The following is a 55,620-nucleotide window of genomic DNA, read 5'->3' as shown; positions in this document are numbered from 1 at the left end:
CGCTCAGCCATATCGTCATCGGAGAATATGATGAGGCCGAAAAGCTGCTTTGCGACGGCGTTCTCTCCGAACACCCCGACGACGCCGACGCCAAGGCCATGCTCGGCCTGTGCCTCTGCCTCGCCGACAAAAAGGAAGAAGCCAGGGCCGTGCTCAGTCCTCTGGTCGAAAATGGAGGACAAAACGCCGAGCTGGCCCGCTCGCTTCTGGAAAACATGGACGCCGCCTGACGCGCCCTTTTTCTAAGGACAGCTCATGGACGCCGTTTCCGTCGCCTCTTCCGGCCGCCTGCTGGAAGCGCTTGAGCGCATGGGAGTCTCCCAAGGGGAAGGACTGGTCAGTTCCGGTCCGTCTCCCGTGCCGGACTCTCTGGCCCGTGCCTTTGAAAGTCTCATGGACCAGCCCGAGGCGTCCGCCGAAAACCCGCTGCGGTCCGGGCAGGCCGCCGAAACGCAGGCGGCGTCCCTGCCCCGGGAGGAAAATTCCCTCCATATCGACGCCGGAAGCGACGTTTCCGGGAAAACAGCCGCAGCCGCTCCCGCCGAAACGCCGCTGCCGAGTCCCACGGAACTCTACCGTCTGCAGTTTCAGGTGGCCATGCTCCGCCACGAGCTCGACACCGGATCCCAAGTCGCCCAGAAGACCTCGCAGGGCCTCGATTCTCTGCTGCGCAATCAGTCCTGACAAGGAAATGCCATGTCGTTCTTCCGTTCTCATTGTTGTTCCGCCCTCCGCCGGGCCCTCTGCCTTGTCTGCGTTCTGGCCGCCCTTCTGCTTGCGGGATGCAAAACCGAAATCTATCAGGGACTGAGCGAGAATCAGGCCAACACCATGCTTTCCGTGCTGCTGCGACACGGCATTTCCGCGGAAAAGGTGGCCGCCAAAAGCGATTTCAGCATTGCCGTGGAAGAAAAGCAGATCGTGCAGGCGCTGGAAATTCTGCGGGAAAACAGTCTCCCCCGCGAAGACTTCCAGAGTCTGGGACAGGTCTTTTCCGCCCAGGGCATGATTTCCTCCACCACCGAGGAACAGGCCAGACTGGCCTACGCGCTCTCTCAGGAGCTCGCCGACACCTTCTCCCGCATCGACGGCGTGCTCACCGCTAGAGTTCACGTGGTGCTCGGTCAGACCGACCTCGGAACCGGCAACGTCACCCCGCCGAGCGCCGCCGTGTTCCTGCGGCACACGCCGGAATCCCAGGCCACGAGACTTATTCCCTACATCCGGGAACTGGCCGCCAACGCCGTTCCCGGCCTCATGCAGGACAAGGTTTCCGTCATGCTGGTTCCCGTGCGGGAAACCGTAAGCGTGCCCATGCCCGATCAAAGCGCGGCCGAAACCGACAATCGCAAGTTCTATATCGCCGCCGGAGTTGCCGGACTGCTGGCGCTCGCCTGCATCGGTCTGGCGGGCGCGGCCATCATGTACGCGCGCCGAAACAAAAACAGGGAACAGTAATCCATGGATTACCGGTTTCTCGCTGAAATCATTGAACGAAAACCGCAGCTGTTCAAGGCCGTGCTCTCGTTCAACAAGCCTTTTTCCGCGGCTCTTCCGCCGGAGCTTGCCGAACTCGGCGAGCCCTGGGCCGGTCTCTGGAGCCGCCCGGAATTTCGCCGAGCCTGGCCTCTGCCCGATCAGCCTGCGCAGGGCTACTGGAATTTTTACGAGGAATCCCGCAGAATGGCGCTGATCGGCGCAGACACCGTGGAGCGGCTCTGTCTCTTTTTCAGCGCCGCCGTGCATGCCGAGGAACTTTCGCAGGTCATCGCCAGGGCGCAGGTGCTGGAACTGCGCCGCCGTCTCGGCGCAGACGTCGTGACCTACGCGCTGAAAAGAGGCCGCTATCAGGTTTCCGGGCTGCGCGCTCCGCTTCTTGTTCCGGCCTCGTTCGGCGCTCTGGCCGAAAGAATCGACCTGCTGGCCAGCGCCTTGCCCGCGCTTGTCGGCGAAGGCTGGCCGGAAGAGCTGCGCGCCCTGGCTCCGCCCTGCTTCTCCGCGCCAAAAGGCCAAAGCGACGCGGCCTTTGTTCCGTCGCTTCGCCGGGAACAGCGCACGGCGCTGTGGTTCACCATGAAAAAACTTCTTCTCAGGGAGGTCGCGCCGCAATGGGCTCCATGTTTCGATTAGGCGAAGACTCCGTGCGCCCCGCCGCGGGCTCGAAAATCATCAAGGCGGAGGAGTACGGCCTTTTTCTTGAGGCCGACGCCCTGCTCGCCGCCGCCCGGGAAAAGGCCGCCCTCATGAAAAAACAGGCCGAAGAGGCCTATGAACAGAAAAAGGAAGAGGGATACCGCGACGGCATAGAAGAAGGAAAAATGGAACACGCGGAAAAAATGATGGAAACCATCCTGAGTTCCGTGGAGTTCATTGAAGGCATCGAAGACACGCTGGTCAGCGTGGTCAATCAGGCCATTCGCAAGATCATCGGCGAAATGGACGACAAGGAACGCATCGTGCGCATCGTGCGCAACGCCCTGAACACGGTGCGCGGTCAGCAACGGGTGACCGTGCGCGTGGCTCCCGCCGACGAGGAAGCCGTAACGCAGGCCCTGGCCGCCATGACCGCAGGCTCTTCCGGCACGGCCTTTCTCACCATTGTGGCCGACGCCCGTCTTCCCCGCGATTCCTGCATTCTGGAAAGCGAGCTCGGCGTGGTGGACGCCAGCCTTGAAACCCAGCTGAAAGCCCTCGAAAACGCCTTTCACAGCAAGATACGTCAGTAACGCGCGGAGTGACCATGGCCTTTGAATACATCGGAGCGCTTCTCGAAGAAGCGGTGCAGACAACCACCCCCGTGGACGTGCGCGGCCGCGTGGAACAGGTGATAGGCACCATCATCCGGGCCGTCGTGCCCGGAGTGAAGGTGGGAGAGCTGTGCATTCTCCGCAATCCGTGGGAAGATTTCACGCTCAAGGCCGAAGTGGTGGGCTTCGTGCGCAACGTGGCGCTGCTCTCGCCGCTGGGAAGCTGTCAGGGCGTGTCTCCGGCCACCGAAGTCATTCCCACGGGAGAAATTCTTTCCGTGCCCGTAGGCGAGGAGCTGCTCGGCCGCGTGCTGGACGGCCTCGGTCAGCCCATCGACGGTGGTCCGGCGCTCAAGACGCGGCATCACTATCCCGTGTTTGCCGAAGCGCCGAACCCCATGACCAGAAAAATCATCAGCCGCCCCCTCACGCTCGGTCTGCGCGCCATCGACGGCATGCTCACCTGCGGCGAAGGGCAGCGCATGGGCATTTTCGCCGCCGCCGGCGGCGGCAAGTCCACGCTGCTCTCCAGCATCATCAAGGGCTGTTCCGCCGAAGTGTGCGTGCTGGCCCTCATCGGCGAACGCGGCCGAGAAGTGCGCGAATTCATTGAAAACGACCTCGGCGAAGAAGGACGCAAGAAAGCCGTGCTCGTGGTTTCCACCTCCGACCGCTCCTCCATGGAGCGACTCAAGGCGGCCTACACGTCCACGGCCATTGCCGAATATTTCCGCGATCAGGGCAAAAGCGTGCTGCTCATGATGGACTCGGTCACCCGTTTCGGACGCGCCCAGCGTGAAATCGGTCTGGCCGCAGGCGAACCGCCCACCAGACGCGGCTTTCCGCCTTCAGTGTTTTCCGAGCTGCCCAAGCTCATGGAACGCGCGGGCAATTCCGACAAGGGCTCCATCACGGCGCTCTACACCGTGCTCGTGGAAGGCGACGACATGACCGAACCCATTGCCGACGAAACGCGCTCCATTCTCGACGGGCACATCATTCTTTCGCGCAAGCTTGCCTCGCGCAACCACTACCCGGCCATTGACGTGCTGGCCAGCGTAAGCCGCGTGATGAACTCCATCGTGAGCAAGGAGCACAAGAAGGCGGCCCAGCGCCTGCGTCAGATACTGGCAAAATTTGCAGAAGTGGAACTTCTGGTGCAGATTGGAGAATACAAGAAGGGCGCGGACAAGGAGGCCGACGACGCGCTGGCCCACATCGACAAGGTAAACGCCTTTCTCAAGCAGGGCCTTGGTGAAAAAAGCACCTTCGAGCAGACGCTGGAAGGACTGTTCGAGGCCGTGCGCTGACCGTGGAACCGTATCCTCTTGAAGCCCTGCTCACCGTTCGCGAGTACCGCGAGGAAAGCGCCAAACGCCAGGTGCGGGATGCGGAAGAGAAGCTGCGCGAGGCCGAGCAGGCCGTGGAAACCAGAAAAAAGGAGCTGGAAGAGTACCGCGCGTGGCGTAAGGAAGAAGAGGACCGCCGCTATGCGTCCATCATGAACAAGGCCCTGAGCCTCGAAGATCTGGATGCGTTCAAGGCGGGCCTTGCGCTTCTGGCCGTGGAGGAAGACGCTCGCAGGCAGGCCGTATCCGACGCCGAAAAAAGCGCAGCGCAGCGCCGCGACGAGCTGACCCGCGCCCGGGAGGCCGTCAAGACCGCCAGCAAAAACACCTCCAAAATTCAGGCCCACAAGGACATCTGGAAAGAGGAAGCCAAAAAGGAGGCGGAACATCAGGAAGATCTCGAACTTGAGGAATTCCGTCCCATTTCCAGAAAAGGCGCCGAAGCCGAGGGCGAAGACGCCTGAGGCTTCCCAAGGAGTACAGCATGAGCAACCTTCATGTGCGATTTTCCGAACCTTCATCCGCGCAGGAAAGCGTCCGCGCCGACCGCAGCGATCAGACTCCCCTGCCCTGCGACAAGGAAAGTTCCGACCTCTTTCTGAGAAAACTGGAAGAAAGGAGCTCCGGCAGGCACGACCTTGAAAGCGGCGAGTCCAGACACGACGACCAAAGCGCCCCCGAAAGCGACGCCTCGCCTCTCGGCGGCATGACCAGTCCGCTGGAAAGCCTTTTTTCCGGCCGCATGGAGCAGGTGCAGAGCGCCTCGTCCGCCCCTGCCCCGGCCGAGACCGACGGCGCCGAGCTTGCGCAGCTTGTGGAGCGCATTCTCGTTTCCACGCCGGAAAACGGCGGCCACGAGGTGCGGCTTTCCCTGGGAAGTCACACGCTTCCCGGCACGGAAATCATTCTTCAGCGCGACGCGGGCGGCCTGCTCTCCGTCACGCTTGCCAGCACCGACGCCTCGGCGTTCCAAACGCTCGTCGCCTCCCAGGGAACGCTGAAGACCATGCTGGAAAACATGGAAAACAACGAAGTGCGCGTCACCGTGACAAGAGAGGCGGACAGAGAGGACAACGACGCCAACCGCCGCTCGCGCGGCTACATGGAAGCGACGTTCGGCAACGACTGATCGCCGCGCGGCGGGCCCTCAGCGCGGCAGGGCAATCCGGCCCTTCGCCGGAGCGCTCCGCAACGTTCAACACACAACGCTTTTGAAACCGGAATACTGCCATGGCGGAACCAGCCTATCTTCCTTCCTTCAAACTTCCCTTCCTCGCCCGCGAGAAGGCGCTGCTGCAAAACGCTCTCATTCTCCGCCCCGGCCCCTGGCGCGCGCCGTTCGGCTCCGGCGATATCGTTGTCGAACCTCTGCCGGAATCGCCTACGTTCCCTGCCGCCTGCACGCTCTCCGTCGATATCGACGGCGACGCCTGGCTGCTCGAAGCGGACGACACCTCCGCGCTGCTGCGTCACGACGTTTTCGCCTCGGAAGGCAACGCCTCCGCCTTCGACGAGCGCACGTTGCCAGAGGAAGTGCGCCGGGCGCTGCTCGAATCGCTGCTGCATCCGCTGTTCTCGGCCCTGCGCGGCGCGCTGAACAGGCCGCTTACCGTGCAGAACGCCGCCTTTCTTCCTTCGAGCGAATCTCCGGCCTTCTCCATCGGGCTCAGGGCTTCTCTCTCCGCATGCAACGGGCTGCCAGCCCAAACGCTGTTTCTGCGACTCTCACCCCTGCGCGCCGAAGAAGCCGGCCGCCTCTCGGCGCTGCTCCGCACCCTTCCCGTGCGCGAGAGCGGCCCCCTGCGCGACATCCTGCCGACCGTTCCTCTTGAAGTCACCCTGGAATCGGGCTATCTTCTGCTGAAACCGGATGAGGTCGCCGCGCTGGCCCCGGAAGACGTGCTGCTGCCCGAAGCCTGGACGGCGCCGGACACGCTGACCCTGAGGCTCCGGCGCGGGCACGGCGCAAGCCTGACGGCCGCGTGTTCCGTCAAAAACGGTCAGGCCATTCTTTCCACACCCTTATCCGAAGAACCGGAACCGTCCATGGACAACACCGAGCTGAAAGACATCGACATCCGTCTCACCTTTGAACTGGAACGCCGCCTCATCACCGTGGGCGATCTGGAAGCGCTGGCTCCCGGCTACGCCTTCGCGCTGGAAAGCGATCCCTCGTCGCCCGTCACCATCCGGGCCAACGGCAAGGCCGTCGCCCGCGGACGACTGGTCGATATGAACGGCACGCTGGGCGTGCAGATCACTGAAACGCTGTAAGGCCGCCCGGACGCGTTCCATGCCCGACATCAATCCGCTGTATCTCATGGCCGGTCTGTCCCTGCTCGGACTGGCCCCCTTTTTCCTCATGATGGTGACCTCCTACGTCAAAATCGTGGTGGTCACATCGCTCGTGCGCAATGCTCTCGGCGTGCAGCAGGTGCCGCCGACCATGGTCATGAACGGGCTCGCCATCATTCTCAGCGTGTTCATCATGGCTCCCGTGGCCATGGACACCGCCGACATCGTCAAAAACATCACGCTGCCGCCTCAGCCCGGCTTTGCGGACGTGCTGAGCGTGGCCGAACAGGCCTCTCCGCCGCTCAAGCGCTTTCTTGCCGCCAATTCCGACGAAAAGGTCACCAACATGTTCATGGGCACGGCCAAGCGCATCTGGCCCGCGGAGCGCCACAACCTGATAAGCAGGGACAACCTGCTCATCATGATTCCGGCCTTCACCATTTCCGAACTCACCAAGGCCTTTCAGATAGGCTTTGTCCTCTATCTGGCCTTCGTGGCCATCGACCTCATCATCTCGAACATCCTGCTGGCCATGGGCATGATGATGGTTTCGCCCACCACCATTTCCCTGCCCTTCAAGCTGCTGCTCTTCGTCACGCTTGACGGCTGGCTGAAAATCAGTCAGGGCCTGCTGCTCAGTTATCAGTAATCAACGGAGGTTTCCCGTGCAGATCAATACCACCATTCAGGACGGCGTGTCCGTCACCAAGATTTCCGGCCGCATGGACGCCACCACCGTGACGGAATTCAACGAGGAATGCCAGAAGCTCTTGAAGTCCGGCTCCGGGCGCATCATCATTGATCTCGAGGGGCTGGAATACATCAGCTCCGCAGGGCTCCGCGGCATACTCACCATGGGCAAGGCCTGCAAGAGCGCGGGAACGGCGCTGGCCTTCTGCTCCATGCAGAACATGGTGGCGGACATGTTCAAGCTTTCCGGCTTCACTTCCATTCTCAAGGTGTATCCCACCCTCGACGAAGCCCTGGCCGGCATGCGCTGAGTCTTTGTTTTCGTTCTCAACATTGCGCACAGAACGCCTCGTCGCCGCATGTGCGGCGCGCGTTCTGCAAGCCCAGCCATCATCCATGCCGCAGGAGGCCTCATGCCACAGCTTCATGTTCCTGCACGATTGGAACAGCTTGCCGCCGTCAACAGCTTTCTTTCCGAAAACATTCCTCCCCGCTTTCTTCCCGCCCTTCTCAACGTGGAACTCGTGACGGAAGAGCTGCTGGTCAACGTGTTCAGCTACGCCTACCCCGAGGGAACCACCGGGAACGCGGAAATCGCCCTGCGCGAGGTGTTTTTCGACGGAGAGGACATGCTCTGCTTTTCCGTCAGAGACTGGGGATCGCCCTTCAATCCCTTTGCCGAAGCGCCCTCGCCCGACATCTCGCTGGATGCGGAAAGCCGTCCCATCGGGGGCCTCGGCATCTACCTCATCCGCAACGTGACCACGCATCAGGCCTACTCCCGGGAAGACGGCGCCAACCGCATCGACGTCTATTTCTCCCTGCCCGAACAGGATTGACCCGTGCCGACGAACGATTGCTCCGGACGTAAAACACGGCTGCGCGTTGCCCTGGCAGGCGCACTCTGGACGCTTGTCGCCGCCGCTGCCCAGCCCTGTCCGGCGCAGGCCGGCCGCATTCTTTCGGAAGAGGTCAGCGTAACGGAGACCAGCGCGCTGGAACGAAAGACGGAGCACGAATTTCTCATCAACAGCATGGATGTGGCCAGTCTTTCGCCTTCGGCGCGGCTGCTCGCCATGCCGAGGCCCATGATCTCGCCGGAACTGGCCGACGCGCTCAAAAGCGGCAGGGTGTACACGGCTCCGGAAGAATGGAAACGCATCATCCGCAAGGCCGCCCGGGCCTACGCGCTGCCCGAGGCGCTCATTGCCGCGGTCATCCGCACGGAATCCGCGTTTCAGGCGCACGCAGTGTCCCCCAAGGGAGCGCGGGGAGCCATGCAGATCATGCCCGAGACGCAGAAGGAGCTGGGGCTCGAAAATCCCTATGATCCCGAAGCCAACGTCATGGCCGGAAGCGCCTATCTGCGCCGTCAGCTCGACAGGTTCGGCTCGCTGGAGCTGGCCCTTGCCGCCTACAACGCAGGCCCGGCCAACGTGGAGAAATACGGCGGCGTTCCGCCGTTCCCCGAAACCCGGGAATATCTCCGTCAGGTGGCGGCGCATCAGGAAGACTCCGCCGACCGGAGCGCCGGAAATGAAAAACTTCCCTGACGCAAGGGAGAAACGCTCTCGACCGCCCCATCAAAAAGCAAGCAAAAACGCCGGATCTGCCCATCATGAACAGGATTTTCATTACTCTCGTCGGAGCAAGCGTCGCCGCCCTTGTCCTTGCCGTAGCCTGCGGCTCCTGGCTGTTCTTTCAATCCTGGGAAGAGGGAAAAAGGCTGGAGCGCCAGAATCGTGAGCTGCGGGCCTCCCTGGAAGCCTCGCGCATCCGTCTGGAAAATTTCTGCGATTATCCCGCCGAAGCCCTGTGCGAGGTCGATGCGCCGAAAGGCAGCGTCAGCGGAGCCATGAGCGGCGTAACCGCCTCATCTCTGCCGGAACCTGCGCAAAAGGCCGCGGAAGATAAGAAAAACGCCGGAGAGTCGCCGAAGTCATCGACGTTGACGCCGCCTGCGCCCGAAAATCAGACGCCATCCTCCGCCAACGCCGCAGAAACGCAGGATAATACGCCCAAGCCCGCAGCGCCGAAAGATGCCGCGGCCGCCGGTCAGACGCCCGCCGCCCCGGCAAACGCCGCGCCCCAGGCAAAGAACGCCCCGGGCCACGTTTCCGCCGACTCGCCTCGCAGCGCCGCAGCTCCGGCGCGGGCGAAAAAGACCTGGACTTCCATGGATCTGAAAAAAGACTCCATGCAGCTCGACATTGCGGGGGAAGGCTCTTCCCTCACGGCGGAAGGTCAGCTTCTTTCCGATCCGCTGCGCTATGAAGTCACGATGCAGGGACTGTGGAACGTTTCCAACCGGCATCCGCAGACAACGCTCATCAAAGACATGCAGTCGGACGTGCGCAACGGCAACACCGTGCTCACCTTTCCCCTGAGCGAAAAGCCCGGAGAATGCAACGTCGTTCAGAGGGATAGACGAACCATCTCCATCGTCATCCGCTAGCTTCGTCAGGCATCGACCCGGGCGCGGCGAGTCCGGCCCGGCGATCAGTCGCCGAGCAGCTTGCGCAGCATGCCCGCAAACGGTCTTGCCATGGCGGGGAGCGCAAACGTCCTTCCCAGCACGAAATCCCGGAGAAGCGCATCTACGCTTTCCCGATCCGCAGAAATCTCCGTGGGACGTATCCATGCGCCCTGCTCGTCCACTTCGGCACGGCTGAGCACAATGCACACCTCTTCCTCAAAGCCCAGAGGCCGAACCAGCGCCGTCACGCCGCCCGTCGCGCAGCCGAGATCCAGCACGTCCACATAGCGCCCCGCCTGACGACGCAGCGCGCCCATCACGGCGTCGCTTTTCAGCAGCTTGTCCACTCCGGCGCGCAGCAGCATGGAAGGAGACATCGACATGTCAGTTCTCCTTTCCGGCCAGCACAACGGCTTCGCCAACAATGAACAGCACCTGCGCCGTGGCCTGAAGAAACAGCATGGCCTCCTCGGGCTGACGATTCTTGACCGTTCCGCTCCAGGTGGCAAGCGCCATGATGCTCCAGTTGCCCTTGATGCACGCCGCCAGCCGGTCTCCGGCAGGCGTTCCGCCCGGCATTCCGGCAAGCTCCAGCGCCGTATCGTCAAGAAATTTCATGCCGCGCTCGCGGGAAAGCAGCGCAAAAAGATTGCTCTTCAGCAGCTCTTCCCCTACCGCTTCCCACAAATTGGCGGCCGCGGCCCCAGCAAAGCAGCAGGAGCCGAGCACGGCCAGCGGCTCCACATGATCGTACAGCGAGTGATATTCCCGGATGCAGTGCTCAAAAAACGTGCGCACCAGTCCCGTGAGCTCCGGAATGCTGCGCACGGCATCCTTCAGAAATCCGGCCTTCACGGCTTCCGACGCCAGCAGGTTTTGAAGTCCGCTTCTGTACTCCGCAAGCTCTTTCAGCAAATCCTTGTTCTTATCGCCTTCCATGGCTGCCTCCTGCCTCTTTTCTGTCTTCTTTCGGGAAAAGGAACGTAGCAGCAAGGCAGGCCCTTTTCAAGTCCGTTCGTTTTCCGGCGGGCATCGGCCTGCCGGAGCGAGGCCGGGCCGCTCTTCTTGGCAGCGCCCGGGGAACATGCTAGTTAAACCGCTTGCAGCATGCGCGGCCTGCACTTCGGACGCAGGGCCGCTTTGCACTGCAGACGCACGTTCCCAACCATAAAGGATGTTCCATGAAGATCTTTCATTTCTTCGGCGATTCCGTCACGCTCGGCGTGAACGACGCCCCTGCGGGCGGCTGGGTGGCCCGTCTGGCCAAAAAGGCCGCCGAGGCAGGACTCTGCCTTCCGCCCGACACCTTCTACAATATGGGCGTTCGCAAGAACTCCAGCCGCATGATTCTCGATCGCTGGGAAGCCGAATTCAAGGCAAGAGTCATCGACGGCGTGCCTTCCTGCCTGCTGTTCTGCTTCGGCACCGTGGACATGGCCGCTCCCAAGGGTTCTCCCAATGTTCCGGTGGGCGAATCCTCCGCCAACGCCCGCGAAATTCTTCTGAAGGCCAAAACGTACGGCTGCACGGCTCTCGTCAGCGCGCCCCCCGTGGCTGACGACGAACACCGTCAGCGCCTCGACGTCCTGTGTACGGCCTACGCCTCCATCTGCCGCGCCATCGACGTGCCTTTCGTGGACATCTTCCATCCCCTTCTGAACATGGACTACGTGAAGGACCTCTCCGACGGCGTGCATCCCGGCCCCGCGGGCAACGACATGATCGCCTCTCTGCTGCTGCAGGCCCCGGAACTGGCGTCCTGGTTCAAAAGCGAAAAATAATGCTTGACACGACAGGACTCTCCCTATAAAGTCCATCCGTCGAGTGAACGACAGGTCACCATCGTCTATCCGGTTAGGACAGAGGCCTCTCAAGCCTCCAAGACGGGTTCGAATCCCGTTGGTGACACCATAAAGAATATCAGCCCCATGCTGCAAAACAGCATGGGGCTTTTTCTTTGTCCGATGCCGGAAGCGTCCCCCCCCTTGCCCGCGCGCACGCCCTGCGCAGGGCCATTCCCGAGCAATGATGCTCCAGCGCGGCACAACGGATTGTCGAGCTTCTTTCCCCGTCGTGCCGAAAAAAATCACTACTGAAAGACTCCCGACGTCGCCGCCATCGCGGAAGCGTCACCGGACGACTGCGAAGCCCCCGTCGGAACAGGTGCGGCATCGCGCCTGCCCCCTCATAACAGGCAACCTTCGGCAGACAGCCAAGATTCTCTCATACTGCGGTCGGCGCGTTGCCTGGATGTTTCCCTGCTTCCGCGTCGGCTCTGAACTTCGGTTGTTGACCGGCAAAACGACTCTGCTCTTTGCATGATTGCCGCTAACGACGCGCGGCAGCCGCGCCTCAGTCGAAACGCATGATCTGCCGTCAACTCAGGCAGACGGAGAAACGCTGTCCGATGTTCGGGCGCAAAAAAACGCAGCGCGACCGAAGCCGCGCTGCGCTGCAAAAACGATGTCCGGATTCAGGCCGGATCACAACCGACGACTAGAAGGGAATGTCGTCCATGGTGCTCGCTTCCGACGGGAAGGCGGGGCCGAGATCTTCGTAGCTGTCCTGCTGCTGCGGCTGCTGCTGAGGCGCGCGACGCTGCGGAGCGGGGCGGGAAGCCTGCGCAGGACGGGGAGCCGACTGCCGGGGCGCATAGCCCATGTTGTCGCCGTCGGCGGGAGCGCCGCCGTTGCGACGATCAAGGAACTGCACGCGGTCGGCGCGGATTTCCGTGGTGTAGCGGTCCTGACCGTTCTGATCCTGCCACTTGCGGGTGGAAAGCTTGCCTTCCACGTACACCAAGCTGCCCTTGCGGAGGTACTGATTGCAGTTTTCCGCCGCGCGCTGGAACACGACAACGCGATGCCATTCCGTGCGCTCCACGCGATTGCCGTCCCTGTCGGTATATGATTCATCCGTAGCAATACGCAGCGTGGTCACGGGAGAACCGCTCTGGGTATAGCGCAGTTCAGGGTCAGCGCCGAGATGGCCGATGATCATGACTTTATTCAACATGGAAACGAATCCTCTTTTCTACAGGTGAATCCTCGCGGCAGGTGACAAAACCGCGCAGGTAAAAATTAATATAGCCTGAATCCCGGGGGAGCACAAGAAAAACCTGTTCACGCTCCCGACGCCCCGCCGATGCCCGGCAGCACGGCATGCTTCTCCCGATGCGTCGTCCGCGCAGCCCATCCCTGTACCGCGCGACACGAAAAAGAACCGCTCTGCGTTCGCCCCCCCCTTGCGTCCGCCGAGTCCGCCTCGCCCTGCGCGGCAAGGCTTCCCGACTCCGCCGTTTTTTCTTTTTACAGGATTGTCATCCCTGCGGCAGGCAAATCTCCACGGAAAAAACGCCAAAAAATGCGCAATTACCCCCTCGCCGGGACTTGACGAGCCTGCCGGAGAATGCCAGAGTTTGCCGAAAGTGTATGCGTTCCTGTCGAAAATCCAAAAAGAACATTCCGGCAGGCATGAAGGCTCCCGACCGCAAGGCCGGCCCTATATACACGAACTTCAAATCGTGTACGCTGTCAGGAGATGTGTACCATGGAAAAGAAGAATCTGGACTGGGCCAATCTGAGCTTTAGCTACATGAAGACCGACAAGCGCTTCGTGGCCAACTACAAGAACGGCGCGTGGGATGAAGGTCAGCTTACCGACGACGACAAGGTCGTCATTACCGAATGCGCCGGCGTGCTCCAGTACTCTCAGTCCTGCTTTGAAGGCCTGAAGGCCTATACCACCGAAGACGGCCACGTCGTCTGCTTCCGTCCCGACCTCAACGGTCAGCGCATGGAAGATTCCTGCCGTCGTCTGGAAATGCCCGTCTTCCCCACCGAGCGCTTCGTCGACGCCGTGGTGAAAACCGTGCATGCCAACCTTGCCTGGGTTCCTCCCTACGGCTCCGGCGCCACGCTCTACATTCGCCCCTACATGTTCGCCAGCTCCGCCGTCATCGGCGTCAAGCCTGCCGACGAGTATCAGTTCCGCATTCTGGTTACGCCCGTCGGCCCGTACTTCAAGGGCGGCATGAAGCCCATCACCATCCGCGTGAGCGACTTCGACCGCGCCGCGCCCCGCGGCACCGGCAACATCAAGGCCGGCCTGAACTACGCCATGAGCCTCCATGCCATCATGGACGCCCATCGTCAGGGCTACGCCGAAAACATGTATCTTGATCCGGCCACCCGCACCAACGTGGAAGAAACCGGCGGCGCCAACTTCATCTTCATCACCAAGGACGGCAAGCTCGTCACCCCCAAGAGCGACAGCATTCTGCCTTCCATCACCCGCCGCTCTCTGCTCTACGTGGCCAAGCACTACCTCAACATGGAAGTCGAAGAACGCGTCGTGCCTCTGACGGAAGTGCCTTCCTTCGCTGAAGTGGGCCTCTGCGGCACGGCCGCCGTCATTTCTCCCGTGGGCAAGATCGTCAATCACGGCGAAGAAATCTGCGTGCCTTCCGGCATGGACGCCATGGGCCCCGTGCTCACCAAGCTGTACGACACGCTCACCGGCATCCAGATGGGCCGCATCGAAGCTCCCGAGGGCTGGATCAAGCGCATCGCCTGACAAACATTCGACCGGTCGGCACGGATATTCCGACCACCGGCTATGACGCGAACGCTCCGGCATGTCGCCTGACGTTCACCCGTTCGGAGTGACTACAACAGCTCCGTCAAAAGGCCGCTTCCGTATCTCGGAAGCGGCCTTTCCTTTCATGCGCGACGATGCTTCGTCCGCTCAATATCCGTACGGCAACAGTCGGCGAATCCGCGACCTGTCACGCGCCCGGCATGCAAAAAACTGTGCCATGCCGACTCCTCAACAGACAAATCCGCAGACGCGTTACAAACTCACGCTCTCCGCCGATCAGTATTCGCAGAAGAACTCAAGACTCTCCCCGGCGAGCCCCTGACAGAAGCCGTTGCGGAAACGGAAGGTTCCGCCGTCGTCCTGCACGGCCTCCACGTCTCTCGCCGGACGGGTCAGGGTACATCCGGCCTTCACGCAGCGCTCAAGCAGGGCGTCGAGTTCGGCGGCGCTCTCCACGCGAAGCGCAAGGTGCGAAAACACGCCTTCCCCGGAGCCCGTTGCGCCGTACACGATTTCCAGCATGCCGCTGCCCATGTCAAGCATGGTGACACGGCGCGGCGGATTGACCCAGCTTCTCACCAGCGCAAACCCGAGCACTTCCCGATAAAATGTTACCGTGCGCTCATACACGTCGTTATCCTGAATGGCCATGGCCACATGGTGCAGACCTGTGCTCATACCGCTGTCTCCCTGATTCTCCCACGCTCAGCGCAGCACGGAGCGAAAGGAGTGAAGTTTATAAAATTCATCCACATACGGGAACTGTTCCTGCATGATGGCCACGCGCCTCGGCAGATAGTCGCTGTAGCTCTGCCGAGATATGATTTCCCCCACCGGCGAGGCCAGCAGTTCGCTCTGCTTTTCCAGCCAGAGCGCCTTTTCCAGCGTCTCTTCCGAGCGGGAACTCCGCTCCGCGGCATGCCAGTCGTCCGCGGCAAGCCTCAGCGTCCGGCACAGCACCTTCAGGGAATACAGATTGCCGTACACGTCGATATCCCTCTCGTCCTCAAGAATGAACAGCTGCGAATCCGCCCAGTGATCGTTCCACGTGCGGCAAAAATAATTCACGGACTCCTGAAGCTGCTCGGGCGTCCTGAGTCCGTTCATCACGCTCATCACGCCTTTTTCTATGGTGATGCGGGCTTCCTTCACATAGCGGTCTTCCCAGCTCGGACTCGCGGCTTTCACGCCCTCCGATGTCGAAACGGCCGCGCCGGCCTTCCACGGCGCTGGAAGAAAAAGAATCATGCAACTGACAACGACGGCGGCGACTGTTTTTTTCATGAAAAATCCTGATGCTGGAAGCCTGAAAAGTGCCCTTTCTATAACGCAAATCCTCCGTTCCGACAAGATGGACGACCGAAGCCGACCGATTGCGGCAACGGCTTTGCACGATTCTCCGCCTCCCGTTTCTCACCGCTCCCTGCCTTTTTCCGAACACGGCTCCCCCTCTTTTCCGGCTTGACACGACCGGTCCGCCCGACTTTAATGACCTCCCGTCACACGCAAGTCATCATACCGGCAAACAAGGATATGTTCATGCGTTCACCCAAACTTTCTCTCCTTCTTCTCGGAATTCTGGCGCTCTCGCTTGCCGCCTGTTCCACCAGGCAGCCTCGCCCCGTCGTGCAGACGGACATGCGTCCGGCCGTTTCCATGAACAACCACCAGCCCGACAACTGGCAGAGCCTCTCCGCCAGACTTCAGCACGACGGTCTGGACAAAGTCCGCACCTCCGAGCTTTTCGCCAGACTCGATCTGCCGCCGTCCTCCGTGCCCATGGGCGTCAAGGTCAAGGAGCTCTACTCCAACAAGTTTTTTCCCAAGCCCAAGGCCAAGCCGCGCAAGTCCTTTGAAACCAAGCTCGGCATTCCCGGCCCCTGGTTCAAGGGCGTGGTGACCACGGCCAACGCCAGAGCCTGCCGGGAATTCATGGACAAGCACGCCGTCGCCTTTGCCCGGGCCGAGCTCAATTCCGGCGTGCCTTCGGAAGTGGCGGCGGCTCTGCTCTTTGTGGAAACGCGCCTCGGCGGCTACCTCGGCAAGCACAACGCCTTCTACATGCTGGCCAGCATGTCCGTGACCAGAGATCCTTCCGAGATTCCCGAATATCTGGCCAAGCTTCCGGGCTCCGGGCAGCATCTGCCGTGGATACGGGAGAAGATGGAAGTCAAGGCGGACTGGGCCTACCGTGAACTCAAGGCCCTGCTCGCCTACTGCTACGCCAACAATCTGGATCCTCTCAAGATCAAGGGCTCGATCTACGGAGCCATAGGTCTGTGCCAGTTCATGCCCAGCAACATTTCCCGCTACGCTCTGGACGGCAACGGCGACGGCGTGATCAATCTGTTCACCGCGGAAGACGCCGTGGCGAGCCTGAGCAACTATCTGCAAAGAAACGGCTGGAAAAAAGGCATGAGCGTGGCGCAGCAGACCAGAGTGCTGCGTTCCTACAACGCCATGGACATCTACGCCCACACCATTCTCGCGCTCGCCAAAACCATACGTCAGCTGAACTAACGCTTCAAAACAGCGCCCCGCGATTCCGCGCCGGACGCATCCACAAAAAAAGCTGCCGGAACTTCTCCGACAGCTTTTTTTGTTTCGTCAGTCAAACGCGTCAGGCGTTTTCCTTTCTGACTTCGGAAAACGGCTTGAGCACCGGCGATTCGGCCATGACCTTGCGGGCCGCGCCGTAGAGCCTGTCCAGCGCGCGATCGGCAATCATGCGCTCCTGCATGGCCGTGACGACGCCGGCTTCCCAGATGGTCTTGCGCAGATCTTCGTAATTCTGCCCCGTGCCCTTGGTCATGGAGCGCACGGCCTCTTCCGCTTCCTTGCCGGTCACGCGGATGCCTTCACGCTCGGCGAGCGCCAGAAGGAACGTGTGTCCCTTGGCCTTCTTGCGCGCAAAGGCCAGAGATTCCTCGTGCAGATGAGCAAGCGTCTCCCGAATGGTCTCGTCGTCGGCGTGCTGCTTTCTCAGATAATGTTCCACGTCGCGCTGATGCTCACGGAAAAAGCGCATCACCAGACTTTCCGGCAGCGGGAAATCACGTCCGTTCAGCTGCTCTTCCATGAGCTGACGCTTGCCCTCGCGCTGAATCTGACGCATGTGCGCGGCAAAGGTCTGCTGCCACACTTCGTGCTTCAGCTCGTCGAAGGTCTTGAAGCCGAGCTTCTGCGCCGTCTCGTCGGTGAGCGGAGGCAGTACTTCCTTCTGAATGCGCCGCAGCACCACGTCGAGCTGCACTTCGCGTCCGCGCATCACGGGATCAGGATAATTTTCCGGGCACGTCATCACGCCGTGCCCTTCCTCGCCCACGTTCAGGGCCCGAACGATGGGATCCATCTCCGGCACCTTGCCGTCGGGCTGCACGGGCAGAAGCTGCATGCGGAAATTGCTCGCCGTCATGCCCGGCAGCGCCTTGCCGTCCACGCTGCCGACCACGTCCACGGTCAACAGGTCATGATCCTGCGGTTTGCGGTCGGTAATGTCCACATACGTGGCCACGCGGCGCAGCGCCTGATCCAGCATGGCGTTCAGCGCGTCTTCCGAAGGCGCGGGATCGGGCACCACCACGGAGAGCTTCTCAAGATCCGGCAGATCCACCTCGGGCAGAATGTCGAACGACGAGGAATACGAAAAGCTTTCCCCGTCCTTCGCCGGCTGGCCGTGGTACTGCGAAGGACAAAGCGGACGAATGCCCTCCTTTTTAAGAATATCCATCATGGTGTCGTCCGCCAGAATCTCCGTGGCGTCGGCGGCCACGCGGGAGGCAAAACGACTCTTGAGCACGTTCACCGGAATCTTGCCCACGCGGAAGCCCGGAAGATTCATGCCCTTGCCTATGGCCTTCGCCGCGCGATCAAAGGCCTTTTTCACCTCGTCGGCGCTGCAGGTCACCGAAAGTTTCACCGACGTGGGAGACGTTTTCTCTACGTTGTATTCCATGAAAAGCTCCTTCTGGCTCTAGGGACGAAACACCTTTTTCATCAGTTCGTTCAACGCGCGCTCCTCCAGCATGGCGGCGCGCAGCTCAAACAGTTCCCCGGTACGGACAAGACTGCGGCGGTATCCGGCCGTATCCATGTTCTTCCTGGCCGCACGCGCGGCAAGCACTCTTTCAAATTCGTCACCGGCAATCTTCACGCCTTCGCGCTCCGCCCAGAGAAGCAGCAGCGCCCGGGCCCGCGCCTTTCCGCGCGCCTGACGCTCCGCCTCGTCCTTCATGACCTCCAGCGTTTCCTTCAGCTTTTCCGAAGACTCGAACTTCCGCTGCAGATACTGCCGGGAACGCCGCATCGCTTCGCGTCGGCACTGATGCACCAGCGCTTCCGGCGCATCGAAGCCCTCCCAGCTCTCCAGCCGGGCCTGAAGCGCGCGTCTGCCTTCCGAAAATTTGTGCAGCCTGTCCATCTCCAGCGCCCGCGCATGGGCGGACGCCGTGAGCGCACGGGCGTCACGAAAGCCCAGAGACCGGGCGACATCGTCCGTCAGCGGCGGCAGCGTTTCCCGCTCAATGCCGCGCAGCGTCACGACAAGCTCGATGGCCCTGCCGCGCATGGACGGATCAGGATAATTGTCCGGGCACGGCGTGGAACCGGAACCCGTTTCCCCGATGCTCAGTCCGCGCACGATGGGATCGAGATCCGGCGTCTTTTCTCCCGGCCTTGCCGGCATGAGACGCATGCGGCAGGTTCCCGTATGCATGCCGGGCACCGTTTCGCCGTCCATCTTTCCCGTCACCTCGACTTCCACGACGTCGCCGTCCTGCGGACGTCCCTCCGTCACGGACGTCTTCTCCGCCGCGCGGCCGAGAATCTCCCGCACAAACAGCGATTCCTGCACGGGATCGGCCTGGGGCTCCTCTTCCTTTATATGAACGGACGAAAGATCCGGCACATCCCTGTTCTCCAGCACGCAGCATTCCATGCGGAAACAAAAATCGCGTCCGCGCACGGCGTTGCCGCCCTCGTACACCAGACCGGCCGCAGGCGCCAGCGCCTCACGGCGCAGCGCGTCGTCCACGGCCGCTTCGACCAGCGCGTCCGTGGCCGCGTCGGCTATCTGCTGATAAAAACGCTTCTCCACCACTTCCAGCGGAGCCTTGCCGGGTCTGAATCCGGCCATGCGGAAGCTCGCGGCAAAAGGCTGCGCCGCCTTCTTCCACGCCGACAGCACTTCGCCGGCCGGGCAGGTGAACGAAAGGCGACGCAGACCGCCGTCTTCAACTTCCAACTGATATTCCATAATAAAAACCTGAATGATTTCCTGAGATGTTCCTGTGTCGGCCCCAAGCGGCCAGCGTTCCGCCGCCCGAAGCTCGAAAAGCGAAAACGCGCTTCACGCCTGCTGTTCGGAGGGCCCCATGACAAGCTCCACGCATCCGGTTTTCTCCTCCACACGCTCCTCAAGCGTCACAAGCCCGCGCCTGCGGTAAAAGGACACGGCCCTTGCGTTGTCCCGGTACACGCAGAGCGTGAATCCCGGATGCATGCGGGACGCAATGCGGAACATGCGGCTGCCGAGCCCCTTTCCCTGCGCGGACGGCGCAACAAAAAGCGCGGCCAGAAACGTATCCGCAAAGGCCAGAAAGGCGTCGATGCTGCCCGTGGCGTCATCGACATGCAGCACGATCTCGTCGCTCATGGGAAGATAAAGCGTGCGCATGTCTTCGGCCGCAGCCTCCCAGTACGCGCGCGGAATAAAGTCGTGCGCCTCTATGGAAGCTTCCAGCCAAAGACGCACCACGTCTTCCGTATCGTCGTCGCAAAACGGACGTATCATAAGCCCTCCGGGGCCGATATTGTAACATAACCGCAGGAATGGCAAGGCGGCCGCCCGCGCGAAACGCACTTGCGCTCGCCCTCCGCTCGTGTCATGCTGTCGCCACTCGAAAAGCCGCCGCAACGGGCGGAACGTTTCCGACGCGTCCGCCGGCACCCCGAACGCCTGCTCCGCGCCAGCCAGTGGCGCCTTCTTTCGCACGCGTCCGGCAGCTTCGCCTGTTGCGGCCTCTCCACCAACGATTTGCAGAGGTATCCTATGAATATTGTCTCTTCCGGGGCCGCCGCCCTTCTGCTTGCTCTTTCCTGCGCCGTCACCCCCGCCTTCGCCATGCCCGGCGCCGGAGACGGCGCGGCCGCCCGCGCTTCCGATCCTGCGGAGCGCTTCCGCCAGATGGACGCCGATCACGACGGGAAACTGACCTGGGAAGAACTTTCCGCCGCCCGCCCCAATCTCAGCCGCAACGCCTTCGACATCATCGACGCGGATCGCAACGGCGGCATCAGCCTTGAAGAATGGCAGGCCTTTTCCGCCGGTCACGGCGGATCCGCTTCCATGCCCGACATGAGCAAAATGATGGAAGGCATGCGCGGCGCCGGAGACCGCGCCTCCATGCCCTCCACGGGAACCGGCATGCCCCTCGTCATGCCTCCGGCGCAGAAGGACGCCGGAGCCGCGCATGCCCCCGCCGCAGGCAAGGCCATGCCGCTCATCACTCCTCCCGCCGAGGCCAAGTAACATGAAGGACTCCACCATACTCGTGCATGCCGGGCGCGCGCCCCTTCGCGTGGGCGGCCCCGTGAACATGCCGGTACACCGGGCTTCCACCATCGTGTCGCCCACGCTGGAGGAATTCGACGCCAACGAAGCCGGCGACGCCAAGTTCCGCAACGTCTGCTACGGCGCGCTGGGCACGGAAAACGCCTTTGCTCTGTGCGACGCCGTCAACAGGCTGGAACAGGGCGCAGGCTCCATGGTGACGAGTTCCGGACTTGCCGCCTGCACGCAGTCGCTTCTTGCCTTCGTGGGCGCGGGCGATCACGTGCTCATGCCCGACAGCGTCTATGGACCGCAGCGCATGTTCTGCGACACCATCCTGCGCCGCTACGGCGTGGAAACCACGTTTTACGATCCGCGCGCAGGCTCTGGCATCGACGTGCTCATCAAGGCGAACACCCGCGTCGTCTATACGGAGTCGCCGGGCTCGCTCACCTTTGAAATGCAGGACATTCCCGCCATCGTGGAAGCGGCGCACGCGCACGGCGCGGTGGTCATCATGGACAACACCTGGGCCGGGCCGCTCTATTTCAAGCCGCTCAGCATCGGGGTGGACATCTGCGTGGAGGCGGCCACCAAGTTCATTGCCGGACATTCCGATCTGGTGATGGGCGTCATCACGGCCCGCACGGAAGAACTGTACCGCCGCATGCGCGCCTTCTGCGTGCAGATGGGCGAAATTGCCTCCCCCGACGACTGCTACATGGCCCTGCGCGGTCTGCGCACCATGAAGGTGCGCATGGAAACCCAGTTTGCGCAGGCGCTGGAACTGGCCCGCTGGCTGCAAAAACGCCCGGAAGTTCTGCAGGTGCTCTATCCGCCGCTGGAAGACGATCCCGGACACGCGCTGTGGGCCCGCGACTTCACGGGCGGCGGCTCGCTCTTTTCCGTGGCGCTGCCGAAAATGGACCGCAAGGCCGTGGCCGCCATGCTCGACGGGTACAGGATGTTCAGCATAGGCGCAAGCTGGGGCGGCTATGACAGCCTGGTGGAACACTGCCATCCCCAGCGCACGGCGCTCAACCGCATCGCCCCCGTGTGGAACGAGGACAACTGCACGCTTGTGCGCTACGCCGTAGGCCTGGAAGACGTGGAAGATCTGAAGGCCGACCTGGACGAAGGCTTTGCCCGCCTGCGCGCCGCGCTTGCCTGACGCGTCCGTGCAGACAGAGGATTGTTCTGCGCCGCCGAGTGCGGAACAAAATCGCGGAAATGCGTTTTTCGTCCATTGACAAAGTCAAGAACCGTTCCTATTTTTACCCAAAACCACTTTTCTGGAGAGTTCTATGATCAATCTTTCCGATGGTGCCCGTCAGGAACTTGAGGCGTTCTTCGCCGACAAGCCCAAGGCCGGCATCCGCGTTTACCTGGCCCCCGGCGGCTGAAGCGGCCCCCGTCTCGCCCTGGCTCTGGATGAGCCTACCGACAACGACAAGGCCTTTGAAGTCAACGGATTCACGTTCTGTCTGGAAAACTCGCTGCTTGAACGCATCGGCGGCGTAAAAATCGACGTAAGCTACATGGGCTTCATCGTCGAACCTGAAATTCCGCTTCAGGGCGGGAGCAGCTGCGGATCCTGCGGCAGCTCCTGCGGCAGTCACTGATCACCGTCCGCTTCGAGGTTTCGGGGAGCATGGCTCCCCATATAAACCACCCTTACCCAACGGAGCATCCCAGTGTTTACTCTCACCGAAAGCGCCCGCACCGAACTTGACGCCTTCTTCGCCGACAAGGAAAAATCTGCCATTCGTCTGTATCTCGCCCCCGGCGGATGCAGCGGTCCCCGCATCGGCCTGGCTCTCGACGAGCCCAACGAACAGGATTTCGTCACCGAGCAGGACGGCTACACCTTCTGTGCCACGAAGGAACTGTGGGCCACGATTGGCGGAGCCAAAATCGACGCCAGTCCCATGGGCTTCCTCGTCACGCCCGAGATTCCCCTGCCCAACATGGGCGGAGGCTGCGGCTGCTCCAGCTGCGGTACCGGCACCTGTGGCGGCGGCTGCCACCACTAATCCCCAGCAACGTCCCGGGAAAAACGCCGGAACAGATCGTTTCATGAAACGATCAGGGAGCGGAACCATCGACCGGAACCGAGCGTGAAAACAACGCTCGAAACTTTGCCGATACTCTTCCCGGGTGAACATTCAGGCCGCCGTGCGCGTTGTGCATGGCGGCCTTTTTTCAAACACGATTCCGAAGACGGCGCTTTTCCGACAGCGCGTGCCGACAGAAGCGCAACAAAGACGCTCGGAAACGGCTTCAGGCAAACCGATGCCCTGAGCCTTTTCCCTTCAGCGGAAAACAAGGATGGACACCATGCATGCGTTCTGGAAAATCACCCCGGGCGGCAATCCCACCATTCTTCTGCGGGCCGAAGACGTTCCGCCTGAAAAACGGGCCGCGGTGGCCAATGCCGTCATGGACGTACAGCATCTCGGCGCGGAACAGGTGGGCTACGTGCGCTTTGAAGGAACGCCGAGACTGGATATGATGGGCGGAGAATTCTGCCTCAACGCCACGCGCTCCTTTGCCGTGCTTCTTGCGGAAAAAGGCCTTCTTGCCCACGACGAAGACGGCATGTTCGGCAACGTGGAAGTATCCGGCGTGCCGGACGAAGTGTCCGTGCGCGTCTCGTTCCCGGAACACGCTCTTCCCTTTGCCGAAGCCTGTCTGCACCTGCCGTCGCTCCCCGAGCCCGAACGGATGGACGACGCAACGCTCATCCGCGTGCCCGGCATCGCCCACATCATCCAGACAGGGGCCATGCCTTCTCCCGAAGAGCTCCCGGCATTCTGCGAGCATCAGCGCAAGATATGCCATGTGGCCGACGAAGACGCCGTGGGCCATCTCTGGCTCAAATGCGAACAGAATCTCTTTGAAGAGCAGGAAGCCGAGCTTTTTCCGGTGGTCTGGGTGCGCGCCACAGGCTCGCTCTGCCGTGAAAGCGCCTGCGGCTCCGGCACGCTGGCCTCGGCCATCGCGTTTCACGCCCTGCACGGCACGCTGCGCTGCCGCATCGTTCAGCCTTCCGGCTGCACGCTTTCCGTGCGTCTGGAACACCGCCCCGGCGGATGGGACGTCTGGGTGGGCGGCCCGGTGCGCATGACCGCCCGCGGCGAAACCGACCTCACCGGCATTCTTTGAACAACGCTTTTTGCAGAAGGCGACAAGGAGAATTCCCTCCCGCAGGGCGTTCTCCTTTTTTCATGCCCAGACTTTCCCCCGCCCCTTCACAGACAATCCTCCCAAACATCACGGCCACTGCAATACCGTCGTCCGCCGAAGGCAGCCGAAGAACCTCCCCCCCCTCGATTCCCGCGCCGTTCAACACTTTGTAACAGTTGCCCCGGCTCTTTTCCCTTGCCAACGCTCGCAGGATGATTAGAGTTAACAGCATGGTGTTCAACACTTCATCCAGACGAGGGTTCTTTTCATGAACTGCCCCAACTGCCACGCCAACATTCCCGACGACAGCAAATCCTGCCCCAACTGCGGCCAGCCCATCATCCGCACCCGTGAAATCGTGGATGCCGAGATCGTGGACGATGCCCGCAGCGAACAGCCGCACGGCGGCTTTCATCAGCGCGTGGTGTTCATGCAGTCCAACGGCAGCCAGCTTCTGCCCTCCTGCCAGATGGGCATCATCACGCTGGCGCTGGCCTTTGCCATGGGCCTGAAATTCGGCCTGCTGGCCTGCATAGGCTTTCTGGTCTTTGCCGGCATCGCCCGGGTCATCACGTTTGCCGTCAACATCCAGCTGGCCATGATGGGACGCTCCATCAATCCGCTTATTCTGCAGATCGTCTCCTGGTTCTGCTGCTGGTCGCTGGTGGCCTGGCTGGCGTCCTAGCTGCCGACGTCCGGCCGTCCATTCCGCGGCATCTTCGGCCACGCGCCTTCTCCACATCACGGAACACCCCGTCATTCCGAGCTCTTTTTCCCGAGGCGTCAGACTTCTCCGTGCGGCAAAGAGCGCTTTCGTCTCATCCTTCGGGGTGTCGTCTCGTGGCTGCCCTTTTTGCGCTTCAACAACGACTCCCATCCCTTTTTCTCTGCGCCCGCTCGCCTTCCTCAGAAACGCCACGGCCTCCGATCGCCGTCAGTTTCACCTGCCGCCAGGCCTCTTCCCCTTCCTCAGCTCCGGCCGCAACGATCGTCCTCCGCCGCACCCGGGGCCGGTCAACGGCTTTTCTTTCCGCCGCGCTTCTGCTATCAGCCCTGCCATGAACACTGCTACTCTTCATTCCCCCGGCGACGCAACCTGCCTTTTCCTCGACCTCGACGGCACACTCACCGATCCCTCGGAAGGCATCACCCGCGGCGTCATGTACGCTCTGGAGCGCTTCGGCATTCACGAAGACGATCCGAAAAAGCTCTACCCCTTCATCGGGCCGCCGCTCTACGACTCCTTCATGCGCTTCTACGGCTTTGATCGAAGAGGCGCGGATAAGGCCATCGCTTATTTTCAGGAATACTACGCCGACAAGGGCATGTACGAAAACATTCCCTATCCCGGCGTCAGCCGTCTGCTGCACCTCTGGCGCGACGAAGGACGCAGGCTCGTGCTGGCCACCTCCAAGCCGGAAGTCTTTGCCGTGCGCATTCTGGAGCGCTTCGGCATGGCCGACGCCTTCACCTTCATTGCCGGCGGCGACGTGGCGGAAACCCGCGTGGAAAAAAAGCTGGTCATCGCCTACGCCATGAAAAAGCTAGGCATGACCGATGTTGAACACTGCCTGATGATCGGCGACAGAAAATTCGACGTTCTGGGCGCGGCAGCCCACGGCATTCCTGCGCTCGGCGTGCTCTACGGATTCGGCACGGCAGAGGAACTGACCGAAGCCGGAGCCCGCTGGCTGGCAAAGGACGTGGACGAACTTGCCCGTCTGCTTGCAAAAAAATCGGTCTGAATGACCGTCATGCTGAAAGCCTCGGAAACGGGGCTTTTTTTTTGACCGCACACATTCGCCATGCGCCCCCCTGTTCCCGCGTCGCGTACGCTCCGCCCTGCGCGCCTTTTGGGCCTTCCCTGCCAAAACGCCGCAGGCTCCGCACGCCGCTTTCCCGCCTCCCGGCTCAGCCTCATCCCTCGCCGGACGCCTCCGCCCTTTCGGTTCCACCAGCGAGCGCGAGTTTCAGCGCCACGGCCCGCGCGTACCGCCCCCCCCTGTTTCGCCTCTTGCCGCCGGACAATCTTCGGCGTTTAAACGACGAAGGCGACGGCACAACCATGCCGCCGCCCGTCCTGTTCAAACAAATCGTCGATTATTTTTCAATGGTTTCCATGGTCAGGTGCGTATTGGTGAACACGCAGATGTCCGCCGCGATGGCCATGGATTCCTTCACGATTTCCGCAGGCGTCATGGACGTGTGACGCAACAGCGCACGCGCCGCGGAAAGCGCGTACGGACCGCCGGAGCCGATGGCCGCAACGCCGTCATCGGGCTCGATGACGTCGCCCGTGCCGGTGAGAATAAGCGTTCTGTCGGCGTCGGCCACCAGAAGCAGCGCTTCCAGCTTGCGGAGAAACTTGTCCTGACGCCAGTCCTTGGCCATTTCCACGGCGGCGCGCAGAAGATTGCCGCCCGATTCCTCCAGCTTGGCTTCAAAACGCTCGAACAGCGTGAACGCGTCGGCCGTGGCTCCGGCAAAGCCCGCCACCACCTGTCCGCGGTACAGACGACGCACCTTTCTGGCCGTGTGCTTCATGACCATGCTCTGCCCCATGGTCACCTGTCCGTCGCCTCCGATGGCCACGCCGTGCTCATTACGTACAGCCAGAATGGTCGTTCCTCTCAGTTCCATCGCAATCTCCTGCCCTATCGGGCTTCTTTCATGATTTTGGCGCGTTCCGCGGCCTTGCTCTCATAATCCTTGACGGCCTTCTTTTCTTCCGGCGTGCGGGCCGTCGATTTGGCCTTTTCCAGCCAGTTGTCGGCCTTGCGCTGATCGTTGCCGTAAAGCGAAGCATACGCCAGATGCAGATATCCCTCGCTCAGCTTGCCGACCGCGCCGAGAGAACGACCGTAATAGGTATGCACTTCGCTGTCCTCCGGCACGTGACGCAGCACGTCGCGGTAACGCTGCTGCGCTCCCGCTCTGTCGCCGCTGTCGTCGAGAATCCGGGCATAGAAAAAAAGCCCGTAGAAATCGCCGGGATACAGCCGAAGCGCCTTTTCCAGATATTTCCGGGCGCGGCTTATGTCCCCGCCCTTGGTGTACTCAAAAATGCCGGCTTCGCGCAGAATGAGCGCGTCGTTCGGCGCAAGCGCAAGCGCCGCGTTGAAAAAGCCTTCCGCATCCTTCACGCGGTTCTGCCTTGCCGCAAGCATGCCCTTGCCCATCAGGCTGACGGGATCCTTGTCCCCGCCCTTGGCAAAAATCTGCTCCGCATGGGCCGCGTCGCCGTGCCGGGCCCAGAGCAGCGCCTGCACGCGGCGGAACCTGGCGTCGTCTTCCCTGCGGTTCTTGAGAGAGGCGGGCATGCTCTGCAAATCGGCCCGCAGTCTGGCAAGACGCAGATTCAGATCGGGATGCGTGGAAAGATACGTGGGCACCGCGGAACCGCCGCCCCAGTCCTGCGACTTCAGCACTTCAAAGGCTCCGCCGAGCCCCTTCGGATTGTATCCGGCGTCCACCAGATACTTGATGCCGAAACGGTCGGCATCGTCTTCGTCCAAGCGGCTGTAGTTCAGCATGGCCGCACCGCCCGCAGCCATGCTTCCCATCATGGCCGCGCCGCCCGCGCTTCCGCCGCCGGCAAGACCGGCCGCCACGCCCGCCACCACGCCGAGAAGCGAGGTCAGGGAAATCACCCTTCCCCGCTCCATGCGTCCAGCAATGTGGCGCTGCGTGACGTGGGCTATTTCGTGGGAAAGCACCCCGGCAAGTTCGGATTCGTGCCTCAGGTGCATGATGAGCCCCGAAAACACGAACACAAAACCGCCGGGAGCGGCAAAGGCGTTCAGCGAATTGTGCAGCACGACATTGGTCGGAAACTTGTACGGCTGCGGAGGCAGCGTTTTGACTATGCGGTCAACAACGCTCTGCACGTAGTCATGCACCACCGGGTCTTCAATGATGGGCATGGTCGATTTGACCAGCACCTCGAATTCCCGGCCCATCTTCATCTCATCCTGAAGCGTGAAGTCTCCAAAAAGCGCCGCATCCGCCCGCATCGGCGCAAACAGAACGCCGACCATGCAAACTGCGGCCATCACGGAACGTAGTCGCATTCCTGTTTTCCCGGCCTTCCGGCCTGTCAGGCGATATCCCACACCGCGCCCGAGGGCGTATCGCGCACTTCGACGCCCATGGCCGCAAGCGCGTCGCGGGTGGCGTCGGATCTGGCAAAATCCTTGGCGGCGCGGGCTTCGGCGCGTTCCGCCATCAGTTCCACAACCTTGTTCACGTCAATGCCGAGGCGCTCCGCGCGGGTATTGCGCAGCTCCTCCAGAAACGCCGTCGGCTCTGCGCCGAACACGCCGAGCACATCGGACCACACGCCGGCAAGCTCAATGAAGCTGCCCAGAAGATCCCGTATGCCTTCCTTGTTGCGCAGGCCCTTGTCTTCGAGAATGCGGTTCATCAGACGAATCATGCCGAACACATGGCCGAGAGCTCCGGCCGTGTTCAGATCGTCGTCCATGGCGTCGAAAAAGCCCTTCTTCAGCATGTCGAACTCATCCTGCACGGAAGCGGGAGTCTCGCCCTTCTTCCACGATTCGCGCTGCATCCAGGCGCGGGCGTCGCGCAGGCATTCATACACGCGCTTGAGCGCGCGCTCGGCGTCGTCCAGCCCCTCGAAGCTGAAGTCGATGGGGCTGCGATAATGCTTGCCCAGCAGGAAAAAGCGCAGCGTCTCGGGCTGGCGATGTTCCAGAATATCGCGAATCGTCTTGAAGTTGTTCAACGATTTCGACATCTTTTCGGAATTGATCTGCACAAAGCCGTTGTGAACCCAGAAACGCGCAAGTTCCTTGCCCGTGGAAGCTTCGCTCTGCGCAATTTCGTTTTCATGATGCGGGAAAATAAGATCCTGACCGCCGCCGTGAATGTCGAGCGGCAGATCCAGCGTTTTTTCGCTCATGGCGGAGCATTCCAGATGCCAGCCGGGACGTCCCTTGCCCCACGGGCTTTCCCAGAACGGTTCGCCGGGCTTGGCGGCCTTCCAGAGCGCGAAGTCCAGCGGATCCTCCTTCTCCTCGCCGATGGCGATGCGGGCCCCGGAGCGCAGTTCGTCCACGTCCCTGCCGGAAAGCTTGCCGTATCCGGGGAAGGAACGCACGCGGAAATACACGTCGCCCGAGGGCACGGCGTAGGCATGGCCGCCATCGATGAGCTTCTGAATCAGATTCTGCATCTCGCCGATGTATTCGGTGGCGCGCGGTTCAATGTCGGCGCGGCGCACGTTGAGGCGATCCATGTCCTCATGGAAGGCGGCAATGTAGGTTTCGGCAATTTCCGCGCTGGTCTTGCCTTCGCGGTTGGCGCGGGCAATGATTTTGTCGTCCACGTCGGTAAAGTTGCGCACGAAGGTCACGTCGTAGCCGAGATAGCGCAGATAGCGATTCAGCACATCGAACACCACCGCGGAACGGGCATGGCCGATATGGCTGAGATCATAGGCCGTAATGCCGCAGGCATACATGCCCACCCTGCCGGCCTGGCGGGGCTCGAAGTTCTCCTTGCGGCGAGTCATGGAATTATACAACTGCATGGGTTTCTCCCGTGTTGCGGACTGTGGTTGACGCGCCCGAAATCTGCGCCCGGGCGCTGTCGGCGACGCGCTCCGACTCGCGGAGCAAAAGCCGTACCTGTATTAAATAAATCTTCATCCGGTCCCGTCCAGAGCGCGGACGGAGCGGGATGAACGAAAATGAATCTTTTTTTCTTCCGGGCGGTGCAAACGCGCTTCCGGGATCGGCGCAACCGCTTCCGTCTGCCGGAACCGCCGGGGCCTGCGCCGCAGAAACGGCGGGTGTTCTGCCCGGCAATATATTCCCGGAACATGCCGGACATCCGCTCAAGACCTGAGCTTTCGCCAAGGCATAAACATTCGCCCCAGAAGCAGGAGCGTCCGGCCAAAGCCTCGAAAGGCTCTCCGGCGTTTCCCTCGGGCAGAGAATGGAAGACGCCGGAAGCTCTCGCTTCTGCGCGGCCCCAAAGGAGCGAGCCCTTTTCGGCAACCCCGCATTTTTCCCAAAATACCCGCACCGCGCCGGGAAAGGCAAAAAACGGATGGAAATGCCGAAGCACTTCCATCCGTACGGATTACTTTGCCGCGCGTTCGATGCGCTTCAGGCTTTCTTCCCTGCCGAGGGCCGCCATGACGTCATGCACGGACGGGCCGCCGGCCAGGCCGGTGAGCGCGGAGCGCAGGGGCGGGCCTACCTGCTTGAACTTGAGGCCGCCCTTTTCCACGTATTCATGGAGCAGCTTGTCCAGCGCCTCGCCGTTGAATTCGGGCATGGCGGCAATCATGTCGTGCAGCACGGTGAGCTGATGCTTGCCGTCTTCGTTCAGGGCCTTCATGGCCTTGTCTTCGATCACCAGCTCTTCGGCCGGCTTGAAGTAGATGGTCAGGGCCTGGGCCAGCGCCGCGAGATCGGAAGCGCGCTCGATGTACATGGGCAGAAGCGCTTCAATCTTCTCCACGGGCTCGTCGTAGCCCAGCTTTTCAAGGAACGGACGCACCATGGCGGCCAGCTGGGGAAGCGGCGTGTTGCGCATGTAGTGCGCGTTGAGCCACTTCAGCTTTTCCGGATCAAAGGCCGCGGGAGAGCTGTTCAGGTTGTTGCCGTCGAACAGTTCCACAAGTTCCTTGAGGGAGAAGATTTCCTGATCGCCGTGGGACCAGCCGAGGCGCACCAGATAGTTCACCAGCGCCTGAGGCAGCAGACCGTCCTGCTCGTATTCGATGACCGCGCGGGCGCCGTGACGCTTGGACAGCTTCTGATGGTCGGGGCCGCAGATCATGGGCACGTGGCCGAAGGTGGGAACCTCGAAGCCGAGCGCGTTGTACAGAAGAATCTGCTTGGGCGTGTTGGAAACGTGGTCGTCGCCGCGCAGCACGTGCGTCACGCCCATGTCGTGGTCGTCCACCACCACGGCGAGGTTGTAGGTGGGCATGCCGTCGGTGCGGCGCAGCACCATGTCGTCGAGTTCGGAAACGTCCACGGAAATGGTGCCCTTCACCATGTCGTTGAACACGATGCGGCCTTCGTCCGGCACGCGCAGGCGCACCACCCGGCCGGGTCCGGCGGTCAGGCCGCGGTCGCGGCACTTGCCGTTGTAGCGGGGCTTTTCGCCTCTGGCACGGGCCACTTCGCGCATGGCTTCCACTTCTTCGGGCGTGCAGTCGCACCAGTAGGCGTGACCGGTTTCGAGCAGCTTGTCTATGTAGGCGTTGTAAATGTCAAGACGCTTGCTCTGATAGGTGAGATCGCCGTCCCAATCCAGGCCGAGCCACTTCATGGAGGCAAGAATGGAATCGGTATATTCCTGTTTGGAACGCGTCGCGTCGGTATCCTCAATGCGCAGGCGGAACTCGCCGCCGTAATGGCGGGCAAGCAGCCAGCAGAAAATGGCGGTCCGGCCGCCGCCGATATGCAGATGACCGGTGGGGCTGGGAGCAAATCTCGTAACGACTTTCATGATGCTCATCCGAAAAGATCAGAAGGTTATGTAAAAGGAAGCCAAAAAACAGCAATCATCGCCGCTTCCGTTGGCGCAGTTGATACTACTCCGCATCCGCAGCTATGACAAGCCGACTTTTCTTCAAAAAGCCCACGGGGTTATAGGTTTCCTTCGCCTGACGCAGACCGGGCTCGTCCATATCCTGCTCCCGGTTTATGAGGGAAACGCCCTGCGCGGAACGGCTCGCGAAGGCCTGATTGATGGCCTGATAGACGCCCTTGAGCTCCGCCTGCACCTTTTCAAAGTGAACGACCATCATGTCGCCCACCTTCTCGCCCACGGCAAACGCGCCTATCCTGTCTTCCACGTAGAGCGCTCCGCCGACAAGCCCCGGCAGACGGTTCCAGTTGCCCACCACGCGGAAAATGGCGTCGTTCTCGGCCTGAAGCGAAGGACTGTTTTCACAGTCGCGCCACCTGCACCACTCTTCCTGCAGACGCAGCACGTGTTCGATGCCGTCGGGATTGGAAGCGTCGCCGAGCGCGCGATAGTCCTCGCCGTAGCGGCGGCGATAGCCGTTGACGTGCGTCTTCTTCTTGTGGAACTTCGCCCCGGGCAGTTCCGCCAGTTCGTCGCGATTGTAGAGGTATTCCCACTGACCGCGATCCTCCACGGCCCTCGTCCGGGCTCCGAGCCTGTCGCTCAGCACGCCGACAAGCTGTTCCGGCACGCGGAAAAGTTCCACGCCGGCGCGAATTTCCGGCTGCGCGGCCCAGTCGGCGGCCTGCCAGTCGCCCACAGGGGCCCAGTAGCGAAAATCGGGCCTGGTCTGACAGATCCAGCAGAGCCCGTCGCGGAAGGAGAGTCCCAGCCCGAAATATTCCGCCCAGCCCCAGAGATTGGTAAAGGTCAGATCGGCCGTAGGCTGCGGCGTCAGGTCAAAATAACGACGATAGTCGTCGTACAGATCAAGCGTTACCGGAACAAAACCGGAAGGAAGGTTCATGCCTTCTCCTTATGTTTGGATTGGGAAAAATGCGCGTTCATGGAAAAACGCGCCCAGTCCTTGCAGAAAAACACCCACACCATGACCGAGGTCTGGATGGACATGGACAAAAACATGGCCATGTACACCCCGTAGGCGTCATGAAACACGATGTGGGACAGGCCCCATCCGAAAGGCAGACGGATGAGCCAGATGCCGGCGGTGTTGACCACCAGCGGATACACCGTGGCCCCCGCGCCGTTCATGACGCCGTGCAGCACCATGCCCGACACCGTGAAGGGAACCACCAGCACGTTGAAGAACAGATAGTTGATAATCTGCGTGCGCACGGCGGCCTCGGACGAAAAAAACGCCGCAAGATCGGGAATGAAGGGCCACATGCAGGCCGCCACGGAGCTCATGGAGATGCCGGAGATCAAAAACAGCACGATGCCGATGTGCTTTGCCCCCTGCCTGTCGCCCGCGCCGAGGGCGTTGCCCACGAGAATGGACGCCGTGACCATGAAGGCGTTGGCGGGCATGTACAGCAGCGACTCGATGCGGTTGCCTGCGGTGAGACCGGCGAGGGCCTCCACGCCGTCGGGCAGCGAAGCCGTGATGCCGTACATGACAAGATAGCCCATGTGCCAGAGCAGACTGTTGCCGCAGGCCGGAACGGCCACCCGAAAAAGATACGGAGCGCCGAGCCTGAGCCAGCGCAGGGGCGGCAGCGCATGATGCACGATGAGTCCGCCCTTTTTCAGAAAAATCAGGGTGAGCACGGCCGCCAGCGTATTGGCGCTGAAGGTGGCCCACGCTATGCCCGCCATGCCGAAGGCCGGAAAGCCCAGCCATCCGAGGCCGAAGCACAGATCGCCGAACACGTTGAGCAGGCAGGTGGCCGCAGCCACGATAAGCGGCGCAATGACCTGCCTTGCCGCGCGAAACAGCGTTCCGCCCACCTGCATGACGTAGAAGGAAGGAAGCCCGGCCAGCATGACGCCCACCATGTACTCCGTCGCGGGCCTGAGAGAGTCGGGCGTCTGCAGGAGCGCGAGCACCGTGCCGCGAAACGCGCCGGTCAGAAGAGCGAGCAGCACGGCGACCGCCACGCAGCTGCACAGCACCAGCCCCACATAATTCTGCGCCCGCCGCCAGTGGCCCGCGCCCATGGACTGACTGACCGCGGCCATGCCTCCCGCGCCGAGCGCCCAGCCGAACACCATGAGAAAGACCTGAATCTGAAAGGCCAGTCCCACGGCGGCCTGCACGTCGGAAGAGATGCGTCCGGCGGCCCAGATGTCGGTAAGGTTCACGATGATGCTGCAAAGAAGCATCATCATCTGAGGCCAGACAAGTCCCCAGATAGTGCGGAACGGCACATCGCGCAGCCACTCGCCGGATCGGACGGCGGAACAAAAACGGAACAATGCGGACATGGACAGAAGATAACGGAATTTTTTCTGCTGACAAGAGGGCGATTGCCCGCTGCGGCAGAGGTGTTGAAGAAAGACAGGCCTGCGCTTTTCGCTTCCTGCGGAATAATGCATGCCGGGCAACCGATGCGGGAGACTCTGAGCAGAAGACGGCGCATCCCCCCGTTTTCCCTGCGGCGCGCTCGAAGAAAAGGATGCCGGACGGCCTCCGCCTTCAACAGGCGCGGCCCCGCAGGCCCCGGAGCCCCGCCCGGCGCACACTCCGGGCCCGATGCTGCGCACACTCCGGGGGCCCCGACCAGATGCGGCAGAGAAAGCACCACGCCGACCAAGGCCCGACGTCTGCCTCTGCGCATTCTCACGTCGTGACGCGCTGTGCCGCTCGCATGAGGGACGCTGCTCCAGGCTCATGATTCATGATGAACCACGTTCATGAACAGCGACGACCCGCGAGCCTCCACGCGGCCTTCGCGCAAACCGGCATCCGTCCCGGGCGCTCCTGTCGGATCGCCGCCGCAGCGCCCGACGAGCGTTGCACCGCTGCGAAAAGGCGCAGCCCTTTTCCCGAACCCGTGCGGACAAAAAAGCCGGGAACGACTTCTCCCGTGGAGGAGAAACATTCGTTCCCGGCCGACAGTCCGGCAGAGAACTGCCGGACGCAAAGCAGCTTAGTCCAGCACCAGTGTAGAGGTCAGATCCTCCAGCGTTTCCCGGCGGCGGATGAGACGGGCCTTGCCGTCCGCGCCGATGAGCACTTCCGCCGGACGCATGCGCTGATTGTAGGTGGAAGCCATGACCCAGCCGTAGGCGCCGGCGTCGAGCATGGCGATGACGTCGCCCTGCCTGATGAGCGGCAGCTGACGATCCTTGGCGAGAATGTCGCCGGATTCGCAGATGTTGCCCACAATGGTCTGCTCCACGTTTTCCGTGTCGGGCGCACCGTTTTCACGATAGATTTCCACATCGTGGAAGGCGTCGTACAGCATGGGACGCGCGAGCACGGTGAAGCCGATGTCGGTGCCGGCAAAAAGATGCGGGCCGTTGTTCTTGGTGGCGTGAACGGTGCCGAGCACCACGCCGCATTCGGCCACCACGTAACGGCCGGGTTCGATGAAGAAGCGGCCCTGATAGCCCGTGGACTCGGCCCATGCCGAGAGGCAGCCGTGAATGGCTTCGGAAAGCGCCTTCATGTCCATGCGGCTCTGCCCTTCATACTTGTGGTAGGGCATGCCGAGGCCGCCGCCGAAGTCGATGATTTCCAGAGGATAGCCGAGCTTGAGCAGCTTTTCCGCCATGGAAAGCAGAATCTTCATGGCGTCGATGTAGGGATCGGCCTCCATGAACAGGGAACCGATGTGCTGATTCACGCCCACGAGACGAAGTTCGTGACGGGCCACGATGTCCTGCACCTGAGGCAGCATGTCGGGATCAACACCGAACTTGGTTTTCTTGCCGCCGGTCACCACCTTTTCGCTGTGACCCGCGCCGATGCCGGGATTGAAGCGCACCATCACGCGTCCGCCGGGGCAGACTTCGCCGAAAAGTTCCAGCTGAGCGAGGGAATCCACGCTCACCACGCAGCCGTGATCGGCGGCATTCTTGAGTTCCTCGGCGCTCACGTTGTTGCACACATAGGTGATTTCCTCGGGCGTGAAGCCGGCAAGCGCGTTGATGTGCAGCTCGCCGGGACTCATGGCGTCCACCACGCAGCCCTCGGAACGAATGATGCGAAGAAGCGCAGGATTGGTGTTAGCCTTGGCGGAATAGTTCACGCGAAAGCCCGGGAGCGAGGAAAGGCCGAGAAGATCGCGGCAGCGCTCGCGCAGTATGTTTTCGTTGTAAACATACAGGGGGGAACCGAAGCGGGAGACCAGTTCACGGGGGTCTTCCTGCCCATAAAAATTAACACTGTCCGTATAGGTGGATCGTACGTTTGCCATTTTCTCTTTTGTACCTGTGTAAGGAGAATATCCGGAAATCCGGCCGCGGCATGGAACGGCAAACCATGACCCTGGCCTGAAACACAAAAAAACGGCCGCCGCGCAGATACGCGCGACCGTCGCGCGCCGGGGAAAAGTCGCCCTTTCCCCGGCTCCAAAATGAAACGACCCTGCCGACGACACGACAGGGAACGCGATGTTACTTCCTATATTTGTCGAGAGCAGCGTCCAGGCGGGTCTTGCCGTCCAGCTTCTGCTTCTTGAGGGTCTTCACTTCCTGCTGCTCGCTGGGAGTAAGGTAGCTCTTGCCTTCAAACTTGGCGAGCTGCTTTTCATACAGCATATGTTCTTCCCAGAGAGCCTTCAGTTCAGGATCAGTATCGCCGTACTGTTCCACAATCTTGAGATCACGTTCTTCCATGGCACAGACTCCATTGTGTTGGGGTGGCAGGAATAAGCCGGCAGACCGGCCTCCTCTTAATTCATACGCCGGCCAGACGCTGTCCGAGCTGGAGCAGGGACTGCACGACCACGCCGTTCAGCAGTTGCAGGGCGACCAGCGCCACAATCGGCGAAAGGTCTATCCCGCTGATCATCACGAAGGGGAACGTCTTGCGGATGCGGTAGAATACCGGCTCCGTCAGCGCCCTCAGCGTGCGGACTATCGCATTATACGGATCGGGCTTCACCCACGAGAGAAAAGCCGCCACGATAATGACGAAAATATAAAGATTGATGACCAGGCTCAGAAGCCCGGCAACAGTCGTCACAAGATTCGCAAAGACAAACATGGCGCCTCCATGGAAAGTCCTGTATTCAGAGTGTTGCCTGATTGGCTTCCGGATGCAAGCAAAAAAATGAATTTTCCGGTCACAAATTTCATTCGCAGACGCAGCGCAGACGCTTCACGCCTTCCTTGAACATGACGTCCATCTTGTCAGGGGGAAGCAGCTCGACCACGGCCCCCGTGCCGAACACGGGATGATCCACCAGCGTGTTCACGGCGAAGGTGCCGTTCATGCTGTAGGGCACGGGCGTGGCCGCTCTTCCGGCCACCAGGCTGGTCCAGCGGTGTTCATTTTCTTCGGCGCGGCGGGCAAGCTGCTGCTGTTCGCGGCTGGGACGCGGCGCGGCGGCGCGCTTTTCCGCGCGCACGGTGGCGTCCACGGCTTCCGCCCGGTTGTGTCCGGCCTTCACGCGCACGGTCTTTTCCACCTTCGGACGGGCCTGGGCTTCCGGCGCGACATACTTATGCACACTGCCGCAGGCGCGGCATTCCACCTTGACCGGCATGCCGTCGAGGCATGCCATGACGACGTGGCCAGTAATATCCTTGCAGCGCGAGCAGCGCGCCTCGATAATCTGACCTGTGACAAAGGAACTCATGAAACGAAAAACTCCAAATGGATTTTCAGTGCGGGCAGACCCGCACCCAACATAGTATTCTGAGGGTCCGAAGACCCGCGACCGCATGGCGGTCGAAATATTCTCTACCGGGCCGAGCCCGCAGAGTCCGCACGCATGGCGGCTATTTCCTCTCGTATGACGCGGGCTGCGGCCACGGCGGCCTGATGCTCGCTCTGCGCCTCCCAGTCCTGCACGCGCTTCTCAAGCGCCTCAAGGCGCGCCTCAACGTCGTTTCCTTCGGCTCCGTCCTCTTCCTGCTCCGCCGGGGAAGGCAGACGGGCGTCCAGCATGCGGCTGACCATTTCTTCCATGTTGAGCCGCACCGACGCGTCTTCCAGAAACATGGAACCCACATGAGCGATCTGCTGGCTCAGGGATTCCAGATTTTCGCCGAGCTCCGCATTGGCTTTTTCCAGGGCCGCAATTCTTTCTTCCAGGCGCTGAATCTCGGCACGAGAGTCTTCTTCCGCGGCCGCAGGGCTCTCGACGCGGCCGCCCTGCACTTCGGCTTCGGCCTGCGCTTCGGCGTTGTCAGCGTCGGAAATGGCCGGTTGCGCCTCATCTTCCGATTCCGGCAGATCCGCCGACATCTCCGCCTGCGCGCTCTGCTCCGCATGCTCCGAATCCGCTTCCGCCGCGTCTTTGTTTTCCGAAACGACGTCGTCCTCATCGAGAAGCACGATCTCGTCGTCTTCCGGATTCTTCTCAGCGTCCGCCGAACCGGCTTCAGCGTCTCCGCTCCTGCGTGCGTCGGCGGCGAAAACGCCTTCCCCCGCCTGCTCCGCGTTGTTCTCCGGGGCGGAATCTCCCACGATATCCAAAAGTTCAATGACCTCTTCAGACTGTTCAGGAGAAAACTTTTCTTCTTCCATGTTCCCCTCTTGGCGGTAACTGAAAAATGCGGGTCACAGATATACAACTAAAGGCGGGACTTCCGCAAGGCCAAAAAAAGCCCCCTTCCGGGGGCAATACAAGGCCAGACAAGACTGACCACGGCTTGCCCCGCCCCTGCAAGGCGGGGCAAAACCGGGAAAGAAAACTACTTCTGCTTGGGATGGCAGGCGGAGCCGGCGCAGGCGGTAAGCGCTTCCTTCTTTTCAGGACGGGTCTTCACAACCTGCGTGTGGCAGCCGAGGCAGGAGTCGGCCACATGGCCCTTGCCGTAAATTTCGCGGTCATGCACGATCTTGAAGTAGCTGCGTTCCGCCTGCTTGTCTTCAGGATTGTGGCAACCGGCAGTGCCGCACTTGAACTTGGGAGTCGTACCGGCAACCTTGTGATGGCAGACGGCGCACTGCTGTTCCGTATCGACAGCCAGCGGGGGGAAGTGGGCGGGCATGCTGGTATGGCAGGCCGTGCAGTCCTGGGTAGTATGGATATTGTGATCGAAATAAACGGGCTTCTCGGTCAGATCCATCTTAATGGGCCCGGCAGGGATATGTGCGAACTGCGCGGCGCCGGCCGGCAGAGCCAAAGCGGCGACTATCAGAGCGGCGGAGCCGAACGTCAGCAGCTTTTTCATAGGGTGACCTCCTCCTGGTCTTTACACGAAACCAAAGCTCACGCTGCAGAGGCATAAGCAGAATTACGTTACTGCCAAAACAGAAATAATGTCAAGAGAAGCCGCTCAAACAACGGCTCTCTTTCCGGCGACAACCAATGATTATCTTTCGGTTCCGCCCGGCGGCGTCCGGTCTGCGGGTGAAGGGATGTTTCCCCAGGATCAACCCGGATTCCGGACTCTGCAAGCCTGAAAAGACACGCAGCGCGACCTTGCCCTGCAAGCATACGCTTTTGCGCGCCAAAAAGCAAAAGGGCCGGAACGAGAATTTCGTTCCGGCCCGAAGCTTACTTGTTCGTCTTGGCCAGGAGCGGCGAATTGTACATCTTCACCTTGGCCTGCGAGCCGAGCTGGGTCAGATAGACCTGATACACCAGATTCGCCCGGTCGTTCGTCATGCGGGCCTGCATGTCCTGCGCGGCGGCCTTCCATTCATCTTCCGAAGGAGCCTCGATGGCGGACACGCGCGCCAGCACGGCGCCGTCCTGCACGCGATACGGGTCGTTGAGCCACGCGTCGGAAACCTGCGGCACGGCGAAGGCGGCCTGCGCAAGCGCCGGATCGGCAATGAGATCGGCGATGTTGCCGTCGCGGCCGAAGGGTTCGGAAGTCTTGATTTCCGCGCCTTCGGCGGGCTTGCCGTTCTGGAAGGCGGCACGGGCCTTGCGGGCGTCGTCCATGGCCATTTCCGCGGCCTTCTGACGGGTGAGGAATTCCACGATGAGGGGACGCACTTCTTCCAGAGGCTTCACGCTCTGCGGCTTGCTTTCCAGCACCTTCACCACCAGGAGCGCGTTGCCGGACGGCACGGCGGAATCCAGCACCGTACCCGACGCGGCGGCAAGAATGGTCTGCACGTCGGAATCGCGGATGTCGAGCTTCTGGCCCAGTTCCTCGGCGGAAATGAGTCCGGTGCTTTCGGCCTTCACGGCCGCCACGGACGCGGCCCTGGCGGCTTCGTCCATGCTCTTGCCGGCCAGCGCCTGCGCCAGAACGACGTCGGCCTTCTCTTCCAGACCGCGGCCGGCGGCTTCGGTGGCGAGCTGGGTGCGCAGGCTGTCCTTCACTTCGTCGAAGCTGTGGGTCACGGCGGGCTTGTGCTCTTCCTTCTTAATAAGATGGAAGCCGAACTGCGTGCGCACGGGGGCGGACACTTCGCCGTCCTTCAGGGCAAACGCGGCCTTGGAGAACTCGGGCACCATCTGACCGGCGGTGAACCAGCCGAGATCGCCGCCCTGCTCCGCCGTGCCGTCCTGACCGCTCCTGGCCACTTCGGCGAAGTCCTCGCCGCCGCGGATGCGGGCCTCAAGCGCCTTGATCTGCTCTTCGGCCTTCTTCACGTCGGCTTCGGGAGCGTTCGCGGGCACGCGCACGAGAATGTGACGGGCATGAATCTTTTCTTCTTCCGTAAACTGGTTCTTGCGGGCGTCGTAGGCGGCGCGAAGATCAGCGTCGGAAATGGAGGCGGGATCGCCCATGACGGCGGGATCGAGGCGGATGAACTCCACGTTCACGCTCGGCGGCACCGTGAAGTTCGCGCTCTGCGCCTCGTAGGTCTTGGCGACTTCTTCGTCGGAAGGCGCGGCCTTGTCCATGTGCGCCGAGGCCGGGAACAGAATGTAGTCCACGCGGCGGCGTTCGGCGGCGTAGTCGAAGATGGCCTTCACCGCGGAAGGATCCACGTAGGCGCCCGCCGTCACCAGGCGCTGAAGCTTGGCCGGAAGCATGGACTTCGCCTGATCCGTTTCAAACTGGCGGGGCGTGATGTGGTTCTTGCTCAGCACTTCGCGGTAGGTGTCGGCGTCGAATTTGCCGTCCTTCTGGAAGAAGGGAAGCTGTTCGAGCGCGGCGCGCAGCTCGTAGGGGCTGATGGTCAGACCGGCGCGTTCGGCCTCGTCCTCAATGAGCTTTTCCTGCATGAGGGACTGCAGCACGCGCTGTTCGAGCTGGAAGCTTTCCAGCATTTCCGACGTGACGTTCGGAATGGAACGGCGCACGTTGTCTTCCATCATGGCGTAGGCGCGCTGAAACTCCACCTCGGTGATGTTCCGGCCGTTGACGGAAGCCACCAGTCCCTTGGGACCGGAGTAGGATCCGATGCCCCAGAACACAAAGACCACAATGATGATGCCGAAAGCCAGCTTTACGCCCCACGACTGGGCATTGGCTCTGATGCCGTCCAGCATGACGACTCCTTGCTTATTGTTGTATTGATGTTACGCAGCCGCGGACGGCCCGATATGATTCCCGTTATCCGGCGCGGCGGGCGCGCACGGCGTTGAGCAGGCCGCCGACCTTGAGCACGGCCCATTCCTTGTCGGAAAGGTCGTTGCGGACGCGCACGTCGCCCACGCCTTCCACCTTGAGCACGGCTTCTCCGCCGGCGGTCATGGAAGAAGCGTCGAGCGTAACGCCGTTGCCGAGCGCCATGCGGTCGTAGTCGGCGCCGTCCACGAAAATGAGCGGAAGGATGCCGAAGTTGATGAGATTGGCGCGATGAATGCGGGCAAAGGACTTGGCCAGCACGGCGCGCACGCCGAGATGACGCGGGGCCAGCGCCGCATGTTCGCGGCTGGAGCCCTGTCCGTAGTTTTCCCCGGCCACGATGACGCCGGCCCTGCCCGCGGCCTTCACGCCGTCCTGACGGGCCACGAAGCCTTCGTCGGTGCGGCTGAACACATAGCGGGAAATGGCAGGAACGTTGGAGCGCAGCGCGGTGATTTCCGCGCCCGCGGGCATGATGTGGTCGGTGGTGATGCCGTCGCCCACCTTGAGGGTGACTTCGCCGGAAAGTTCCGCGGGAAGCGCTTCAAAGGTTTCGAGCGCCACGATGTTGGGTCCGCGCAGAATTTCCACCTTCGCGCGTTCTTCTTCCGTGGCGGCGGGGAACAGGAAATGATGACGGCCGTCCGGCACGCGGGCGGGGAAATCGGGATGCGCGGGAGCTTCTCCCCAGGTGGCGGGATCGGTGAAGCAGCCGTGGATGGCGCACTGCGCCGCCGTGACCGGGCTCACCAGATACACCTGCGCGTCGCGGGTGCCGCTGCGGCCTTCAAAGTTGCGGTTGAAGGTGCGCACCGAAACGCCGCCGGACACGGGCGAGCTGCCCATGCCTATGCACGGACCGCAGGCGCATTCCAGCAGTCTCACGCCGCTTTCCAGAAGCGAGGCGAGCGAGCCTTCTTCCGTGAGCATGGCCAGCACCTGACGCGAGCCGGGAGCCATGCAGGTATCCGTTTCGGGGCAGACGCGGCGTCCGCGCAGGGTTTCGGCCACCAGATGCAGATCGGCGTAGGAAGAGTTCGTGCAGGAGCCCATGGCCACCTGATCCACGTGCAGCCCGGCCAGTTCCGCCACGGGAACCACGTTGTCGGGCATGTGCGGACGCGCCGCCAGAGGCACGATGGAGGAAAGATCCACTTCCATTTCCTCGTCGTACTGCGAGCCCTCGTCGGCATAGAGAGGTTCCCAGTCCTGCTCGCGGCCCATCTGACGGAGAAATTCGCGGGTGCGCTCGTCGGAGGGGAACAGGGAGCCCGTGGCTCCGAGTTCCGCGCCCATGTTGGTGATGGTGGCGCGTTCCGGCACGGAAAGCGTGCTCACGCCGGGGCCGCAGTATTCAAAAATGCGACCCACGCCGCCCTTCACGCTCAGGCGGGAGAGCATGTGCAAAATGACGTCCTTGGCCTGCGCCCAGCCGGTGAGACGGCCGGTAAGCCACACCTTCACCACCTTGGGCATGGGAATGCTGTAGGGTTCTCCGGCCATGGCGAGCGCCACGGAAAGACCGCCCGCGCCCATGGCGAGGCAGCCCATGCCGCCGGCGTTGGGAGTGTGGCTGTCGGAACCGAGAAGAACGCGTCCGGGACGGGCGAAGTTTTCCAGATGCAGCTGATGGCAGATGCCGGAGCCGGGAGCGGAATACACCGCGCCGAAATGCTGCGCAGACGTGCGCAGGAAGCGGTGGTCGTCAGGATTGCGGAACCCCATCTGCAGGGTATTGTGATCCACGTAGCTCACCGAAAGTTCGGTGCGGACGGAAGGCAGGCCGAGGGCTTCGAACTGAAGCCAGGCCATGGTGCCGGTGGCGTCCTGGGTGAGCGTCTGATCCACGCGAAGGCCGATCTCCTTTCCGGGAACCATGTCCCCTTCCACGAGGTGGGCGCTGATGATCTTGTGAGCAATATTCATGGCAAAACCTTTCATGGCCGACGTTCCGGCCGTCATGCGCGCCTTTCGTGCAAAAGGCCGCAGCAAATCCGCGGCTCCGCCCCGGCCTGCGGCGCGGGGCTGTTCCCGGACATTTCTGGAAGAGCCCCATTTATACAAGGATAATGACCGGAGGGCAAGCGCCGATATGGCCGCCCGACGACGCGCGGCGAGCTTTTTCTGCGCTCTGCGCCGCGGAAAAATGCCCGGAAGGAGCCGCGCCGCGGTTGCGAAGCTCGAAAGATGCGCTTATACTGCTTCCGATTTTTTTCTTTATTCGGAGTTGTCATGGCAGAGAATATCGGCATCATCGCGGGCGGCGGCCAGTTTCCCCGCCTTGTGGCACAGGAGGCCCGCGCCGCAGGGCTCGGCGTGGTCGTCTGCGGATTTCAGGGGCATACCGATCCCGCCACCGCCGAGTGCGCCGACGTGTTTGAACTGCTCCATCTGGGCCAGCTCAGCCGCATGATCGGCTTCTTCAAGGAGCACAGCGTCTCGCGCGTGTGCATGGCCGGTTCCATCAGCAAGCCCAAGGCGCTCGAGTTCCGCCCCGACTGGCGCGCCGCAAAGCTCCTCTTCTCCCTGAAGAAAAAAGGCGACGACGCTCTTCTGCGCGCCATCATGGCCGACATAGAAAAGGACGGCATTCACGTGGTGGCCGCCGTGGATCTCGCGCCGGGACTGCGCGCCCCGGGCGGAACCCTCACCCGCCGCGCCCCCACCGACGACGAATGGAAGGACATCCGCTACGGCTGGCCCATCGCCCGCGCCATGGGCTCCTTCGACATCGGTCAGTGCCTTGTCGTGCGCGAAGGCATGGTCATGGCCGTGGAGTGCCTCGAAGGCACGGACGCCGCCCTGAAGCGCGGCGCAGAACTCGGCGGCGCAGGCTGCATCGCCATCAAAATGGTCAAGCCCGGACAGGACGAACGCGTCGATCTGCCTTCCGTGGGCCTGTCCACCATCCGCAATCTGGTGGAGCATCATTACGCCGCTCTGGCCATTCAGGCCGGAAAAACGCTGTTCTTCGACCGCGAAGAAGCGCTCCGTCTCGCCGACGAACACGGTCTTGCCGTGGTGGCCCTGCCCGACGACTTCGCCTGATCCCTCCCCGCACCTTCAGGATATCGCCATGTCTTCCTCTTCGTCCGCAGGCCGCGTCTCCCGCGGCCAGCTCGTCACGCTCGGCCTCTTCGTGGGCGGCCTCGTCCTCTGCATCGCCGCCGGCCGTTCTCTTCTCTGGGCCCTCGGCTTCGGCGTGTTCTGCTTCGGCGGCTACGCCCGCAGCACGGGCATTCCCATGCCCGAAGTGCTGCGTCTGCTTCTGCGCGGCGTGCGGCGCATTTCCAACATCCTCGTCATATTCACGCTCATCGGCATGCTCACGGGCATCTGGCGCATAAGCGGCACCATTCCCATGCTCATCGACTGGGCCCTGGCGCTCATCAATCCCACCTTCTTCGTGCTCTGGAGCTTTCTGCTCTGCGCCGCTTTGAGCACGCTCATCGGCACGGCCTTCGGCTCCGTGAGCACCCTCGGCGTGGTCTGCATGCTCATGGCCCACACCGCAGGCTTCAACGAAGTGCTCGTGGGCGGAGCCATTCTGAGCGGCGTGTACGTGGGCGACCGCTGCTCCCCCATGTCCTCCAGCGCCGCGCTCGTCTGCGCGCTCACCCACACCGACATCTACGGCAACTTCAAGCGCATGCTGCGCAACGGCGCCGCTCCCTTTCTGCTCACCTGCGCAGGCTACGCCCTGCTCTCCCTCTTCGGCCCCGAACACGTCATGCCCGAAGGCGCCACCGACGCTCTGCGCGAAAACTTCGTGTTCAACTTCTGGGTGCTGCTTCCGGCCCTGGCCGTTCTCGTGCTCGGCGTGCTGCGCGTCAACGTCAAAATCGCCATGGCCGTCAGCATCGCGCTTGCCTTCGGCGCGTCCCTCGTCTTTCAGAAAACGCCCGTTCTCACGCTGCTCTCCGCCATGACGCTCGGCTACCTTCCCCCGCTGCCGGAACTTGCCATGCTCAAGGGCGGCGGCATGCTCTCCATGCTCAACGTGGCAGCCATCGTGGCCATTTCCTCCTCGTACTCCGCCCTGTTCGAAAAATCCGGCCTGCTGGACAGCTTCGAGCACATGGTCGAAGCGCTCGCCGAACGCATCGGCGCCTTCCGCGCCACGGCCCTGGTGGGCCTTCTCACCACCGGCCTTTCCTGCAACCAGACCCTTTCCATCATCCTCACCCGTCAGCTCTGCGCCCAGGCACAGCACAACCGCCGCGAAATGGCCATGTATCTGGAAAACAGCGTGGTGCTGCTCTCCGCCGTGCTGCCGTGGAGCATCGCCTTTTCCATGTGCAGCCTCACCCTGCAGCAGGGAGCCGTCATCATTCCCTTTGCCCTCTATCTCTGGATGGTGCCCCTCTACTGGTCCCTGCGCTCCCGCAGCGTGCATCAGTCCTGCCCCAGACCCATATTCCAGTTTTTTCTTGCAAAAAAACATCACCGGGATTAAAAACAGTTCGTTCACCAGCTAGGGGAGCCTCACGGCTGAGAAAGAGGATAATGCCTCTGACCCTTGGAACCTGATGCAGCCAGCACTGCCGAAGGGAAGCTCGGTTTCGTTGCAGAAACCTCACGTCCGCCCCTTTGGTGGACGTTTTTTTTATCCCAGCGAGGTTTCCATGCGCATCACCGTCAACGGCGAAACAGAAGAAATCACCGAAGGCCTTACCCTGCTCGACTTCATCATCGGACGCGGGCTCGACCCCGGCGTCGTGGTCGCCGAGCTCAATCGAGACATCGTTGCCAAAGACAACTTCGCTGCCGTACGTCTCAACCCGGGCGACAGCCTGGAGCTCCTGCACTTTGTGGGAGGAGGTTAACATGCAGCAGTCCGACAAGCTCGTCATCGGCGGCGTGGAACTCGACAGCCGCCTTTTCATCGGAACCGGAAAATACAGCGACGACGCCCTCATTCCCGCCGTCTGCGAGGCCAGCGCCGCACAGGTCATCACCGTGGCCATGCGCCGCGTGGACAAGGGCGGTACCGGAGTCATGGGACACATTCCCTCCTCCATGCGCCTGCTCCCCAACACCTCCGGCGCGCGCAACGCCGAAGAAGCCGTGCGCCTCGCGCGCCTGGCCCGTGCCGCCGGCTGCGGCAACTGGATCAAAATCGAAGTCATTTCCGACACCCGGCATCTGCTGCCCGACGGCTACGAAACCGCCAAGGCCACGGAAATGCTGGTCAAGGAAGGCTTCACCGTGCTGCCCTACATCAATCCCGATCTCTACGTGGCCCGTGCCTGCGTGGACGCCGGAGCCGCAGCCGTCATGCCTCTGGGCTCGCCCATCGGCACCAACCGCGGCCTGCGCACCAGGGAAATGATCGGCATTCTCATTGAAGAAATCGACCTGCCCATCGTGGTGGACGCCGGCATAGGCCGTCCTTCGCAGGCCTGCGAAGCCATGGAAATGGGCGCGGCCGCCTGCCTGGTCAATACCGGCATCGCCTCTTCCGACGATCCCGTGGCCATGGCCTCCGCCTTCCGCCGCGCCGTGGAAGCCGGCCGGACCGCGTTCCTTGCCGGAGCCGGGGCCGTGCATTCCGGCGGAGCCGTGGCCTCCTCCCCGCTGACGGGCTTCCTGCGTTAGCAAAAGAGCGGCGGTTCCCCATGCGGGAATCCTGCCGCAGGGCAAAAGACTCCTCCGTTCAGGCCGGAGCCGGTCTCAGCCCGTGACGCGTCCATGCTCCGCGCCGGACGCCGTAGTCCTTCTCCTGCGGCCTTCTCCGGCCGGAGCATGCTCTGCGCCCTTTGCAGGCGTCGGCGTCCGCTCCCGGCCATGTCAAACTCCGGGCGATTGCCGAAAAAAACGCTCTCACCGCCCGCACCGGAACGCCGCGCGCGTCCTTTGCCGGGCGCTTTTCCGATTCTCTCTCTGCCGCGCGCAATGCGACGGCGGCAGCGCGAAGCAGGTTCGACATCCGCCGAACCTGCCTCCGACATTGAAATAAAGGCTCAAATTTATGGATACTCCTGTTCTGGCTGATACCTTTGCGCCGGGAGAGGCGCATTTCGACGAATGTCTGGCCGAATGGCCCCGCGAACGCCGCGCGGAACTGGCCGCCAAAGCCACGGAGCACGACGTGCTCGCCGCTCTGGACAAGGACGTGCTGCGCCCCGAAGACTTCATGGCGCTGCTTTCCCCGGCTGCGGCTCCCTTTCTGGAGCAGATGGCTCAGCGCTCCCGCGAAATCACGCTCCGGTTTTTCGGACGCGCGGTCAACATCTTCTCGCCGCTCTACGTTTCCGACATCTGCACGAATCACTGCCGCTACTGCGGCTTCAACGCCGACAACCATCAGAAGCGCCGCCACCTCACGGTCGATGAAGCCGCGGCCGAAGCCTTTGCTCTGGCCGACGCGGGCATAAGCCATATTCTTCTGCTCACGGGCGACGCGCGTCACATCGCCTCGCCCCGCTACATTGCGGACGTGGCCGAACGCATCAAGCCCCGCTTCGCCTCCGTGGGCGTGGAAGTCTATTCCCTCACGCTGGACGAATACCGCATGCTCATCAAAAGCGGAGTGGACAGCATGACCATGTTCCAGGAAACCTACAACCGCGAACTGTACGAATGGCTGCATCCGGCAGGGCCCAAGCACGACTTTCTGTGGCGTCTCAACACGCCCGCCCGCGCAGCCAAGGCGGGCATGCACAGCGTGGGCATAGGCGCGCTCATGGGTCTCGACGACTTCATTCAGGACGCCTTCTGCACCGGGCTGCACGCCTGGTGGCTGCAAAAGCACTTCCCCGGCGTGGACATCGGCCTGTCCGTGCCGCGCATGTGCCCGCACGAAGGCAGCTTTGAAGTCAAGCACGGCGTGGACGACCGCCAGTTCGTGCAGTACATCACCGCGCTGCGCTGCTTCCTGCCGCGCTGCGGCATCACGGTGTCGAGCCGCGAGAGCGCGAACATGCGCAATCACATCGTGCCCATCGGCGTCACCCGCGTGTCGGCGGGCGTGTCCACGGCCGTGGGCGGCCGCGTGGTGGAAGCCGAAAACTCCGGCCAGTTCGACATTTCCGATCACCGTTCCGTGCAGGAAATGACCCATGACCTTGCCGCGCTGGGCTATCAGGCCGTGGCCAAGGACTGGGAAGCCTGCGACTTCTAGTCATGCTTGCCGGCGTTCTTTCCTGCTTTACCGAAGAACAGCGGAGGCGGATGAAGGCCGCCTGCGTGGGCATTGCCGGCGCGGGCGGTCTCGGCTCCAACGCGGCCATGATGCTTGCCCGCTCGGGCGCAGGACGCCTGATCGTCATCGACGGCGACAAGGTGGAGCCTTCCAACCTCAACCGTCAGCACTACTTTCCCGCCCACGTGGGACGGCCCAAGGTGGAAGCCCTTGCCGAACAGCTTCTGGCGCTGAACCCGGACCTTCGCGTGGACGCCCGCATGATGTGGCTGAGTCGCGACAACATTCCCGCGCTGCTGCCCGAAGCCGACATCTGGATAGAGGCGCTGGACAACGCTTCCACCAAGGCGCTCTTTGCCTCGGCGGCCGCGGCCGCGGGCAAGATCGTCGTGTGCGGCTCCGGCATGGGAGGCGTGGGCGGTTTTGCCATGCGCCGCCGCCGCATGGGCAATCTCGTTGTGGTGGGCGACATGAAAAGCGACATCGCCGAATGTCCGCCCCTGGCTCCGCGCGTCATGCAGTGCGCCGCCATGCAGGCCGACGCGGCCCTCGAATGGCTGCTCACGGGAACAATTAAAGATTTACTTTAAGGATTCGTCATGCCCCGCATACTTCCCGGCGAAACCGACGTTTACGCCCTTACCGATTCCCGCCTCGCCCTCGGGCGCAGCGTGGAGGAACAGGCCCGCGCCCTGCTTTCCGCAGGCGTGAAGATTCTGCAGTACCGCGAAAAGCACGCTCATGCCGGCGTCATGCTGGAAGAGTGCCGTCTGCTCCGCCGCCTCACGCTGGAGGCCGGAGCCTGCTTCATCGTCAACGATCACGTGGACATCGCCATGATCGTGGACGCCGACGGCGTTCATGTCGGTCAGGACGATCTTCCCGTGCCGGAAGTCCGCCGCCTGCTCGGCCCGGACAAGATCATCGGACTCTCCACACACAGCCCCGAACAGGCCCGGGCGGCCGTGGCTGCCGGAGCCGACTACATCGGCGTGGGGCCCATCTTCGCCACGCAGACCAAGGAAGACGTGTGCTCGCCCGTGGGATTTTCCTATCTGGAATGGGTGGTCGCCAATATCCGCCTGCCCTTCGTGGCCATCGGCGGCATCAAGGAGCACAACATTGCGGAAGTGACGCGGCGGGGCGCAAAGTGCTGCGCGCTTGTCTCCGAACTCGTGGGCACTCCGGACATTGCGGAAAAAGTGCGCGCCGTGCGGGCCGCCATGCGTCGAGGCTGAGAGGGCTGGCAAAAGCCCGCCTCCGCCGAATCCGGCATTGTTGCGGCGCGCGTCCGTCCCGGGCCCGCGCTGCGCGTTGTTTCTGCCGAAGAGCGCGTCCTCCTGACGCCCGCAATCGTTCCCCCGGCTGCGTTCTGCGGCAGGCAGGCAAAACCGTGCGCCGCGGCTGATGGCTCCAGCCATCCCCGCTCCCGCGCTCCGCTGCAAATAATCGGCGGAACCGTCCCGTGCGCTCCGGTCTTTTCTCTGCGTGCGTCGCCGCAATGCGTCAGGCCAATCGGGCGTTGCACGGGAAGAATTGTCCCCGTGCATCACCGTCAGGGGAAACGGCGCGCAGTCTCAACTCGTCCCGCGCCGCGACGCGAAAGACAACTACCGCTCGTCGATTTCCACCGTCATCACGGGCATGATGCGCGGCTCCTTCCATTCGGGATACTTTGCCAGCAGGATGGGAAAGAGCGTGGATTCCTCCGTCACGCCCTCGGGCGCGTCGCCTGGCGCAAGAAAATACGAAATGCGCTCCTTCGCGCCCTCCAGAATGCTGCGGCTCGTCACAAACACATAGCCGCAGTTCAGGGCAAAAGCCTCGGCCTCGGCATAGGTGTCAAAGCCGTGGACGTTGCCCGCGGCGTCATGAAATTCAAATCTGGTCATACAAGCTCCGATGCTTTCGGCGCGCATCATGCGTTCCGTCGGCGCAGCATACGGCGCTTTTCTCCGAAAATAAACAGTGCAGGGCTCTCTCCCGCGGCGCTTTCCGCCCCTCCCGCGTCCGGGACGGCGCTTCCATCACTCACGCTCCCGGCGAGACGACAGCGCACTTTCTCCGAAGGCGCGGCCGACAAGGTTCCGACTTGTCAGAGCCCGGGGAAAGCACTATAGGAAAGAGACGTAGATTACCCGGCGCACCGTCCGTCGGGACAACAAAGGAAGTCTTACTATGAGCGATTGCGATCACAAGTGCGGCAGCTGCGGCCAGGACTGCGCGGAACGCACCGAACCTGTCGATATGAAGGTGAAGCTGCACAAGTTCTCCACCGTCAAGAAGGTCATCGGCGTCGTCAGCGGCAAGGGCGGCGTAGGCAAGTCCCTCGTCACGGGCCTGCTCGCCTCCAAGATGCAGAGCCGGGGTTCCCATGCCGCCGTGCTTGATGCCGATATTACCGGACCCTCCATTCCCCGTCTGTTCGGGCTCACCCAGCGCATGTCCGGCACGCAGCTGGGCCTGAACCCCGTGCGCTCCGCCACCGGCGTGGACATTGCCTCCATGAACCTTCTGCTGGAACACGACACCGATCCCGTGGTCTGGCGCGGTCCCGTCATCGCCAACGTGGTGACGCAGTTCTGGTCCGAAGTCATCTGGAACAACGTGGACTACATGTTCGTGGACATGCCTCCCGGAACCGGCGACGTGCCGCTGACCGTGTATCAGTCCCTGCCCATCGACGGCATCGTCATCGTCACCTCTCCGCAGGAACTCGTGTCCATGATCGTGGAAAAGGCCGTGAACATGGCCCGTCTCGACGGCCTGAACATTCCAGTCATCGGCCTTGTGGAAAACATGTCCTACTTTGAATGCCCGGACTGCGGCAAGCGCCACGCCATCTTCGGCGAAAGCCATCTCGAAGAGATCGCCAAACAGTACGGCATCGCCCACATTGCCCGCATTCCGATTGATCCCTCCATCGCCAAGGCCTGCGATCAGGGAGCCATCGAAGCGGTCAGGAGCCCCTGGCTGGACGACATGGCCGACGCCGTCAGTCAGCTCTGATCCGCACTTTTGCGAAGACGAAGGGGCGGAGCTTCGGCTCCGCCCTTTTTTATTATGCGACAGACCTCCCCGCCGTCTGCACCATGTCGCGGACGACGAAACATCTTCTCCCCCCCCAAAAAAAAACGGCCTCAGCGACGGGCAAAACAACACTGCGCCGGGCCCCGCTCTCTCTACGGCGCGCCCCGGATTGGTCGAGCGCGCCGAAGGCCTGTGAGCCGAGAGTCATCGAAGTCGAAAAGAGCCCACGCGTCCCGTGTTCTGCACAGGTCCATGAAAAAGGCGTCCCTCCGAAAACGGGGAGACGCCTTTTTCATGCATTTACAAGATCAGATCAGCACCAGCGGGAAAGAATCTGATACGCCGTGGTGGCCACCACCATGGCTACGCAGGTGTTGAACACAAAGCTGAACAGCGCCCATTTGGCCGAGCCGGTTTCCATGCGTATGGTCACGAGGCTCACGAAGCAGGGCGCATAAAGCAGCACGAACAGCAGGAAGGCCACCACCGAGGGAATGTTCCAGTTCTTGTCCCTGGCGATGAAATCGGCCAGATTGCCGGAATCCTCGCCCGCGTCGTACAGCGAATAGGCCGTGCCCAGCGTGGTCACAATGACTTCCTTGGCCGCCAGACCGCCCAGCAGGGAGATGTTGGCTTCCCAGCCGAAGCCCGCATAGCGCGTCACCGGTTCCATGGCCGAGCCGATGCGTCCGGCAATGGTGTGACGCAGCGTTTCTTCGCTGAAGCGTCCGTTTTCCGTCTGAATGGCGTGTTCAATGCTCCGGCGCAGGTCGGAATCCGGCGCGGCGGCACCAAGCTGCGTCTGCAGCTCGGTCAGCGTGGTTTCATGCGCCTGCACCCGGTCTTCGGGCAGTCCAGGATAGGCCATGGCCGCCCACACCACGATGGATATGGCAAGAATGACGGTTCCGGCCTTCTTCAGATATTCCCAGGTGCGCTCGCCGGCGTGAATGACCATGCCCTGAAGCGTGGGCATGCGGTAGGGAGGCAGCTCCATGACGAACGGCGTGGCCGGGCCCTTGATGAAGGAAGAGCGCAGCACGCGGGCGGCGAGCATGGCCACCACCCAGCCGGTGAGCGTGAGCCCGAACATGACGAGCGCTTCGTTGCCCGGGAAAAACACGCCCGAAAACACGATGAACACGGGGAGCTTGGCGCCGCAGGCCATGAACGGCACGGTGAGCAGCGTGGCCAGCTTTTCACGGGGACTGCGCAGCGTGCGCGCCGCCATGATGCCGGGCACGGCGCAGCCGCCGGCAATGCCGCCGCCGAGGATGTAGGGAACCACGGAAGCCCCGTGCAGACCGAAAATGCGGAAGATTCTGTCCAGCATATAGGCCATGCGCGCCATATAGCCGGAGTCTTCCAGAATGGCGATCTGCATGAATATCAGCAGAATAAGCGGCACAAAGCACATCACGCCGCCCACGCCGTCGATGATGCCCGAGGTAATCATGGATTTCAGCACGCCGTCGGCCATATTGGCGTCCACCAGATTGCGCAGCCAGGCGAACAGCGCTTCCACCCACTGCATGGGAATCTCGCCGACCGTGAACGTGATGCGGTACATGAGGTACATGATGGCGAGCATGATGAGCGGGCCGAAAATCTGATGCGTGAGGATATGATCCGCCCTGTCGGAGAGGTCCATGCGCTGGGCGATATCGTCGCGGCGCGTCAGCACGCCGCGGAGCAGAGAGCTGATGTAGCCGTAGCGGTAGTCGGCAATGATGGCCTCGGCGCTGGTTCCGAGCGTGGCCTTGAGATGGGCTTCCACCTCGTCGATGTGCTCCTTCACGTGCTCCATGACCTCGGGCTTGTCGTGACTGAGCTCGGAAAGAATTTCCTCGTCGTTTTCCAAGAGCTTGAGCGCAAGCCAGCGGGTGGGATACGGCGCGCAGCCCACGCCCTCCTCGTCGAGGGATTCCGTCAGATGCTTGAGCACGGGATCAAGATCCGGCCCGTAGGAAATGCTCAGCGGACGCCAGGGCTGTCCCTCGAACTTGCGGCTGAACGCCAGCGTTTCGTGCAGATATTCCTGCAATCCCTCGCCGGTGCGGGCCACGGTTTCCACCACGGGCACGCCCAGACGCCGGGACAGTTCCTTGACGTCGATGCTCATGCCCATGGCGCGGGCTTCGTCCATCATGTTGAGGCCTATGGAAACGGGCACGCCCATTTCCATGAGCTGAACGGCCAGATAGAGATTGCGTTCCAGAGCGCCGGCATTGAGCAGCGCCATGACGGCCAGCGGCTTTTCCGTGCCGATGACGCGGCGCGCCACGCGCTCTTCCTGCGTATAGGCAGTGAGCGAATAGGCGCCCGGCAGATCAATGATGCGGATGGCTTCGCCGTCGCAGTGGGCTATGCCCTCCTTCTGCTCCACGGTGATGCCGGGATAGTTGCCCACATGCTGACGGGCTCCCGTAAGCGCGTTGAACGAGGTCGTCTTCCCCGAGTTCGGATTTCCGGCGAGCGCGAGGGTGGGCAGCTCGCTGCGCGGCCGCCCGTCGTCAGAATGATGAAAATAAGACATCAGTCCACCTTCTCCACCAGAATGAAATCAGCTTCGTTGTTGCGCAGGCTCAGGGTAAAGCCCGGCAGGCGGAGGGCGACGGGATCGCGCAGCGGCGCGCGGCCTATGACTTCCACTTCGGCTCCGGGAACCAGTCCCATGTCGCGAATGCGGCGGCCCAGTTCACCATCGGCTCGTACGGATGCAATGCGCGCCTTGGTGCCTACGGGAAGAGAACGAAGAGGTATGCTCATGTCAAATGTCCTTGATGATGCTGAGGGTTGTTCTCCCCGCACCGGGAGGATTCAGAACGACGACTCAGCTCAGGACGTTTTCCGCCTGACTTCTCGGACAGTTGGTCGTGAACCGACCGAAGATTCCGAATGTCCCGATACGAAATGCGGTTTCAATAAGCTATGCTTCCGCAGCCCGCTTGTCAAATCATGCGGCCGTCTCTTGCCCCCCTTTTGAAGCTATGGCATAGTCGCCTCGTCCTTTTCCGCGCACTCTTGGGCGCGGGGCACGTTTTTACCTTCTGCAAGCGGGCTTTTCATCATGCTTCCCCTGCTCGACGTTCAGCATCTCACCGTATCCTTTGGTTCCGTTCCCGTCGTGCGTGACATCAGTTTTTCGCTGTTTCGGGGCCGCACGCTCTGCCTCGTGGGCGAATCCGGATCCGGCAAGAGCATGACGGCCTTTTCCATCATGCGCCTGCTTCCCTCTCCGGGACGCGTTTCCTCCGGAGCCCTGCTCTTTGAAGGCGAAGACCTGCTCAAGCTCAGAGAAAAGGACATGCGCCACCGGCGAGGCCGCGACATCTCCATGATCTTCCAGGAACCCATGACCTCCCTGAATCCCGTGCTGCGCATAGGAAAGCAGCTTGCCGAGCCTCTCGAAATCCACGAAGGCCTGCACGGCCGCGCGGCTGAAGAGCGCGCCGCCGAGCTCATGGACCTCGTGGGCATACCCGACCCCGTCCGCAGGCTCAACGATTATCCGCATCAGTTTTCCGGGGGCATGCGTCAGCGCGTCATGATAGCCATGGCGCTGGCCTGCTCGCCCAAGCTTCTGCTGGCCGACGAACCCACCACCGCGCTCGACATCACCATTCAGGGGCAGATTCTGCGCCTTCTCGGCAGGCTCGCCCGCGAAAGGGACATGGGCGTGCTGCTCATCACCCACGATCTCGGCGTGGTGGCCGAAGCCGCGGACGACGTCGCCGTCATGTATGCCGGACAGCTCATGGAACAGGCGCCGGTTTCCGAATTCTTCGCCGAGCCGCTTCATCCCTATTCCCGGGGACTCATGGCCTGCGCGCCCCTCGTGGGCAATCACAACTGCGAACGACTGCCTTCCATTCCCGGCATGGTTCCGCTGCCTTCCGAACTGCCCGAAGGCTGCTCCTTCCGACCGCGCTGCTCGCACGCTTCGCAGCAGTGCCTCCGCGAGCCGCCGCTCCGGGCCGTCGGCGAGCACCATTTCGTGCGATGCTGGAAGGCTTTCGCATAAAAATTTGCCGAACTCAAAAAAAACACTTGCCAAAGGACGGCAAATTTACTAAGAACATTCCTGCGCCGAAGTGGTGAAATTGGTAGACACGCTAGGTTCAGGGTCTAGTTCCCGTTCGGGAGTAAGAGTTCGAGTCTCTTCTTCGGCACCATGTTTCAAACGGAAAGTTCAGGCTTTCCGTTTTTTTGTTTCATGTCCCAAAAGCGCGGAGTCGTTGCCACTCCGCGCTTTTTTCTTTTTATTCGCCCAATCGTTCGCCTTTCTTTTTAATTGAGGCGTACCACAGCGGGTTATGATGCCTGATGTGCTCTTCCGGCACAAAACCCGTGAACATGGAACGCAGCGCGGGGCCTTCGCCCGGAGCCAGCGCAGCCATGTAGATATGTACGGGCAGAAGAATGGCCATGATGCCGGCACAGCAGAAGTGAATGAAAATGCACCACTGCAGCACGGTTTCCGAAAC

The 55,620-nt window shown here is 61.9% G+C and carries 58 protein-coding genes, 2 tRNA genes, 1 pseudogene and 1 riboswitch (1 of these 62 only partly in view); of the genes and pseudogenes, 35 read left to right on the top strand and 26 right to left on the bottom strand.

Translation table 11 applies throughout. The features are described 5' to 3' along the window. From Q0K02_RS05970 to Q0K02_RS05905, 14 genes are all read left to right on the top strand, one after another. Positions 1–230, top strand: partial view of a tetratricopeptide repeat protein gene (locus tag Q0K02_RS05970; RefSeq protein WP_294486036.1) — the 3' portion only. 142 nt of this gene lie to the left of the window's left edge; 230 of the gene's 372 nt are visible here — the last part of the coding sequence; the start codon falls outside the window, past its left edge; its stop codon occupies positions 228–230. Between the two features lie 25 nt (positions 231–255). Continuing rightward, on the top strand, positions 256–684 hold the full coding sequence (locus Q0K02_RS05965) for a hypothetical protein (protein WP_294486031.1): 429 nt from the start codon (positions 256–258) through the stop codon (positions 682–684). Positions 685–696: 12 nt separating this feature from the next. Further along, the gene (gene sctJ, locus Q0K02_RS05960) at positions 697–1,458 is read left to right on the top strand and encodes a type III secretion system inner membrane ring lipoprotein SctJ (protein WP_294486028.1); all 762 of its coding nucleotides are present in this window, start codon (positions 697–699) and stop codon (positions 1,456–1,458) included. 3 nt (positions 1,459–1,461) lie between these two features. Continuing rightward, positions 1,462–2,130, top strand: a complete 669-nt coding sequence (locus Q0K02_RS05955) for a hypothetical protein (protein ID WP_294486025.1) — start codon at positions 1,462–1,464, stop codon at positions 2,128–2,130. Next, positions 2,118–2,726 (top strand): HrpE/YscL family type III secretion apparatus protein, encoded by a 609-nt coding sequence (locus Q0K02_RS05950; protein ID WP_294486023.1) that lies wholly within the window; start codon positions 2,118–2,120, stop codon positions 2,724–2,726. Before Q0K02_RS05955 ends, Q0K02_RS05950 begins: the two co-directional genes overlap by 13 nt. Before the next feature lie 14 nt (positions 2,727–2,740). Then, positions 2,741–4,057 carry a type III secretion system ATPase SctN gene (gene sctN / locus Q0K02_RS05945; protein ID WP_294486021.1) on the top strand — a complete coding sequence of 439 codons (1,317 nt, stop codon included), beginning with the start codon at positions 2,741–2,743 and terminating at the stop codon, positions 4,055–4,057. Positions 4,058–4,059: 2 nt separating this feature from the next. Continuing rightward, positions 4,060–4,560: a YscO family type III secretion system apparatus protein gene (locus Q0K02_RS05940; RefSeq protein WP_294486019.1), complete on the top strand. Its 501-nt coding sequence runs from the start codon at positions 4,060–4,062 to the stop codon at positions 4,558–4,560. 20 nt (positions 4,561–4,580) lie between these two features. Continuing rightward, complete coding sequence (locus tag Q0K02_RS05935; RefSeq protein ID WP_294486017.1) at positions 4,581–5,225, top strand: type III secretion HpaP family protein; 645 nt, start codon at positions 4,581–4,583, stop codon at positions 5,223–5,225. Positions 5,226–5,326: 101 nt separating this feature from the next. Then, a complete protein-coding gene (gene sctQ, locus Q0K02_RS05930) occupies positions 5,327–6,370 on the top strand; it encodes a type III secretion system cytoplasmic ring protein SctQ (RefSeq protein ID WP_294486015.1) in 1,044 nt (347 codons plus the stop codon). Positions 6,371–6,389: 19 nt separating this feature from the next. Next, positions 6,390–7,040, top strand: a complete 651-nt coding sequence (gene sctR, locus Q0K02_RS05925; protein ID WP_294486013.1) for a type III secretion system export apparatus subunit SctR — start codon at positions 6,390–6,392, stop codon at positions 7,038–7,040. Between the two features lie 16 nt (positions 7,041–7,056). Further along, on the top strand, positions 7,057–7,392 hold the full coding sequence (locus Q0K02_RS05920) for an STAS domain-containing protein (RefSeq protein WP_294486011.1): 336 nt from the start codon (positions 7,057–7,059) through the stop codon (positions 7,390–7,392). 102 nt (positions 7,393–7,494) lie between these two features. After that, positions 7,495–7,920: an ATP-binding protein gene (locus tag Q0K02_RS05915; protein ID WP_294486008.1), complete on the top strand. Its 426-nt coding sequence runs from the start codon at positions 7,495–7,497 to the stop codon at positions 7,918–7,920. A gap of 3 nt (positions 7,921–7,923) precedes the next feature. Beyond that, complete coding sequence (locus Q0K02_RS05910) at positions 7,924–8,634, top strand: lytic transglycosylase domain-containing protein (RefSeq protein WP_294486005.1); 711 nt, start codon at positions 7,924–7,926, stop codon at positions 8,632–8,634. 65 nt (positions 8,635–8,699) lie between these two features. Beyond that, complete coding sequence (locus Q0K02_RS05905; RefSeq protein ID WP_294486002.1) at positions 8,700–9,536, top strand: hypothetical protein; 837 nt, start codon at positions 8,700–8,702, stop codon at positions 9,534–9,536. A 44-nt stretch (positions 9,537–9,580) separates the two neighbouring features. On the opposite strand, the gene Q0K02_RS05900 is transcribed toward Q0K02_RS05905, so the two are convergent. After that, positions 9,581–9,940, bottom strand: a complete 360-nt coding sequence (locus Q0K02_RS05900) for a hypothetical protein (protein WP_294485999.1) — start codon at positions 9,938–9,940, stop codon at positions 9,581–9,583. A 1-nt stretch (position 9,941) separates the two neighbouring features. Next, positions 9,942–10,496, bottom strand: coding sequence for a hypothetical protein (locus tag Q0K02_RS05895; RefSeq protein ID WP_294485996.1), 555 nt, complete (start codon positions 10,494–10,496; stop codon positions 9,942–9,944). A gap of 242 nt (positions 10,497–10,738) precedes the next feature. On the opposite strand from Q0K02_RS05895, the gene Q0K02_RS05890 reads away from it, so the two are divergent. Together Q0K02_RS05890 and Q0K02_RS05885 are read left to right on the top strand one after the other, a co-directional pair. Beyond that, entirely contained in the window at positions 10,739–11,338 is a 600-nt protein-coding gene (locus Q0K02_RS05890; protein ID WP_294485993.1) for a GDSL-type esterase/lipase family protein, read from the top strand. A gap of 54 nt (positions 11,339–11,392) precedes the next feature. Continuing rightward, positions 11,393–11,468, top strand: a tRNA-Glu gene (locus Q0K02_RS05885). A gap of 585 nt (positions 11,469–12,053) precedes the next feature. Here the strand turns inward: Q0K02_RS05885 and Q0K02_RS05880 are convergent. Next, positions 12,054–12,572 (bottom strand): single-stranded DNA-binding protein, encoded by a 519-nt coding sequence (locus tag Q0K02_RS05880; RefSeq protein ID WP_294485990.1) that lies wholly within the window; start codon positions 12,570–12,572, stop codon positions 12,054–12,056. Positions 12,573–13,097: 525 nt separating this feature from the next. On the opposite strand from Q0K02_RS05880, the gene Q0K02_RS05875 reads away from it, so the two are divergent. Further along, positions 13,098–14,132 (top strand): branched-chain amino acid aminotransferase, encoded by a 1,035-nt coding sequence (locus tag Q0K02_RS05875; RefSeq protein ID WP_294485988.1) that lies wholly within the window; start codon positions 13,098–13,100, stop codon positions 14,130–14,132. 300 nt (positions 14,133–14,432) lie between these two features. Here the strand turns inward: Q0K02_RS05875 and Q0K02_RS05870 are convergent, their stop codons facing one another. Next, the gene (locus tag Q0K02_RS05870) at positions 14,433–14,834 is read right to left on the bottom strand and encodes a VOC family protein (protein ID WP_294485986.1); all 402 of its coding nucleotides are present in this window, start codon (positions 14,832–14,834) and stop codon (positions 14,433–14,435) included. 27 nt (positions 14,835–14,861) lie between these two features. Then, on the bottom strand, positions 14,862–15,440 hold the full coding sequence (locus tag Q0K02_RS05865) for a hypothetical protein (RefSeq protein WP_294485983.1): 579 nt from the start codon (positions 15,438–15,440) through the stop codon (positions 14,862–14,864). 255 nt (positions 15,441–15,695) lie between these two features. Here Q0K02_RS05865 and Q0K02_RS05860 point away from each other — a divergent pair, with 255 nt between their 5' ends. Further along, positions 15,696–16,676 carry a lytic murein transglycosylase gene (locus tag Q0K02_RS05860; protein ID WP_294485981.1) on the top strand — a complete coding sequence of 327 codons (981 nt, stop codon included), beginning with the start codon at positions 15,696–15,698 and terminating at the stop codon, positions 16,674–16,676. A 100-nt stretch (positions 16,677–16,776) separates the two neighbouring features. Here Q0K02_RS05860 and tig read toward each other — a convergent pair whose 3' ends face one another. The 3 genes from tig to Q0K02_RS05845 form a co-directional block, all read right to left on the bottom strand. Then, positions 16,777–18,111 (bottom strand): trigger factor, encoded by a 1,335-nt coding sequence (gene tig / locus Q0K02_RS05855; protein ID WP_294485978.1) that lies wholly within the window; start codon positions 18,109–18,111, stop codon positions 16,777–16,779. A gap of 18 nt (positions 18,112–18,129) precedes the next feature. Then, positions 18,130–19,410: a trigger factor gene (locus tag Q0K02_RS05850; RefSeq protein ID WP_294485977.1), complete on the bottom strand. Its 1,281-nt coding sequence runs from the start codon at positions 19,408–19,410 to the stop codon at positions 18,130–18,132. A 93-nt stretch (positions 19,411–19,503) separates the two neighbouring features. Then, on the bottom strand, positions 19,504–19,947 hold the full coding sequence (locus Q0K02_RS05845; protein WP_294485974.1) for a GNAT family N-acetyltransferase: 444 nt from the start codon (positions 19,945–19,947) through the stop codon (positions 19,504–19,506). A 258-nt stretch (positions 19,948–20,205) separates the two neighbouring features. On the opposite strand from Q0K02_RS05845, the gene Q0K02_RS05840 reads away from it, so the two are divergent. From Q0K02_RS05840 to Q0K02_RS05810, 7 genes are all read left to right on the top strand, one after another. After that, a complete protein-coding gene (locus Q0K02_RS05840; protein ID WP_294485971.1) occupies positions 20,206–20,685 on the top strand; it encodes an EF-hand domain-containing protein in 480 nt (159 codons plus the stop codon). A 1-nt stretch (position 20,686) separates the two neighbouring features. After that, a complete protein-coding gene (metC, locus tag Q0K02_RS05835) occupies positions 20,687–21,877 on the top strand; it encodes a cystathionine beta-lyase (RefSeq protein ID WP_294485968.1) in 1,191 nt (396 codons plus the stop codon). Positions 21,878–22,010: 133 nt separating this feature from the next. Further along, positions 22,011–22,328 (top strand): IscA/HesB family protein, encoded by a 318-nt coding sequence (locus Q0K02_RS05830; protein ID WP_294485966.1) that lies wholly within the window; start codon positions 22,011–22,013, stop codon positions 22,326–22,328. A gap of 72 nt (positions 22,329–22,400) precedes the next feature. Then, the gene (locus Q0K02_RS05825; protein ID WP_294485963.1) at positions 22,401–22,739 is read left to right on the top strand and encodes an IscA/HesB family protein; all 339 of its coding nucleotides are present in this window, start codon (positions 22,401–22,403) and stop codon (positions 22,737–22,739) included. A 295-nt stretch (positions 22,740–23,034) separates the two neighbouring features. Beyond that, positions 23,035–23,871, top strand: a complete 837-nt coding sequence (locus tag Q0K02_RS05820; protein WP_294485961.1) for a hypothetical protein — start codon at positions 23,035–23,037, stop codon at positions 23,869–23,871. A gap of 289 nt (positions 23,872–24,160) precedes the next feature. Next, complete coding sequence (locus tag Q0K02_RS05815; RefSeq protein ID WP_294485959.1) at positions 24,161–24,577, top strand: zinc ribbon domain-containing protein; 417 nt, start codon at positions 24,161–24,163, stop codon at positions 24,575–24,577. A 373-nt stretch (positions 24,578–24,950) separates the two neighbouring features. Then, positions 24,951–25,637 (top strand): HAD hydrolase-like protein, encoded by a 687-nt coding sequence (locus tag Q0K02_RS05810; protein ID WP_294485956.1) that lies wholly within the window; start codon positions 24,951–24,953, stop codon positions 25,635–25,637. Between the two features lie 355 nt (positions 25,638–25,992). Here the strand turns inward: Q0K02_RS05810 and hslV are convergent, their stop codons facing one another. The 14 genes from hslV to Q0K02_RS05740 form a co-directional block, all read right to left on the bottom strand. Beyond that, positions 25,993–26,532 (bottom strand): ATP-dependent protease subunit HslV, encoded by a 540-nt coding sequence (gene hslV, locus Q0K02_RS05805; protein ID WP_294485953.1) that lies wholly within the window; start codon positions 26,530–26,532, stop codon positions 25,993–25,995. A gap of 14 nt (positions 26,533–26,546) precedes the next feature. Then, on the bottom strand, positions 26,547–27,962 hold the full coding sequence (locus Q0K02_RS05800) for a M48 family metallopeptidase (protein ID WP_294485950.1): 1,416 nt from the start codon (positions 27,960–27,962) through the stop codon (positions 26,547–26,549). 26 nt (positions 27,963–27,988) lie between these two features. Then, positions 27,989–29,446: a cysteine--tRNA ligase gene (gene cysS / locus Q0K02_RS05795; RefSeq protein WP_294485947.1), complete on the bottom strand. Its 1,458-nt coding sequence runs from the start codon at positions 29,444–29,446 to the stop codon at positions 27,989–27,991. Positions 29,447–30,000: 554 nt separating this feature from the next. Continuing rightward, a complete protein-coding gene (gene gltX, locus Q0K02_RS05790; RefSeq protein WP_294486119.1) occupies positions 30,001–31,386 on the bottom strand; it encodes a glutamate--tRNA ligase in 1,386 nt (461 codons plus the stop codon). Positions 31,387–31,468: 82 nt separating this feature from the next. Next, positions 31,469–32,371 (bottom strand): phosphatidylglycerol lysyltransferase domain-containing protein, encoded by a 903-nt coding sequence (locus Q0K02_RS05785; protein ID WP_294485945.1) that lies wholly within the window; start codon positions 32,369–32,371, stop codon positions 31,469–31,471. Continuing rightward, entirely contained in the window at positions 32,368–33,693 is a 1,326-nt protein-coding gene (locus tag Q0K02_RS05780) for an MATE family efflux transporter (RefSeq protein ID WP_294485942.1), read from the bottom strand. The genes Q0K02_RS05785 and Q0K02_RS05780 overlap by 4 nt, the downstream gene beginning before the upstream one ends. A 761-nt stretch (positions 33,694–34,454) precedes the next feature. Beyond that, positions 34,455–35,726, bottom strand: coding sequence for a diaminopimelate decarboxylase (gene lysA / locus Q0K02_RS05775; RefSeq protein WP_294485941.1), 1,272 nt, complete (start codon positions 35,724–35,726; stop codon positions 34,455–34,457). Positions 35,727–35,925: 199 nt separating this feature from the next. Continuing rightward, on the bottom strand, positions 35,926–36,147 hold the full coding sequence (locus Q0K02_RS05770; protein ID WP_294485938.1) for a DUF465 domain-containing protein: 222 nt from the start codon (positions 36,145–36,147) through the stop codon (positions 35,926–35,928). A gap of 61 nt (positions 36,148–36,208) precedes the next feature. Further along, positions 36,209–36,517, bottom strand: a complete 309-nt coding sequence (locus Q0K02_RS05765) for a YggT family protein (protein ID WP_294485935.1) — start codon at positions 36,515–36,517, stop codon at positions 36,209–36,211. Between the two features lie 88 nt (positions 36,518–36,605). Beyond that, a complete protein-coding gene (locus Q0K02_RS05760) occupies positions 36,606–37,112 on the bottom strand; it encodes a hypothetical protein (protein ID WP_294485932.1) in 507 nt (168 codons plus the stop codon). 104 nt (positions 37,113–37,216) lie between these two features. After that, on the bottom strand, positions 37,217–38,005 hold the full coding sequence (locus tag Q0K02_RS05755) for a hypothetical protein (protein WP_294485930.1): 789 nt from the start codon (positions 38,003–38,005) through the stop codon (positions 37,217–37,219). A 167-nt stretch (positions 38,006–38,172) separates the two neighbouring features. Then, positions 38,173–38,655, bottom strand: a complete 483-nt coding sequence (locus tag Q0K02_RS05750; protein WP_294485927.1) for a cytochrome c3 family protein — start codon at positions 38,653–38,655, stop codon at positions 38,173–38,175. Between the two features lie 326 nt (positions 38,656–38,981). After that, positions 38,982–40,880, bottom strand: a complete 1,899-nt coding sequence (locus Q0K02_RS05745; RefSeq protein WP_294485925.1) for a SurA N-terminal domain-containing protein — start codon at positions 40,878–40,880, stop codon at positions 38,982–38,984. 64 nt (positions 40,881–40,944) lie between these two features. Beyond that, complete coding sequence (locus Q0K02_RS05740; RefSeq protein WP_294485922.1) at positions 40,945–42,885, bottom strand: aconitate hydratase; 1,941 nt, start codon at positions 42,883–42,885, stop codon at positions 40,945–40,947. A 306-nt stretch (positions 42,886–43,191) separates the two neighbouring features. On the opposite strand from Q0K02_RS05740, the gene lpxI reads away from it, so the two are divergent. From lpxI to thiE, 7 genes are all read left to right on the top strand, one after another. Then, entirely contained in the window at positions 43,192–44,007 is an 816-nt protein-coding gene (lpxI, locus tag Q0K02_RS05735; protein ID WP_294485918.1) for a UDP-2,3-diacylglucosamine diphosphatase LpxI, read from the top strand. Positions 44,008–44,035: 28 nt separating this feature from the next. Further along, entirely contained in the window at positions 44,036–45,415 is a 1,380-nt protein-coding gene (locus Q0K02_RS05730; RefSeq protein ID WP_294485916.1) for a Na+/H+ antiporter NhaC family protein, read from the top strand. 10 nt (positions 45,416–45,425) lie between these two features. Then, positions 45,426–45,529: riboswitch (TPP riboswitch) on the top strand. Between the two features lie 55 nt (positions 45,530–45,584). Beyond that, positions 45,585–45,785, top strand: coding sequence for a sulfur carrier protein ThiS (gene thiS / locus Q0K02_RS05725; RefSeq protein ID WP_294485913.1), 201 nt, complete (start codon positions 45,585–45,587; stop codon positions 45,783–45,785). Between the two features lies 1 nt (position 45,786). Next, the gene (locus Q0K02_RS05720) at positions 45,787–46,557 is read left to right on the top strand and encodes a thiazole synthase (protein WP_294485910.1); all 771 of its coding nucleotides are present in this window, start codon (positions 45,787–45,789) and stop codon (positions 46,555–46,557) included. Between the two features lie 373 nt (positions 46,558–46,930). Then, positions 46,931–48,082 (top strand): 2-iminoacetate synthase ThiH, encoded by a 1,152-nt coding sequence (gene thiH / locus Q0K02_RS05715; protein WP_294485909.1) that lies wholly within the window; start codon positions 46,931–46,933, stop codon positions 48,080–48,082. Between the two features lie 2 nt (positions 48,083–48,084). Then, a complete protein-coding gene (thiF, locus tag Q0K02_RS05710; protein WP_294485906.1) occupies positions 48,085–48,693 on the top strand; it encodes a sulfur carrier protein ThiS adenylyltransferase ThiF in 609 nt (202 codons plus the stop codon). Positions 48,694–48,702: 9 nt separating this feature from the next. After that, entirely contained in the window at positions 48,703–49,341 is a 639-nt protein-coding gene (thiE, locus tag Q0K02_RS05705) for a thiamine phosphate synthase (RefSeq protein WP_294485905.1), read from the top strand. Between the two features lie 372 nt (positions 49,342–49,713). Here the strand turns inward: thiE and Q0K02_RS05700 are convergent, their stop codons facing one another. Then, positions 49,714–49,995 (bottom strand): hypothetical protein, encoded by a 282-nt coding sequence (locus Q0K02_RS05700; RefSeq protein WP_294485902.1) that lies wholly within the window; start codon positions 49,993–49,995, stop codon positions 49,714–49,716. 286 nt (positions 49,996–50,281) lie between these two features. Here Q0K02_RS05700 and Q0K02_RS05695 point away from each other — a divergent pair, with 286 nt between their 5' ends. Further along, the gene (locus Q0K02_RS05695) at positions 50,282–51,112 is read left to right on the top strand and encodes an Mrp/NBP35 family ATP-binding protein (RefSeq protein WP_294485900.1); all 831 of its coding nucleotides are present in this window, start codon (positions 50,282–50,284) and stop codon (positions 51,110–51,112) included. Positions 51,113–51,446: 334 nt separating this feature from the next. Here Q0K02_RS05695 and feoB read toward each other — a convergent pair whose 3' ends face one another. Continuing rightward, positions 51,447–53,669 (bottom strand): ferrous iron transport protein B, encoded by a 2,223-nt coding sequence (gene feoB / locus Q0K02_RS05690; protein ID WP_294485897.1) that lies wholly within the window; start codon positions 53,667–53,669, stop codon positions 51,447–51,449. Next, entirely contained in the window at positions 53,669–53,902 is a 234-nt protein-coding gene (locus Q0K02_RS05685; protein ID WP_294485892.1) for a FeoA family protein, read from the bottom strand. Before Q0K02_RS05685 ends, feoB begins: the two co-directional genes overlap by 1 nt. Positions 53,903–54,203: 301 nt before the next feature. Here Q0K02_RS05685 and Q0K02_RS05680 point away from each other — a divergent pair, with 301 nt between their 5' ends. Further along, entirely contained in the window at positions 54,204–55,157 is a 954-nt protein-coding gene (locus tag Q0K02_RS05680; RefSeq protein ID WP_294485889.1) for an ABC transporter ATP-binding protein, read from the top strand. 64 nt (positions 55,158–55,221) lie between these two features. Continuing rightward, a tRNA-Leu gene (locus Q0K02_RS05675) sits at positions 55,222–55,308 on the top strand. A gap of 87 nt (positions 55,309–55,395) precedes the next feature. Here Q0K02_RS05675 and Q0K02_RS05670 read toward each other — a convergent pair. Then, positions 55,396–55,620 (bottom strand): annotated as a pseudogene (locus Q0K02_RS05670) (formate dehydrogenase); the annotation flags it as partial.

The sequence above is a fragment of the uncultured Mailhella sp. genome (genome assembly GCF_944324995.1).
Classification (GTDB): Bacteria; Desulfobacterota; Desulfovibrionia; order Desulfovibrionales; family Desulfovibrionaceae; genus Mailhella.
This window is presented reverse-complemented; position numbering and strand designations above follow the sequence as displayed.

Coding starts and splice junctions, on each gene's coding strand:
- Q0K02_RS05965 (WP_294486031.1), top strand. CDS start 256: ATGGACGCCGTTTCCGTCGCCTCTTCCGGCCGCCTGCTGGAAGCGCTT.
- sctJ (WP_294486028.1), top strand. CDS start 697: ATGTCGTTCTTCCGTTCTCATTGTTGTTCCGCCCTCCGCCGGGCCCTC.
- Q0K02_RS05955 (WP_294486025.1), top strand. CDS start 1,462: ATGGATTACCGGTTTCTCGCTGAAATCATTGAACGAAAACCGCAGCTG.
- Q0K02_RS05950 (WP_294486023.1), top strand. CDS start 2,118: ATGTTTCGATTAGGCGAAGACTCCGTGCGCCCCGCCGCGGGCTCGAAA.
- sctN (WP_294486021.1), top strand. CDS start 2,741: ATGGCCTTTGAATACATCGGAGCGCTTCTCGAAGAAGCGGTGCAGACA.
- Q0K02_RS05935 (WP_294486017.1), top strand. CDS start 4,581: ATGAGCAACCTTCATGTGCGATTTTCCGAACCTTCATCCGCGCAGGAA.
- sctQ (WP_294486015.1), top strand. CDS start 5,327: ATGGCGGAACCAGCCTATCTTCCTTCCTTCAAACTTCCCTTCCTCGCC.
- sctR (WP_294486013.1), top strand. CDS start 6,390: ATGCCCGACATCAATCCGCTGTATCTCATGGCCGGTCTGTCCCTGCTC.
- Q0K02_RS05915 (WP_294486008.1), top strand. CDS start 7,495: ATGCCACAGCTTCATGTTCCTGCACGATTGGAACAGCTTGCCGCCGTC.
- Q0K02_RS05905 (WP_294486002.1), top strand. CDS start 8,700: ATGAACAGGATTTTCATTACTCTCGTCGGAGCAAGCGTCGCCGCCCTT.
- Q0K02_RS05900 (WP_294485999.1), bottom strand. CDS start 9,940: ATGTCGATGTCTCCTTCCATGCTGCTGCGCGCCGGAGTGGACAAGCTG.
- Q0K02_RS05895 (WP_294485996.1), bottom strand. CDS start 10,496: ATGGAAGGCGATAAGAACAAGGATTTGCTGAAAGAGCTTGCGGAGTAC.
- Q0K02_RS05890 (WP_294485993.1), top strand. CDS start 10,739: ATGAAGATCTTTCATTTCTTCGGCGATTCCGTCACGCTCGGCGTGAAC.
- Q0K02_RS05880 (WP_294485990.1), bottom strand. CDS start 12,572: ATGTTGAATAAAGTCATGATCATCGGCCATCTCGGCGCTGACCCTGAA.
- Q0K02_RS05875 (WP_294485988.1), top strand. CDS start 13,098: ATGTGTACCATGGAAAAGAAGAATCTGGACTGGGCCAATCTGAGCTTT.
- Q0K02_RS05870 (WP_294485986.1), bottom strand. CDS start 14,834: ATGAGCACAGGTCTGCACCATGTGGCCATGGCCATTCAGGATAACGAC.
- Q0K02_RS05865 (WP_294485983.1), bottom strand. CDS start 15,440: ATGAAAAAAACAGTCGCCGCCGTCGTTGTCAGTTGCATGATTCTTTTT.
- Q0K02_RS05860 (WP_294485981.1), top strand. CDS start 15,696: ATGCGTTCACCCAAACTTTCTCTCCTTCTTCTCGGAATTCTGGCGCTC.
- tig (WP_294485978.1), bottom strand. CDS start 18,111: ATGGAATACAACGTAGAGAAAACGTCTCCCACGTCGGTGAAACTTTCG.
- Q0K02_RS05850 (WP_294485977.1), bottom strand. CDS start 19,410: ATGGAATATCAGTTGGAAGTTGAAGACGGCGGTCTGCGTCGCCTTTCG.
- Q0K02_RS05845 (WP_294485974.1), bottom strand. CDS start 19,947: ATGATACGTCCGTTTTGCGACGACGATACGGAAGACGTGGTGCGTCTT.
- Q0K02_RS05840 (WP_294485971.1), top strand. CDS start 20,206: ATGAATATTGTCTCTTCCGGGGCCGCCGCCCTTCTGCTTGCTCTTTCC.
- metC (WP_294485968.1), top strand. CDS start 20,687: ATGAAGGACTCCACCATACTCGTGCATGCCGGGCGCGCGCCCCTTCGC.
- Q0K02_RS05820 (WP_294485961.1), top strand. CDS start 23,035: ATGGACACCATGCATGCGTTCTGGAAAATCACCCCGGGCGGCAATCCC.
- Q0K02_RS05815 (WP_294485959.1), top strand. CDS start 24,161: ATGAACTGCCCCAACTGCCACGCCAACATTCCCGACGACAGCAAATCC.
- Q0K02_RS05810 (WP_294485956.1), top strand. CDS start 24,951: ATGAACACTGCTACTCTTCATTCCCCCGGCGACGCAACCTGCCTTTTC.
- hslV (WP_294485953.1), bottom strand. CDS start 26,532: ATGGAACTGAGAGGAACGACCATTCTGGCTGTACGTAATGAGCACGGC.
- Q0K02_RS05800 (WP_294485950.1), bottom strand. CDS start 27,962: ATGCGACTACGTTCCGTGATGGCCGCAGTTTGCATGGTCGGCGTTCTG.
- cysS (WP_294485947.1), bottom strand. CDS start 29,446: ATGCAGTTGTATAATTCCATGACTCGCCGCAAGGAGAACTTCGAGCCC.
- Q0K02_RS05785 (WP_294485945.1), bottom strand. CDS start 32,371: ATGAACCTTCCTTCCGGTTTTGTTCCGGTAACGCTTGATCTGTACGAC.
- Q0K02_RS05780 (WP_294485942.1), bottom strand. CDS start 33,693: ATGATGATGCTTCTTTGCAGCATCATCGTGAACCTTACCGACATCTGG.
- lysA (WP_294485941.1), bottom strand. CDS start 35,726: ATGGCAAACGTACGATCCACCTATACGGACAGTGTTAATTTTTATGGG.
- Q0K02_RS05770 (WP_294485938.1), bottom strand. CDS start 36,147: ATGGAAGAACGTGATCTCAAGATTGTGGAACAGTACGGCGATACTGAT.
- Q0K02_RS05765 (WP_294485935.1), bottom strand. CDS start 36,517: ATGTTTGTCTTTGCGAATCTTGTGACGACTGTTGCCGGGCTTCTGAGC.
- Q0K02_RS05760 (WP_294485932.1), bottom strand. CDS start 37,112: ATGAGTTCCTTTGTCACAGGTCAGATTATCGAGGCGCGCTGCTCGCGC.
- Q0K02_RS05755 (WP_294485930.1), bottom strand. CDS start 38,005: ATGGAAGAAGAAAAGTTTTCTCCTGAACAGTCTGAAGAGGTCATTGAA.
- Q0K02_RS05750 (WP_294485927.1), bottom strand. CDS start 38,655: ATGAAAAAGCTGCTGACGTTCGGCTCCGCCGCTCTGATAGTCGCCGCT.
- Q0K02_RS05745 (WP_294485925.1), bottom strand. CDS start 40,880: ATGCTGGACGGCATCAGAGCCAATGCCCAGTCGTGGGGCGTAAAGCTG.
- Q0K02_RS05740 (WP_294485922.1), bottom strand. CDS start 42,885: ATGAATATTGCTCACAAGATCATCAGCGCCCACCTCGTGGAAGGGGAC.
- lpxI (WP_294485918.1), top strand. CDS start 43,192: ATGGCAGAGAATATCGGCATCATCGCGGGCGGCGGCCAGTTTCCCCGC.
- Q0K02_RS05730 (WP_294485916.1), top strand. CDS start 44,036: ATGTCTTCCTCTTCGTCCGCAGGCCGCGTCTCCCGCGGCCAGCTCGTC.
- thiS (WP_294485913.1), top strand. CDS start 45,585: ATGCGCATCACCGTCAACGGCGAAACAGAAGAAATCACCGAAGGCCTT.
- Q0K02_RS05720 (WP_294485910.1), top strand. CDS start 45,787: ATGCAGCAGTCCGACAAGCTCGTCATCGGCGGCGTGGAACTCGACAGC.
- thiH (WP_294485909.1), top strand. CDS start 46,931: ATGGATACTCCTGTTCTGGCTGATACCTTTGCGCCGGGAGAGGCGCAT.
- thiF (WP_294485906.1), top strand. CDS start 48,085: ATGCTTGCCGGCGTTCTTTCCTGCTTTACCGAAGAACAGCGGAGGCGG.
- thiE (WP_294485905.1), top strand. CDS start 48,703: ATGCCCCGCATACTTCCCGGCGAAACCGACGTTTACGCCCTTACCGAT.
- Q0K02_RS05700 (WP_294485902.1), bottom strand. CDS start 49,995: ATGACCAGATTTGAATTTCATGACGCCGCGGGCAACGTCCACGGCTTT.
- Q0K02_RS05695 (WP_294485900.1), top strand. CDS start 50,282: ATGAGCGATTGCGATCACAAGTGCGGCAGCTGCGGCCAGGACTGCGCG.
- feoB (WP_294485897.1), bottom strand. CDS start 53,669: ATGTCTTATTTTCATCATTCTGACGACGGGCGGCCGCGCAGCGAGCTG.
- Q0K02_RS05685 (WP_294485892.1), bottom strand. CDS start 53,902: ATGAGCATACCTCTTCGTTCTCTTCCCGTAGGCACCAAGGCGCGCATT.
- Q0K02_RS05680 (WP_294485889.1), top strand. CDS start 54,204: ATGCTTCCCCTGCTCGACGTTCAGCATCTCACCGTATCCTTTGGTTCC.